Consider the following 56474-nt stretch of genomic DNA (forward strand, 5'->3'; position numbering starts at 1 on the left):
CGATCAAGCCCAACCCCACGAGTATCTCCCCAAGCGGGATCACCACATTAAACATACCCGCATAGGGCAGCGCAAAATACTCCAAAAAAGCAACGTAGTTGGGATACACCATGCTCCCTTCCCGCATTACAGGGTTCGCCACCGCGTTACTCAGGAACCCTTGCGCATCAAAACCGCCCGTCAGTTTGCCGATTCCCAAACTGAGCCAGGTAATCCCAAGATAAAGCCGGAAGGCTAGCCAAACAAGCGCTGCATATTTGCTTTGTCTAAATAAGTCGCCGATCATCGAATTAACTCCTATTAAGAGGGATTAACAATAGTTTGCGATAAGACACCGCTGCTTCTTTTGACGCAGGTCTACTTTTTAGCACTTAATAATACATAGCTACGCACGCCCTTTTAGTCATTTAACGTCATCACGACCAGGACACCAAAGCAATGGATCAACCCGACAAGCACCGCCCGTTCCAGGTTTGGTTATTAGCGGCCCGGCCTCGTACGCTACCTTTGGCATGTGCCTCTATCCTGCTTGGCTCAGGCCTTGCGGCGCACGCACAAGGGTTTAATCCGAGCGTGCTACTCCTTGCCCTGCTAACGGCGATTGCCCTGCAAGTGCTTTCAAACCTGGCCAATGATTACGGCGATGCGGCGACGGGGGCGGATGATCACCAGCGCATAGGCCCGGTTCGCGCTGTCTCTTCAGGTCTACTAAGCCCACGCGCCATGCGCGGTGGAATGGTGGTGATGGCGGTCGTTGCCGCCCTGTGTGGACTGTTGCTACTGCTGACGGCTTTTGGCAATCAGTGGGCGTCCATTCTCATCTTTATTCTTCTGGGTGCTGCCGCGCTGCTGGCCGCGGTCACGTATACCGTAGGGCTGGGTGGCACGCCGTATGGCTACCGGGGGCTGGGAGATATTGCGGTCTTTATCTTCTTCGGCTTGTTAGGGGTACTCGGCACGTACTACCTGCATGCACAACAACTGGACGGGCTTACACTACTGCCCGCGGCCGCTTGCGGGTTACTGGCAACCGCTGTATTGAACGTGAATAACGTGCGCGATATCGAAAGCGACACGCGCAACGGCAAGATCACCCTGGCGGTGCGCTTGGGCCGCGCTAACGCCATTACCTACCACTGGATATTGCTGGCAATGGCGCTGCTGCTCACCGTGATTTATCTGGTCGCACTGCCCGCCCCCTGGCTTAGCTGGAGCTGCCTACTGGTTGCCAAACCGTTAACAGACGCTGCCAGAACGCTACACCACACCACCGACGGTGAAACGCTTACCGGCATGCTGAAAAAAACCGCGCTATCGACGCTGGTTTACAGTGTACTGCTCTCACTCGGCCTGGCGCTCTATTAAGAGAGGCCAAGCCGCTTGCCCCGTGCTTAAAGCACGACCTCATAACCTTCAAATTTGGGCGGCCCCAGATAGATACCTTCCGGTGACTTGGCGCCCGCATGGGCCTTACGAAACGCCTCTGACTGGGTCCAGGCGCGGAAAGCCGCTTCCGACTCCCATACACTGTGGGAAATAAACACGGTGTGCTCTTCCTGGCTTGCGCCCTGCAACATGTTGAACTGTTTGAATCCGGGCACGTCGCTCAAGTGCGAATCACGCTTACGCCACACCTCCAGAAAATCCTCTTCGCGGCCTGGGGCAATCTGAAAACGGTTCATTGCGATATACATGACAACTCTCCTGCTGGGTTGGTCCTGCCAAGTTAGTTACACGGCGATAACTAGATGGTAACGTCACCGTTAAGTAACGAACAGCTTAGGCTTTAGAAGAAAGCTGCTTGCGCTGCTGGTCGTGCCCGCGCTCTATTATCTGCTGACACCAGCAGATGCCAACAAGCCTGAAGTGCTGGATTAACCTTCTTGTTGCCTGGTCGGCAGGCGGCAGCCAGTGGTTTGGCTGTCGCCTGTTGATGCTAGCGGACTCATCCAGTGAACACTTAACGAGTCTACTGCTGCGCCACCCAGCAGCCAGAGTCGCTCAACGGGCAGGAAATCAAAAGCTCCAAACCCATCGGGAAAAAACATCCCGTTTAGAATTTTCATCACCCATTTCCCAACTTACGCTAACGACCAATAACAATCTGATTTTAGTACGTATAAACTCTAGCCCTTAAACAGTATTAGTGCTGGCGGCTATCAATAACACGATTATCAATAGCCCTGTTATCAATGACGCTGTTATCCACAAGGAACTCTGCATGCTCCGCCCTGTTGATAATTTTAACGCTGCGCTTTCATCTTCACTGCTAACACTGCGCAGCTGGGTAGGATTAGCGTGTGTGTTGTTGCTCTCTGGCTGTGCGACCTTTGCCCCCAACCCACCACAAGACCAGAGCAATATCTGCGAGATATTCCGCGAACAGCCCACCTGGTACGACTATGCACGCGACTCTCAGGAGAAGTGGGGAACGCCCATTGCGACGCAAATGGCGTTTATTCAGCAGGAGTCTTCCTTTAAAAGCCACATTCGTCCTGACCGCAAGTATTACCTGGGCTTTATCCCCGGCCCCCGCCCCTCTTCGGCAAAAGGGTATGCCCAAGCGCAGGACCCGGTATGGGGAGAGTACCAGGAGCAGGCAGGTAGCTTGTTTGCGCGACGCACCAGCATGAAGCACGCCACCGACTTCATCGGCTGGTACAACCACCGATCTCAGCAGCAAGCAGGCATTTCATTAACCAATCCTGAGCATCTCTATTACGCCTACCACGAGGGCGCAGGCGGGTATCGACGTGGCACGTACCAGAGCAAGCCTCAGGTAATCAACGCAGCACGGCAGATCGTCGCTCGCACAAACCGTTATCAATCCCAGCTCAATGCTTGTGAAGCTGAATTTCAATGCCGCCGTTTTTATCAGGTCTGGCCCTTTTGCCGTAGCTAAGCAGTTTTAACATGTCCCTACTCATCGGTTCGTTCTTTGTTTTTGTAGTTTTTTTCACCTCGATGTTATCGGGTATCTTCGGCATGGCGGGCGGGCTGGTACTGATGTGGTTTCTGCTGCTCGCGTTCCCGGCGGCCAGCGCCATGGCCGTTCATGGGGCCATTCAGCTTACCGCTAACGGGTCGCGGGCATGGTTATCACGGCGCTTTATTGTCTGGCGAACGGTCGCGTTTATGACGCTAGGCGTAATAAGCGCCGCCGGGCTGCTGGTGTTGCTTGGCTATAGCGCCAATGCCGCCACGGTGTCACTGTTAATTGGCTTGATGCCCATTCTGGTGTGGATGCCCAAACGCTGGTTCCACCTCAACGCCAACCGAACGAGCCACGCGCTGCTTTGCGGCATGGCATCGGGTGGGTTAACCATTGCCGCCGGTGTATCCGGACCGCTGATCGATATCTTCTTTGTACGTTCTCGGATGGACCGCCGTGAAGTGGTGGCCACTAAAGCAATGATTCAGGTGGTCGCGCATAGTATTAAAATTCTCTTCTACTTGAGTGCTGCGCTGGCACTAGGTGCTGGGGATTGGGGCATGGTACTGCTGGCTGCGCCGCTGGCTATCCTGGGCACCCAAGTAGGTACACATGTGTTACATCGCCTTACCGATGCCAACTTCCGTACATGGACACGCTGGATTGTGACCGGTATTGGCATTTTCTATTTTGCCCAAGGAGTGTACTTGTTAAGCCTGTAAACGCGCCGATTCTAAGCGGGTACGATAAGGCGCATACCATTTATTGACACCTTCATTAACTGGCGCTATCGTCTCGATAGATGAAAATGAGAAACACTCTCTTTCTCTTATCGACGACTTATTGACGAAGTGCAGGCAAATAACATGACCAGTGAGCAGCGACAGCTTCGCCAAACCCTTGGGTTCTTACGAACCTCGTTCGAGGCGATTCAGCACTCAATTGCAGGACGGCTAGACGACCCGCTGCCCTGCTGGCTGGATACTGGAATGCTTTCGATGCTGGCCGGAGAACTTAACCGCTGCTGCAAAGAGGCCAAACCGCTATTTGCCCCTCAAGTAGTTGAGCAAATTTTTCTCGCCGCCCAACAGTGCGAGCTACTGCTAAAACAGTGCCCTGGTGTACTCAATAGCGCTATCTGTCACCGGCAGTTAGCCGCGATTATGCTGCCACTCAACAATGCCCTTCAGCTAATCGTCATACCTCCTAAACGGCGCTGGCCTTGGCAGCGAGATTGAGTTCATCGCGCTCAGGTACATCGTTACTTAGGCACGTCACTAGCCCGGTACGCTGTTAATCAACGGCGCCATCAATGAGTCATCCAAACCCCATCTTTATCAAGGTGGGGTTTTGTTTTATGCCTGGCGACCTCATAACAAATCACAAGGAAGAGTGGTTGGCGCTTACTAGTAAACTGGTCTATTGTGTCATCACTTTAAAGCAGTGCACGCAACAGGAGTTAGCTGAATGGCATTTGAAGCACTTTTTACCCCGACCCAACTTGGTAGTCTGTCGATTCCTAACCGCGTCATCATGGCACCGCTCACACGCGCACGCACACCGGATAGTGTGCCTGGCAAACGGCAGCAAGCCTACTATGGGCAGCGGGCCGGTTCAGGCCTGATTATTAGTGAAGCAACCAATATCTCCCCTACTGCCCGTGGTTACGTCTACACCCCAGGCATTTGGACCGATGAGCAGGAAGCGGGCTGGAAGGAAGTCGTCAATACGGTGCATGCCAAAGGCGGTCGAATTGCGCTGCAACTTTGGCACGTTGGGCGTGTTTCCCACGAGATGGTGCAACCCAATGGCGAACAGCCGGTCGCGCCCAGTGCGCTTAAAGGTGAAGGCGCCCAGTGTTTTGTTGAGTTTGAAGACGGTAGCGCAGGCCAGCACCCCACCAGCACACCGCGCGCGCTGGAAACCGACGAGATCCCCGGCATTGTGGATGACTACCGCCAGGCGGCGGTGCGTGCCAAGCGTGCGGGTTTCGACATGGTTGAAGTGCACGCGGCCAACGCCTATTTGTTGAATCAGTTCCTGGCCACCGGCACTAACCAGCGTACCGACCAATACGGTGGCTCGCTGGAAAACCGTGCGCGCTTCCCGCTGGAAGTGGTCGATGCCGTTGTTGACGTATTTGGCGCTGACCGAGTTGGTATCCGCATGACGCCGTTTATCGAGCTGTTTGGATTAACCGACGATGAGCCTGAAGCAATGGCGTTCTATATGGCGGATCAGCTTTCCAAACGTGGCCTTGCCTATTTGCATCTTAACGAGCCCAACTGGGCCGGTGGCGACATTCAGTTCCCTGACGGTTTTCGCGAGCAGATGCGTGAGCGCTTTAGCGGCAGCCTGGTCTACTGCGGTAACTATAACGCCGAACGTGCCGAGGCCCTGCTCGGTTCAGGCAACGCGGAAGCCGCCGCCTTTGGCCGTCCGTATATCGCCAACCCCGACCTGGCAGAGCGTTTTTATAAGAACGCACCATTGAATGAGCCTAATCACGCCACCTTCTACGGTGGCGACGAGAAAGGCTATACCGATTACCCATTTATGGATAACGGTTATGATCGTATTGGTTAATACGCCGACGTAAATGCGTGTTCATAACAGCAAAAAGCACCACTTGTGTGGTGCTTTTTGCATATATATTCATGTTAGAACGCTGTTACTATAAAAGCTCTGATTACCAGGTCACGTCTTTTAAACGCTATAACTGCCGCTGCTTTTTAAACTGGATTGAATGCCGATGGATAATAATAACACCACTGTATTACTACTTTCTGTGGCCTCATTGCTATTGGCTGGCATTGCTACCGCTATTTTTATCTACATTGTGGTGCCTTGGCATAAGCGTCGGCGCGCCCGCGCTATCGCACGCAAAATAGCGGCTAAAGCCGCCGCAACCCCGCCAACGCCTGAACCTGCCGTTGAGCCTGAGGCAGCGGCCAAGCCCGCCCAAACGTTTAAACAGCATTCGCTGTTTATTCTTTTTAATCAGCCGGGAGAGAGCACTGACCAACGTTTGGCCGAGTGGCTGAAAAGCCATAATGCCCAGTACGACTCGCTCAAGCATGTGTTCTTGATTAGCGGCCAACAGCCTGCCAATCCCATCACCGTCACGAATGCTTTTTTGCCGGGTGAATTACCTGACCTGTACCGGAATGAGCAAGGCACTGAAGCGGTTCGGGGTATCAGCTTGATCGTTAAACCACCGCTGCACAAACGCCGCAATCAGCAGATGTACGTGTATGTGGAGCTGGCCAAAGAAGTAGGCAGCCTTTTAAACGCGGATGTATTGGATATCCACCACCAGCCGGTAACGGAAGCGACCTACGCCTCCATTATCGGCTGATGAGTTCACGCTCAATGCCTTAGCCGTTGATGATGGTGCTGTTTACACCACGCCCTGGCTGCGCAGGTAATCGTCATAGCTGCCACTGAAGTCGACAATGCCGTCGGGCTGCATATCGATAATGCGTGTGGCGAGTGACGACACGAACTCACGGTCGTGGCTGACAAACACCAGCGTACCGGGATAGTTTTCCAGCGCGAGGTTTAGCGCCTCAATGGATTCCATATCCAGGTGGTTGGTCGGCTCATCCATCAGCAGTACGTTAGGATTAGTCAGGGTTAACTTGCCAAACAGCATGCGTCCCTGTTCACCGCCGGAAATGACCTTGATGGACTTTCCAATATCGTCGCTTGAGAACAGCATGCGCCCCAGCGCACCGCGTACGACTTGCTCGCCCCCCTGGGTCCACTGCCCCATCCACTCGAAGAGCGTCATATCGACGGCAAAGTCATCGGCATGATCCTGGGCAAAGACGCCTACCTCGGCCGCATCGGTCCACTTCACTTCGCCTTGATCGGGTCGCAGGTCGCCCGCCAGGGTTTTCAGCAGGGTCGTTTTGCCGATACCGTTGGGGCCGATGATCGCAATACGCTCACCCGCTTCGACGGACATGGAGAAGCGCTCAAACAGCGGCGCACCGTCATCGTAGCCTTTGGTAATTGCGTCAACGTTGACCGCATTACGGTGAATCTTCTTGTTCTGGTCAAAGCGGATAAACGGACTTACCCGGCTGGAAGGCTTGATGTCTTCGAGCTTGATTTTATCGATCTGGCGCGCCCGCGAGGTGGCCTGTTTGGCTTTCGAGGCGTTCGCCGAAAAGCGGCTAACAAACTGTTGAAGCTCAGCAATTTGGGCTTTTTTCTTGGCGTTATCCGAGTGCTGACGCTCACGCGCAGCAGTTGCTGCCGTCATGTAGTCGTCATAGTTACCCGGGAACAGAGTGATCTCACCGTAATCCAGGTCCGCCATGTGCGTACATACGCTGTTCAGGAAGTGGCGGTCGTGAGAAATGATGATCATGGTGCTGTTACGCGCCGTCAGAATATCTTCCAGCCACCGGATCGTGTTGATATCCAGGTGGTTGGTAGGCTCGTCGAGCAGCAGTACATCAGGGTCAGAAAACAGTGCCTGGGCAAGCAGCACGCGCAGCTTCCAACCGGGAGCCACTTCACTCATTGGGCCGGTATGCTGCTCGATGGGAATCCCCAAGCCCAGAAGCAATTCACCGGCACGGGATTCGGCAGTGTAGCCATCCAGCTCAGCGAAACGCACTTCCAGGTCGGCCACGGCCATACCATCTTCTTCGCTCATTTCCGGCAGGCTGTAGATACGTTCGCGTTCCGCAGCAACCTTCCAAAGTTCGGTATTGCCCATGATCACGGTGTCGATGACCCGCTCATTCTCATAGGCGAACTGGTCCTGGCGCAGCTTGCCCAGCCGCGTGCTGTTATCCAGCATGACCTGGCCGGAGGTTGGCTCAAGCTCGCCACCCAGAATCTTCATAAAGGTCGACTTGCCGCAACCGTTAGCGCCAATCAGCCCGTAGCGATTGCCGTTGTTGAATTTGACGGAGACGTTCTCGAACAGAGGCTTGGCCCCGAACTGCATGGTGATATTGGCGGTTGCGATCAAGATGGTGACCCTGGTTAGCGGAGTAATTGCGCGTACAAAGGCTCGCGATTCTACGCGCTCTTGGACAACGTTACACCCTTCGCCTAACGCAGTGTGCTACCGGGCGCGGGCAGCTCCAGCAGAAAGCGTTGCCCATCAATCGCTTGGCATAGCCGAGAGTGCAAAATATCGACAATACCGGAATGTTCACCGACCAGCCTTGTGGCCACAACATTAAGCGCAGGGTGACGCTGTTGAGCGTCCTGGCAAATCTCGGCAATATCACCCTCTTCTCCTGCATGCCTGCCCGGCGAGAGAAACAGCATCGCCAGAACGACCGGCCCATCGTGAAAATCGGGATTATTCAGCAGGTTTTGCAACAGCGGCTCGTTAAAGCGATACGCCTCACCTTCACGCCGTTCCATGGACGCTGCGGCCACGCAAGCAACCTCATCCGCTAACAGCACGCTCAACTGCCCGGCCAGCCGATTGCGCACGGCCGTAACTTCAGGAATAGGGCTGCCATGGTCGACAAGCGCAACCCGGGGGCGCGTATCGTTAAGATGCTCGCGTACGTTGTCAGCCAACAGCCTGGCCAGCCGCAGATCGTTATCCCCCCGTTCGTCCACCAACGGCTGGGCAACTCGCGCACTCACGTTAGGAAAGCGCGCTTGTAGGGTCGCCATACGTTCGGGTAGATAGTCGGTCAAGGCCTTGCTTGGCCCAAAAAAGAACGGCAAAACGATGATCTCGGTAGCCCCTTGCTCCGCGCTGCGCTCGGCGGCTGGCCCAAGGGTAAGTGCGGGAGTGCCCCCTAGTTCATCAGCCGGGATTTTATGGGAGTGGAGCAGTGACGCGGCGCACACCGTCTCGCCTGTTTGTTGGCTGAGCAAGGCCGCTATACGGCGTAAATTGCGGGTGGCGGCCGGGCGTAATGAGCCATTATCGACCAGAAAAATAGCGCGCATGAGTGCTCCAGGGGAGAGTACCCGATCATGTTACCATGGCATTTTAAACCACGTGACGGGGCCCATGTTGATCGATACTACTGCCATCAACCAGCAGCGCCACTGCTTCGATGCAGATGCGGAAATCTGGATTTTCGGGTACGGATCGCTGATCTGGAAAGCGGACTTTCCCTTCCTGGAAAAACGCAGTGCTTATATTACCGGTTGGGAGCGCCGCTTCTGGCAGGGTTCCCATGATCATCGTGGCACGCTGGAAGCGCCTGGTCGCGTGGTCACTCTCACGCCTGTCCCAGGGGCTATTTGCCACGGCATGGCCTACCGCATTACTCCCGAGACGTTAGCGCCGTTGGATCACCGTGAGAAAAATGGCTACTTGCGCGAGTTAACGCCCCTGTTTTTTACGGACAATGTTACGGACAGTGACTCAAGCACTAACGAGGGTGATCAAGCGCAAACGCAAGGGCTGGTGTATCTGGCAACCGACGATAACCCCGCCTTTCTGGGCCCAGCGCCGCTTGATGATATGGCCCGCCAGATTGCTCACGCGTCTGGCCCTAGCGGCCCCAACCGTGACTACCTGGTTAACCTGGCCCAGGCACTGCGGCATTTAAACGTCGATGATGCGCATATTTTCGCGTTGGAGCAGCAGTTAAACCGCCTTTAGTTGCACTATCAATCGTACGGACACTACCAATAGCGCGGATAGCGGCGATGGCGTGCCAGGTTATTAACCAAAATTGCGATCGCCAGCATCACCACGCTGCCCATACCAATAGGAAGCAGCGGGTACCACCAGCCCAGATTATGCACACTGGCACCGCCACCTACCGCAATAAGCGCCGCAGCAGCGCCGGGCGGATGCACCGTATGGGTTAATTGCATAATCAGAATGGAAAGCGATACCGAAAGCGCCATGGAAAGAGGCGTTGCCCCCAAAAGCTGGTAACAGCCCACCCCAATACACGCTGACAGGACACTGCCAAACAGCACATGGCTGGGCTGCGCAAACGGACTTTCCGGTGCGGCATAGATCAGTACCGACGTTGCCCCAAACGAACCCACAATCAGCAACTGCTGGGAAAGCCATGCCGAGCTTAACCAGCAAATCACCGCCATACCGGTAAATGCGCCCAACCATGACCATACAGCATCCTGCCAACCTACCCGATTGCGCTGAATACGTTCGCCCCGCATTTTGCCAAGATACGTTTTCATCTCGCTCTCATTGCACTAAAGAAGTGCGAAATGATGGCAAATTGCACCAAATAGGCAAATGATAAATGGTCATAGCGTTATGAATACGTTTCAAAACATTAACGAGAGAAACGATTAACGCCATTAATACAGATACTTAGCAAGCTTACTTAAGCATCTTAATACTGAGACTGATTACATAATGAGCCAAGAAAGAATAAATAGCGCCAACAAAATCCGCACAATGGCGCCAAACAGTGACCCGCGCAGCAGCGCTCGCACACCACCCCACAATAGATAAAGCCCTATGATTAACACCAGAAGGCTAAAAAATGACGCGTTGATCCCCAGCGAACGACTGAGCCCATCGACAAACTCTTCAAGGGCACCGAAGAAGTTGGTAAAAATAGCCAATAGGAACTCAACCACTGTACGAATTACATCGCCGATGGTTTCCCCCACCCTGTCAAAAAAACCGTTTGCCTGCATGCAATATCCTCAAACGTAACCATCGTGTTGGTTGGCATTGTCAGCTAAAACCCAGCAACGGGCAAAATAATGCGCTCGGCACATGCACATACCAACGACGTTGAGTCGCTGGCTGTGCTCTTATCTAGCCAAGCTAGCCCCGACGATATAGAGCTAAATAGCCATTAAGCCACCATTAAGCCTTCAAGAAGCCAAGCGAAACAGGCTACATTAGGACTGAATCTATTGTGTCCGCCCAATAAAGGAGTCTTCGCAATGCCCAGCGTTTTAATTACCGGTGCAACATCCGGCTTTGGTAAGGCCGCCGCCCAGCGTTTTGCAAAAGCAGGCTGGTCATTGATTTTGACTGGCCGCCGGGAAGAGCGCTTGAAAGCGCTTGAGAGCGAGCTTTCACAGCAGGTGCCGGTATTAACCCTGACACTTGATGTACGCGATAGCGACGCGGTCACCAACGCTATCAGCAATTTACCCGAGCGCTTTTTGCCGCTCACCTGCTTGATCAATAATGCAGGCTTGGCACTGGCGCCCGAGCCTGCGCAGCAGGTCGACCTCAACGACTGGCATACCATGATTGATACCAACATCACCGGGCTGGTCAACGTCACTCACGCCGCGATGCCACTGCTACTGGCGCATGGTAAAGGTGCCAGCATCTTGAATCTTGGTTCTGTAGCAGGCCAGTGGCCTTACCCAGGCGGCCATGTATACGGCGCCTCCAAAGCGTTTGTTCAACAGTTTAGCTACAACCTGCGCTGCGATTTATTAGGCACTGGCGTACGGGTTACCGACCTTGCCCCGGGCCTGGCGGAAACCGAATTCACCCTGGTGCGCACGAAAGGCAATCAGGAAGCCTCCGATGCACTGTATCGCGGTACTACGCCGCTTCAGGCCGAAGACATTGCCGAGCAGCTCTACTATCTCGCCACACTGCCCGCGCATATTAATATTAATCGCTTGGAAATCATGCCCGTGCGCCAGGCATGGTCGCCACTTAATGTTGACCGCGACCCTGTATAACGTCGCAATCCACTAACACGCTTCTGCTTTTTATGCTGCTGCACGGGTGATACTACGCTTCTCCTTCACCAGTGTTCACTCGTACAGCAGCCCTTTATTAGGCTTCTCTGCCTGTCCTTTTTGCTGGCTAACCCGCTATTCTCACGCGCTTTTCTCTAAGCCTTCACCTTATGTCTACCCCTGCCATGCTTGACCTAAATATTTTAAACCTCTATTTGTTATATATAACAAGGCGCCTAATAAATTTCTCCACGCCATCAAGCGTGCCCTGCCAAGGGACCGCCCATCCAGAGGTCGATGTGCATGAATGTGAACATGACGTTTCTTCAAGGGCTACTCTCCAATATCAGTACGCGTACACGTCTCTTGGGTAACGCGTCTAACACCGCACAAAGCAGTGGTGCGCACCTGCAAGCTCTCTCATCAGCCTGTGCAACGCTGATGGAGCGTGGCGGTGAAGCCTCCCAGATAATGACCGCCCAGCGTGCGCTCACTCATTATCAGCAGTTGGCGCCTGAGGAGAGACTGGCGTTCTTTTCGCTGCTGGCCAGCGACTATGCCGCTGAGCCTAGCGCCATCCATAGCGCCTATAAAGCGTACTGTGCGTCGGAGGATAACGCCGCGCTGGAACAACTGTTTAACGCTTGTGAACCGCGTCGTCAGGATTTATTGCGCCGTTTGAACCTTTGCCCAGGCGGCACCTTCGAGCTGGTCAAGATGCGTGCCGACCTGCTCAAGCAATTGCGCCATACGCCAGAGCTTGCCGCGCTCAACAGCGACTTCTCGCATCTGTTTAATTCCTGGTTTAACCGGGGGTTTCTGGTGCTGGAAAGCATCGACTGGAATACGCCCGCCGCCGTGTTGGAAAAGCTCATTCAATACGAGGCGGTGCATGCCATCAGCGACTGGCGCGACCTGCGCCGCCGCCTTGATCCAGATGACCGTCGCTGTTACGCCTTTTTCCACCCGGCCACCGGCGACGAGCCGCTTATTTTTGTGGAAGTGGCGCTTTGTAAAGGCATCCCCGACAACGTTCAGCGTATTTTGGAACATGGCGAAGAAGTGCCGCTGGAGGTAGCCGACACTGCGGTGTTCTACAGCATCAGCAACTGTCAGGCAGGACTTAAAGGGGTGTCGTTCGGCAACTTTTTGATCAAGCAAGTCGTACAGGAGCTTAGCCGCGAGCTGCCGCAGTTGAAGAACTTTGTCACGCTTTCGCCGGTACCCGGTTTCGCCGACTGGCTCGCCGAGCAGCGTGCCTCGCAGTCACTGGTACTGTCAGAGACGCTAGGCACCTTTTTACAGGACCATGAAGCAACCGAGCTGCCCGCCGCCGCGCATAAAGAGTTCATGCGCCTGGCCGCCTATTACTTAACCGAGGCCAAGCACCGTAGTGGCCAACCGCTCAATCCGGTCGCGCGTTTTCATTTAGGCAATGGCGCCAGCCTTCATCGGCTGAATTGGCTGGGTGACACCTCATCCAAAGGGCTGCAACAGGCCCACGGCCTGATGGTTAACTACCTCTATCAGTTGGAGCGTATTGAGCAAAACCACGAAGCCTATACTCGCAACCATAGCGTGGTATGTGCCAATGACATTCGCCGTTTAGCCAATCAGGCAGGCCAGTATTTCAACAGTGAAGCGAACGCCTAACAGCGAGCGCTTTGGATAATAAAAAGGACCCTTTCATGAACCACAATCTTTATCTCAAGTTCTATCCGCATTTTGAACGTCAGTCCAATAAGGTGCTGATGGATACGCTCAACGGCAAGCGCTACCGGTACAGCGATGTTCTCGCTACCAGTCGAAAAATGGCCAGCACCCTGCTTGAGCTGGGCGTTTCACCGGGCGACCGAGTGGCCGTACAGGTCGACAAAAGCCCTGAGATCGTGATGCTGTATCTTGCCTGCCTTCAGGTCGGCGCGGTGTATTTGCCACTGAATACCGCCTATACCGACAGCGAAATCGCCTACTTTCTGGAAGATGCCGAGCCACACGTTTATGTTTGCCGCCCAGAGGTGCTGCAACATGCCCGCGCTATCGCCAGCGGCGTTGCCCATGTAGAAAGCCTGGGCACCAACGCCGACGGCAGCCTGATGGAGAAGGTCGACAAGGCCTCCGAAACCGAACAGGTGTGCGAGGTGTCGGCCGACGACCTGGCGGCCATCCTGTACACCTCGGGGACCACCGGGCGCTCCAAGGGCGCCATGCTAAGCCACCAGAACCTGGCCTCCAACAGCCAGGCGTTGAGCGAGGCGTGGCACTATTCCGAGCACGATCATCTGATCCATGCCCTGCCGATTTTCCATACCCATGGGCTTTTTGTAGCGTGCAACATTACGCTAATCAACGGCGCGTCAATGACGTTCCTACCCAAGCTGGACGTGGATGAGCTGCTTGATCTGATGCCCCATGCCAGCGTGCTCATGGGCGTACCCACTTTCTATACCCGCCTGCTCGCTTCGCCGCGTTTAAACCGCGATATCGTTGCCAATATGCGCCTGTTTATTTCGGGCTCGGCGCCGCTGCTGGCGGAAACCCATGAAGCGTTTGAAGCACGTACCGGCCACGCCATTCTTGAGCGTTACGGCATGACCGAAACCAACATGAACACCTCCAACCCCTACAATGGGAAGCGTCGGCCAGGCACCGTGGGCAAGCCCTTGCCGGGCGTAGAAGTACGGATTGCCGACCGCGAAAGTGGCGCCGCACTTGCCCAAGGGGAAACCGGCATGGTCGAGCTACGCGGGCCTAACGTTTTTCAGGGCTATTGGCGCATGCCCGAAAAGACCAAGGCGGAGTTTCGTGATGACGGCTTTTTCATTACCGGCGATTTAGGCCTGATGGATGACCAGGGCTACCTGAATATCGTGGGCCGCGATAAGGACTTGGTGATCTCCGGCGGCTACAACGTCTACCCGAAAGAGATTGAGCAGTTAATTGATGACCTGCCCGGCGTAATGGAGTCGGCCGTTATTGGTGTGCCTCATAGCGACCTTGGCGAAGGGGTCGTCGCCGTGGTGGTCCCCAGTGCTTCAGACGCCATTAGCGAAGCACTGGTACTGGCCGCGCTGAAGGACCAGGTAGCACGCTACAAACAGCCCAAGCGGGTTTTCTTTGCCGATGCGCTCCCTCGCAACGTTATGGGCAAAGTGCAGAAGAATCAGTTGCGTAACACCTACGCTGACACCTTTAAAAAGGAGCACACCGCCGCTAACGCTTGATGCTGGATCCCGCGCCGCAGGGGAAGGGCTAAGCCCTGACTGCGGTTAAAGAAAGCTTCATACAACAACGATAAAACAGGAAGATTGCCATGGTGATTTACGGAGTTGCCCTGCTCGCAGGGTGTATGTTGGGTGGTCTATGGGCTGGTGATGTGCTGGGTATGCTGCTTGGCGTCAATTCCAACGTAGGCGGCGTCGGTATTGCCATGCTGATGCTGATTTTTCTGGGCGGCTACCTGATGGACAAGGGAAAAATGCCCAGCGGTACCGAAAGCGGCATCACCTTCTGGAACGGTATGTATATCCCCATTGTGGTGGCCATGGCGGCGAGTCAAGATGTTGCCGCTGCCTTCGATGGTGGGATGATCGCGCTCCTGGCAAGCCTGGTGGCCGTTGCCGCAAGCTTTGCATTGGTGCCCTTTCTCACTCGTCTCGGTCATCCGAAATCCTCATCCACGACAGCGGTTGCGTCTGCTTCAAGCGCCAGTAAGGCCAGTAAGTCTCGGGTCAAAACCTCTTCATCTTCTCCGGCGTCTGCGCGCACGCGCACGGCCCGCTAACCTGAGGCTATCGTTATGATTGAATCGTTCGTCACTCAGCTCGAAAAACAGCATCTAATCGCCGCCTTTGCGCTGGTAGGCGGTGCGATGTATATCTCTTATCTGGTCAGCGACAAGCTGACCAAGGGCCGCGTTCACGGCTCAGCCATTGCGATTATGGTGGGCCTGGCACTCGCTTACTTTGGCGGCATTCATACCGGTGGTAGCCGTGGGCTTGCCGATATCAGCCTGTTTGCAGGGCTTGGGCTAATGGGTGGCGGCATGCTGCGCGACTTGGCCATTATCGCCACAGCTTACGGGGTGCGCTTCCAAGAAATTCGCGCAGCGGGCCTTAGCGGTATCATCGCACTGTTTTTGGGCGTTATTGTGTCCTTCGTAGCGGGTGTTGCCGTGGCTTACGCATTTGGCTATCGGGACCCGGTCTCGCTCACCACCATTGGTGCCGGTACCGTCACCTACATTGTTGGCCCCATTGCCGGCGCCTCCATTGGCGCCTCTTCCGACATTATTGCGCTTTCGATTGCAGCAGGCCTTTTCAAATCGATTCTGGTGATGGTGCTGACTCCCATCGCAGCCCGCCATATCGGTCTGGACAACCCGCGCTCTGCGATGATCTTTGGTGGCTTGATGGGTACCACTAGTGGCGTAGCAGCGGGTTTAGCTGCCACCGACCCGAAACTGGTGCCTTACGGCGCGATGACGGCCACTTTCTATACCGGGCTAGGCGCACTGCTTGCCCCTTCGGTGCTGTACCTTGCTGTGCGCGCCGTTTTTTAAAGGCGTATCTAGCTGGCGATGGGCAACCGTTTGCGGCTGAAGGCCGTTAGCCCGACCAATAGCGCCGTGGTGGTAAAAATCGCCACGGCGCTCATCGCCATTCCCACTCCCGGTGAGCCCTGCTCGAATTGTCCAAATACGAATGTCGATACGGTGCTCATGCCTGCCGGCGCCACCATCAGTGATGCCACCAGCTCTCTGGAAGCGATGGCAAACACCAGCAGCATGGATACCAGAAGACTCGGCGCCAGCGCCGGCAGCAAGATACGCCGAAATGTCGTGACAAACCCGGCACCACACACTCTGGCAGCTGCTTCCAGGCTCTCCCCCATCTGCCGGAAAGCCGCACTGGCATAACGCACAGGGTAAGGAAGCAGCAGGCACGCATACGCCAGCAGCAGCATCGCCCCGGTGTTGTACACCTGAATGGGCCAATGGCTCTGGTTCCACGCCAGAATCAAACCTACTGCGACAACGACCCCAGGCAGGGTGTTGGGCAGCAACGACAGTAAATCGAGCATCCCTTTGCCACGTACTTGAGCGCGCACCACCATATAGCCAACCAGGGCTCCCAATACACCTGTGAGCAAAGCGGCACCAACGGCCAGGCTCAAGCTCGTTCCCAATGCCTGCATGGCACCGCCACGATTGGCAAACAGCGCCTCGAAGTGGCGTAGCGACAGGTTATCCAGCGTAAGCCCGCCCGACAGCGTTCCCGTCAGCGCTGTCGCCAATACGGCCAGCAGGGGGACGGCAACCGAGATAAACGCCACGGCTGAAAAAAGCACTAAGGTCGGCCATTTCCATTTTCCAAGCTCGGCGCGCTCCCCCGTCGCTGGCTTGCCGGTCTGGCTGATAAACGAACGCCGCGTTACCAGCCAGTGCTGGACGTAGAAGGCGGCCATCGCCAGCATCACAAGCAACAGTGACAGCACGGCAGCGCCGGGGATATCGATTGGCCAGTCGGAAAAGCGCTGATGAATCCCGGTCACCAAAACGTGATAGCCCGCCTGAGCGCCCAGCGTGGCTGGCGTGCCGAACTCCTCAATCGTGAGTGCAAAAACCAGCAGTAGGCTGGCCGCAATACCGGGCGTCGAGAGTGGCAGCGTGACGCGCCAAAGCGCCTGCCACTTGCCTGCCCCACAAACGCGGGCGGCCGACGCGTAGCGCCCACCCACACTCATCATAGTGCGCGAAACGGCAAAATAGACCACGGGAAAGACGTTCAGAACCATCACGAACACAATGCCGTAGAAAGAGAATAGAAAATGGCTCGCTTCGATACCCATTAACTGCTGCGCATAGCCACGCGGCTGAAGCGTCAACATCCAGGAGAGCGCTGCGATATACGGTGGAATCATAAACGGAATCAGAAAAATCAGATCCCAAATAGCGCCGCCCGGCACACGGGTAAGCGCCCGCAGCGCGCCAAGCGGTATGGCCAGCACGGCACAGGCCAAGACCACGGCAAGGCCCAGCCGCAGCGTATTGCCCAGCAGTTTAAGCAGTGCAGGGTCGACAAGCGTTGGCACGAACAGTGTAAAAGCACCAGAGAGATCACCGCGCGACCATAGCGGAAAAATGGCCTGCAAAACGATATACAGTAGCGGCAAGCCCACCAATAAAAGCAGTATCAGCACCGTGAGCAACAGCACGATGCCTGCCCCGTCCAAACGGGGCAGGTTGAGGGCTTTGATCGACTTCATCACCCGCCCGTCAGCCCACGAAAGCGTTCCAGAATGACGTCACGCTGCTCGTTCATTGCTTCGCTATCGATATCAATCAGCGTCAGCTCATTCAGCGTCGGGCGCTGTGCTTCGATATCGTTACGTGCTGGCATCAGGTAGCTTTCAGCAACCCGCTGCTGGCCTTGATCAGAGAGCACAAAATCGATGAACTGCTCGGCCTCATGTTGCATAGCGCTGGACTCAAGAATCATCATCGGGCGCGGCGCGATAACCGTACCACTTTCGGGGAAAATGACTTCAATCGCCTCGCCGCTTTCCTGTTGGGTAAGCGCAATATAGTCGACGGCGCCAAACACAACAGACTTGGCGCCCTGCAATACGGGGTTAAGCGCGCGCGCATTAGGCCCGGGCACCACCATACCGTTGTCCATCAGTGCCTCCAGCAACGACCACGTTGCGTCTTCTCCCGTCGCCGTCAAAAGGCCGGCCACCAGCTCAAAAGCAGCTCCCGACTGAGCGGGATCAGGCATAGTTACCTGGTCGGCGTAAGCCGGGTCAGTCAGATCAGACCAGTCGCTGGGTGGCGGCGTATCACTATTTTGGTTCCAGACCAGCGACAGCGCCGAAACGCCTTGGGCGACGTAGTCATCCGCCTGCAGGAAATCAGGCACAGTGGCCGCATTAGAAGATCGATAAGCGTGCAAGAGACCATCTTCCGAAAGCGACGTAGCGCTATCCCAAGAGGCAGAAATGACGACATCTGCCAACGGATTGGCACGCTCGGCTTCCAACCGGGCCATTACCTGGCCTGTCGTACTTTGAAACACATTCACATCGATATTGGTTTGCTCGGTAAAATCGGCCGCCAGACGTTCAATCAGCGAGTTCGGCCCTGCCGAGTAGATCGTCAACGCCTGAGCATGAGCTTGACTACCCAGACTAAAAATTGCGGCGCCCGTAAGCGACACCAGCGCAGAGCGGGAAAGCAATCGAGAAAGCATGCGACATTCCTTATAGTGGGATAAATGTGTTAGCAAAGCTCCGCAGCATGCAGAGGGGAACAGGAAAGCGCCTCGCCAGTGGGTAGCCAGGCGCGTAGTGATGCGACGTCTACCGTCAGGCCAACGGATTCCGATGGCACCAGCGTGCCATGTACGCGCAGTTTTATATGGGTATGTTGATTAAGCGACAGCGTTAGTGCGGTGTGGTCGCCCTGAAACAGCCGACCTTTTACCTTGGCAATCACGTCAGCCTGAGTTGGCGACGTCAGTGTAAGTGCCCGGCGAGGTAGCAGAAGGCGTGCCGGGCCGGTGTAATCACGGTGAGCCATGACGCGTAACGTTTGGCCAGCAACATGAAAGCCATCTGCATCGAAGTGTCCATCAAGCACCGCACCGGCATCGATAAACGCGGCAATCGAGGGGGTAGCGGGCGCTTGATAAAGCGCTTCCGGGGAGGCTACCTGTTGCAAACGCCCCTCTTGCAACACTGCCACCTCATCAGCCAGGGCAAAGGCTTCGTGCTGATCGTGGGTGACAAAAACGGCCGTCAGGGCGAGCTCTTCTATCAGGGCTCTGATTTCCAGCGCCAGATTGTCGCGAAGCCCTTTATCCAGATTGGAGAGCGGCTCATCCATTAGCAAAAGCCTGGGCTTGGCCACGATGGCGCGTGCCAGAGCAACGCGTTGCTGCTGCCCGCCGGAGAGCGACCCCGGCTGGCGGTCGGCATAGTCGCCAAGGCCGACCAGCGACAGCGCCCAGGCTACCTGCTCTTCGCGCGCTTTAGGGTTAACACCTTGCATTTCCAGAGGAAACGCTACGTTTTGCGCCACGCTCATATGCGGCCAGAGCGCATAATCCTGAAAGACCATGCCGAGCTTTCGATCGTTGGGGCTCAAATGACACTGAGGCTGAGCCACAAGCTGCCCATTCAGGGAAATATGTCCGCTATCGATGCCGGTTAGCCCAGCGATACAGCGCAGTAATGTCGTTTTACCACAGCCAGAGGGGCCTAGCAGAGCCAGCACTTTGCCGCTCGATAGGTGAAGGTCGATACCATCCAGCGCTTTTTTATCGTCAAACGATTTATTCAAACCTTCAATAGCAAGCGCAGGAATGGGCATGGGGTTAGCACCGTCATCAAAAGGAAGTACCCTAACCAAAAATGATGACAGTCGTTTGACAGCGGCAATGACCGTTAAAGCGGCACCAATGCCTCTTTTGCTTCACGGCAAAGGTGCTGCGTTAACTCGGTTAGCAGGCGGCCCCCGCTGCGCCAATAGTGCCAGTAAAGAGGCACATCAATAGCGCGCCCCGGCATCAACTCCACCAGCGTGCCTTTAATCAATTCATCTCGCACTTGAAGCTCTGGCACCATCCCCCAGCCAAGCCCGCTTTCCATTAGTCGTACAAAGCCCTCTGAAGAGGGGCATAGGTGATAATCAAACCCTCCCGTTGCGCCAAGTTCCGCCAAAAAACGATGCTGTAGCTGATCATCGGTTCCAAACACGATTGCCGGTGCGCGGGCCAACGCCTGGGCATTGATGCCTTCTGCCAAGTAGCGGTGGACAAAGGCCGGGCTTGCCACGGCAAGATAAGGCATGGCACCTAACGCTACGCTGTTGGCACCCGCAACCGGACGCTCGGCAGCACAGACACATCCTGCTACTTCACCAGCACGCATGCGCTTTAGTCCTACCTCTTGGTCCTCCACCACCAGCTCCAGCAACACGTTCTGGTTGGCACAAAAATCCCCCACCGCTGATGCCCACCACGTCGCCAGGCTATCGGCATTAATTGCCAAGCGCAGGCGTTCCGGTACGGCCTCGCTTAATACCGGCACCTGCCCCTTTAAGTCGCGTTCAAGTAAGCGCACCTGCTGCACATGGTTAAGCAGTTGGCGTCCTACCTCGGTGGGCGCAGGCGGTGTGGCACGCACCAGAACGGGCTGACCAATACGCGCTTCAAGCAGTTTGATCCGCTGGGAGATAGCTGACTGCGATAACCCCAGCACCTGCGCGCCTCGCTCAAAACCACCCTGCTCTATGACGGCGGCCAACGCCGCCAATAATTTGTAATCCAGCAATCACTTTTCCTAATGAGACATCAGCATTATTCGTTTTTCTTATACAGGTAATCTCCGCACACTGGCCAGCGATATTCACTGCAATATTCATAACGCACTTCATAACAGGAAAGAGAGCATGTGGCAGAGTTACAGCAATGGCCTGCTGGTTGGGATGGGGTTAATCATGGCGATTGGCGCTCAAAATGCGTTTGTGCTTTCGCAAAGCCTGCGCCGCGAACATCATATTCCGGTCGCTCTGCTGTGCATTGTTTGCGATGCCGTGCTGGTGACTGCTGGCGTGTTTGGTTTGGCGAACCTGCTGGCTCAGAACCCCCTTCTATTGGCCATTGCTCGCTGGGGCGGGACTGCGTTTCTGCTTTGGTACGCAAGCCAGGCACTACGCCGTGCCTGGCGCCCTAACGCGCTTGAGGCAGGCGGTACGCCCCCACGCTCTCTTGCTGCGGTCATACTGGCGACACTCGCGGTAACGCTGCTCAACCCGCATGTTTATATTGATACCGTATTGCTGATCGGCTCACTCGGTGCTCAGCAACCTATTCCCGGCGCCTATGCCATGGGGGCTGCCAGTGGCTCAGCACTCTGGTTTACTGCCTTGGCACTAGGCGCTGCCTGGCTGGCGCCTTGGCTATCACGCCCCTTTACCTGGCGGCTAATCGATATTGGGGTTGCGATGATGATGTTGACGATTGCTGTCCAACTGATGACAGAAGGGTTGTAGCCCATCCATAGTATGAGAGCTTTAAACTTTTAACGTAGATTAATACTACTTTCTAAAATAAAAAATTTAACCACGCGCCAACTAATTTTCAATTTAAAGCTTAACTTTTATAAACACTTGAGTGCCTAAATCCCTGCTAGCTTTAAATGGCTTCCGTCTTTCATTACGGATAATGCTTTATTAACCGAGAAGGAGCCGACTGATGGTTATTAAAAATGCCAAGGAACTTTTCATTCATCTGCTTTCCGATACGAACAGTGCTGAAAAGCAGATAACTAAGGCGCTGCCCAAGATGGCCCGCGCAGCTGACGACCCTCAATTAGCCGACGCTTTCAAACACCACCTTGAAGAAACCCAAGGCCAGTTGGAGCGGCTTGAGAAAGTCGCGGATAGCCTGCCGGATATCCGTATCAAGCGAATCAAGTGCCACGCGATGGAAGGCTTGATTGAAGAAGGCCAGGAACTCATTGAAGCCACCGAGAAAGGCCCTGTACGAGATGCAGGCTTAATTGGCGCAGCGCAAAAAGTAGAGCACTACGAGATTGCGACATACGGCACTCTTTGCGCCCTTGCCGAGCAGTTAGGCTATACAGACGCTAAAAAAATCCTGGCCGAAACACTTAAAGAAGAGAAATCGACAGACGACAAGCTAAGCAAACTGGCAGAAGCCAACGTTAACAAAAAAGCGGGTTAACGGCTGCTTGGCAAACGGGTCTCAATAGCTGGCTCACACCCATTATTACGACTATCAGATATTATTCGTAGCAGGGGGAGCCAGCTATTAACGGAACTGCCCTGATGCTATTGATCGCCTATTGTGGGCGCATTATGTCGTAACGGCTCGCTCACATCCTCTCCTCACGATTCCCATTTTGATCTCTGCCTGCCCTGGTTTGGCCTTAGCCAACCCATAGTTGATGCTTGAGTTAACGCAAACAGGCTGATATCTTATCGATAATAACTATCATTAGCATAGGGAATTTCATCTCATGTGCAGCATGGAAAAAAGCACCTCGCGGGAGAAAACACCGCCACCACGTGAAGTGGAAAGTCGAGAGTTACTGGGGTCAGAAGGCCAGTTGGTGATTCATCACGAAAACCGGCGCTATCTGCTACGTTTTACCAAAAGCGGAAAGCTTATTTTAACGGCTTAACAACTGACCGTTACGCCCCCTTAGCATTTGCTATTAGTACGTCCCAAGCTTAATGCCAGCCAGGTAGCCGACGCACCCAGCCAGCACCTATTACCTTCTTATTGTTGGAATGGTCTGGCCCATGAAACGCGCTTACTCGCTTTGCCCGCTTTATCTTACGTTTTGCCCTCTATTGGTAGCACCTGCCTTGGCGCAACCAGAGATTGAGCCTCACTCCTTTGATCCTGTCACTGTCACCGGTACACGAGCGCCCACGGATCTTTCCCGTGCCCCACTCATCATCGATATTATTGAGCGCGATGATGCTGTGTTGGCCACCGCAAGTCGAGTGGAAGACATACTAAGCCGTCAGCCTGGCCTACACGTTGCAGGACAAGGGCGCCGCAACGGCCAAACGCTGAGCCTGCGTGGCTTTGGCCGTGAGGGCGTACTGGTCCGCCTGGATGGTGTTCGGCAAGATATTTCCACGGGTCATATCGGTAACTTTTTCCTTGATCCCGCCTTGATTCAAAATGTCCAGATTGCTCGCGGAGCGCTCTCTAGCCTTTACGGTAGTAACGCGATGGGCGGTGTGGTTAGTTTTAACAGCGTAGATGCCGATGACCTGCTTGCGCCCGACGAGGAAAGCGGTGTACGGCTTTCTGTCGGTGGCGCAAGCGCCAGTGACGAGTTACGTGGCAGCCTTACCGCTTTTGGTCGTCGTGATACATCAAGTGGCCGCGTCGATGGTCTTCTATCCATAGGCCGTAGCAAGTCCGGTGATATTCGTCGCGCCGGTGGCGAGATGGCCGATGAAGATGCCTCGCTCAACAGCCTGTTACTAAAAGGTGGCTGGCAGCCGGATGACGACCAGCGGGTGTTTGTTAGCTGGCAACATTACGACGAGCACACCACCCAACCCGCTAATCCGCAACAGCGCTCTACAGATGCCAGCAACCCGCTGCGCGACCGCGACGTTCAGAGCAACAATGTGCAACTCGGCCACCGTTGGCAGCCAGGTGCGGCTACCGAGATCACCTCACGACTCACCTTTAGCCAGCAAGATATTGATGAGCCAAGGGCCAGCCGCACTCTGGAGCGTACGGGGCTGCAAAGCGACGGCTATCACCGAATGGAGCATGGCTGGCTTTCTCAAACGCTGGTATTTGGTGCTGAACTGGAGCAGGCCCGCCAACGTCCTGAAGGCGATGCGAATGGTTTCCCACGTGCCGATATTGATACGCAAGCAGCCTACTTGGATACAACGCTCACCGCCGGCCGTTACCTGACGGAGGGCGGCGCGGGAGCATTCGACATTGGGCTAGGCGCCCGCTATGACCGTTACGATGCCACCGGCCAAGGCGAGGCCAACAGCGTACATGACCAGATTTCCCCACGTTTTCGCGTTGCCTGGCGGCCCGACGACGCATTGATGCTATTTACCGGATACGCCGAGGCTTTCCGCGCCCCGAGCCTTTCTGAGTTATATGCTAATGAACGCCACTTTGCGGGTTTCTGTGCCGGGCCGTTCTTCTGTACGCCCGACAACTATTGGATACCCAACCCGGATCTTGTCCCTGAAACCAGCCACACCTGGGAGAGCGGCGTGGTTTGGCATCAGGGAGATTGGCAAGTGCGTGCCAGCTACTTTGATACCCGTGCCAATGACTTTATCGATACTCAGGTCGATATTATGGCAGGCACCACTCAAGCCGTGAACGTTCAACGCGCCCAGCTGTGGGGCTATGATGCCCGCGTTTTCTGGCAGCCCAGCGCTTTTTCTTTCCTTACCAGTTTTGCAGGCCTTTCCGAAGTCTCCGGCAAAGACCGCGACACCGGCGCGCCGCTAGGCAATCAAACACCGCTGGAAGCGACCTTAGGCAGTGATATTGCACTGTACAACGGTAATGTTCGCCTGGGCTGGCAAGGTCGGTTTGCCCGTGATTTCGACAAACAGGGCGATGACGAGCGCTTGCCAGGCTACGGGCTACACGATGTACACCTGGCCTGGCGCCTCACTCCCGCCATTGATACCTCGCTACGCCTGGCCAACCTGGGCGATAAAGTGTGGTACCGCCCCGATGGCAGCTTAGGCGATGGGCGCAGCCTGTTCGCCACCCTCAACTGGCAGTGGTAATGCCACACCATGCACCCGATGGAGGTGAGCTCATGACGCAATCCCAACAGATCGCTATTCTGGAAGCCTTTGATGCTGCGCGGGCGGCCCAGCCGCGCCTGCCCGCCATCGACATTGCCGAGCGTCTGGCTATTAGCGAAGGCGAGTTACAGGCGGCTCGCCTGGGGCGTGATGTATGGACACTGCCCCTGCCACCCAGTGAGATCGCAAGCTATCTGCCCACGCTTGGCCGCGTAAAATCGCTGACCCGCTCGCGCCTGGCCGTCCTTGAACAAACCGGGGACTATCCTGAACTGCGCGGCGGAGCCCAAACGGGACTACTGCTCGACCCCTGCGGTTTGGATCTTCGCTTGCTGTATTCCCACTGGCACTGGGTGTGCTTGATTCGCGATGCCATGCCTTCACAAGATGGCTCGGAGGAGTGGCGCTGGAGCCTGCAAATATTTAACCAGCATGGCTGCGCCGTGCACAAATGCTTTGCGCTAGAAACACCGCTTCCCAGCGCCTGGGACGCGTTAGCAGCACTCGGCACCCAGGACACTCCGGCGTTCACCCAGAGTGCACCACGCCTTAAACGCCCGCTTCCCAACGCCCCCGACCTTGCGAGCGAATGGGGAGCGATGCAGGACGTGCATCAATTCTTCGCTCTGCTGCAGCGCCATCGCCTGGAGCGTATTGAGGCCAACCAGCTGATGGAGGGCCACTACACCCGGGCGCTACCGGCTAACATACTGGAAAACCTGCTCCATCAGGCAAGCCAACACGCCTTGCCGCTCATGCTGTTTGTCGCCAGCCCCGGCTGCGTACAAATCCGCACGGGCACGCTGCCCACGCCCCAGCGCGCACGGGGTTGGCTGAATCTGTTTGGCGATAGCTTTACCCTGCACTTGGACGACACCGCCATTGATCAGGTGTGGCAAGTGTCTAAACCCAATCGTGATGGAGGCGTCACCAGCATTGAAGCGTTTGACGCACAAGGCGCATTAGTCCTGCAAATATACGCCGAGCGCCGAGAGGGCAATCCCGAATCCAACGCCTGGCGGCAGCTATTGAATGGGCTTCGTCAGCGTGAGGCCGTGGCATGAAGCAGCCTGTTCGACTGCTGCCTGGGGTTTTGTTTGCGCTGTTGTTTAGCCTGGAAACGAGCGCCAGCGAACGCTGGGTCGCGCTGGGCGGCGATATGGCTGAAACGCTTTCGGCCTTGAAGGCCGACATCAATCTGGTCGCCCGCGACGATACCGTTCTTTATCCTGAGGCCCTGACAGCGCTGCCCTCTGTGGGTTATTTACGCCAGCTCTCGGCCGAAAGCGTACTGTCGGTTCAGCCTGACCGTATCCTTGCCAATCAGCATGCCGGCCCTAAAGAAGTGCTTGAACAACTGGACGCTGTCGGCGTCACCCTGGATATAGTGAGCGCACCCGCTACGCTGGCAGGTATTGCGACAAAGGTTCGCGCGGTGGGTGGCTATACTGACCGGCGTGAACAAGCCAACGCTTTAGCGCAAACCTTGACTGACAAGCTTCAATACTTGGCCGATTTGCCCCCCTTACCTTCAACTCGGACGATGTTTATTCTCCAGCATAGCGGCTTAACGCCGCGCGCCGCCGGTCGCCAAACCGCGGCGCATACGGCACTTGAAGCCGTCGGGCTGGAAAACGCCTTTGCAGCAATGGAGGGGTACCACAGTGTTGGCGCCGAGGCGCCGAGGCGCTGGTGCGCGAAGCGCCTGAGCTGATCATTATGTCAGCGCGCGGTTTAGAGGCTATGGGCGGCCCAACGGCCTTATGGCAATTACCCGGCATGGCACTTACTCCAGCAGGCCAAGCGCAGCGGTTAGTCGTTATCGATGACCAGGCACTGTTGGGCTTTGGGCCGCGTGCGCCCGACCAGCTGTTAGCCTTACGCCAGGATGTTGAAGCGCTGCTCAACGCCTCGCCCACAGCACTGGCTGCGCCGTAATGGTTAGCTTAACGGCTTATCGTCAGCGTACGATGCGACCGATGGGGCGCGCTCCACGAGTCCTTATCGGTTTAACGCTTGCGCTGTTACTTGCCTTGGCGTGGGGTGCGGCGTCGGGAGCGTTAGGACTTTCCCCATGGGCACTGCTAAGCGGCAATGCCGATACGCTCAGCATGCAGGTTTGGTGGCAGCTGCGCTTACCGCGCTTGCTGCTGGGGGTTGCCGTAGGCGCCATGCTCGCGGGCAGCGGCGCTGCCATGCAGGGGCTATTTCGTAATCCTTTAGCCGACCCAACGCTGCTCGGCCTTGCCAGCGGTGCCGGGCTATTTGTGGCGCTATGGATCGTTATTTTTCAGGATAGCGCCGTCAACAGCCTTTACGGCCAGTTTGCTGCTGGCTTTTTGGGCGCGCTGAGCGTATGTGTCATCGTGTTTGGCTTGGCCAAACGCCAGGGTGGGAGTGCCGCCGTTATGACCCTGCTGCTAGCGGGCCTGGCGATTAACACTCTGGCCGGCGCTGCGGGTGGTGTCCTTGCGTTTATCGCCAGCGATGAACAGCTGCGCCAACTGAGCCTGTGGGGTATGGGCACGCTAACCCATGCCTTATGGCGAACCACCGCTATCGCCCTGGTACTGATTAGCCTGGCACTGTGGATGCTAATGCGCAGCGCCAGCGAGCTTGACCTGCTTCAACTAGGCGAAACCACGGCCCATGCGGCGGGGCTGGACGCCAACCGCCTAAAACGCCGTATTGTCGTGGCCACCTCACTTGGCGTCGGGCTGTGCGTAGCCCTCACCGGTGTCATTGGCTTTCTTGGCCTGCTGGTTCCCCACTGCCTACGGCTTTGGCTAGGGCCCGGACACAGGTTACTCCTGCCTGCCTCAATGCTGGGCGGTGCTTTGTTATTAGTGGTCGCCGATACCCTGGCTCGTACGCTAGCCGCTCCTGCCGAGATCCCGGTCGGGCTGCTAACGAGCCTTTTGGGCGGGCCCTACTTTCTGTATCTGCTTATGCGCCGGAGCCCGTCATGCTGACCCTGCATCAAGCGGGGCTAACCTCAATTCCCGCACTAGCGCCCATGAATGGTGAGATCCATCCAGGCGAACTGCTCGCGATTGTAGGGCCTAATGGCGCAGGCAAAAGCACGCTGCTCAGCATGCTGTCAGGCTATCGCCGCTGCGAACAGGGCACCGTACAGTTGGATGGCCACTTGCTACATGAATGGGAGATCACCGCGCTCGCCAACCGTCGTGCGCTTGTCGCTCAGCAGGAGCCTGTCGGCTTCGATTGGCGAGTGGAAGAACTGGTGTGTCTGGGGAGCAACCCCGATAAAGCACTCATCGCCGAACTACTCGATGATCTGGACCTCGTCCCGCTCGCCAAGCGCAGCGTACTCTCGCTCTCGGGCGGCGAGCGCCAGCGAGTGATGATCGCCCGCGGCGCCTGCCAACTGCTCTCGCGGCGCTCGGACGCTGCCAGGGATGGCGGCCTGCTTCTGCTGGATGAACCCACCAGCGCCTTGGATATCGGCCAGCAGCAGCGACTAATGCGTCAACTACGCACCTGGGCCACACGGCATCATATGGCCATCGTATGCGTCCTACATGACCTGAACCTGGCCGGCACTTACGCCGACTACGTTTGGTTACTGCAAAAGGGGCAGCGTATAGCGCATGGTAAACCCCGACACGTTTTAAAGACTACGACCATCGCCAAGGTGTATGGAGCGGAACTTTACTGCATCCAAAGCGACATGGCGTTGGCTCCTCTTATTACCCTTGCGCCGTGATTTTTTTATTAATGAGATGAGCAAGCCTCGCATGACCAAAACTTCTTCTGCTCTGCTTCGCATGTTTCTTAACGAGCGGCATCGTCTTATAAAACGTATCAAGCAGGTTGTTGGTAGCACTAGTGTTGCAGAGGATCTGGCACAAGACACCTTTGTTAAGCTGTGGCAACGCCCCTCTAAAGAAACAGATACTGCTGGCTTGCTACACCGCACGGCGCACAACCTAGCGCTGGACTATTTACGATCCCAAGGGGTGCGTAAGCGTCATCAAACTCAAGAATTTAATGCCACTATTGATGAGCCCCCTCAGGAGCCAAGTCCAGAACAAATTGCTCATAAGACTCAACAGTGGCAGAAACTAATCGATCAATTAAATACCCTTCCCCCCAGAACTAAACGCGTATTCCTACTCAATCGAATTAGCGGTGAGACCTATCAGGCTATTGCCGAGCGCTTGGGCATTTCTGTTAGCACGGTTGAAAAAGACATGATGCACGCGATGCGCCAGTGTCGTAAATGGAAAAAACAATCAATCAATGAGGAAAACATTCAGTCCACTCGTTGTATTAATAACAACAGGCCACGTTCCCAGGAAGGGTTAGACCGTGACTAAACCAAACGAACCTTTGAGCCAGCCAGCGCCATCGCCTGCAATAGATGACGCCACCATGGATGATGCCATCGCTTGGTATCTTAAACTCAAGGATGCAAGCGTCACCCAACATGATCAACAGGCGTTCAACGCGTGGCTACAACAAAGCCCGCTTCACCACTTTGCGTATCAAGAAGCGAAACAGCTTTGGCAGGATATTGAAGCCCCCATTCGCCTGTTTCACCTTCAACAGTCTGCCACGCCATCCAAACGGCGGAATGAACGACCGTGGGGATGGGCAGTCGCTGCCCTATGCATGCTCGGCTTGCTGTTGAGCCTTGAACTATGGCGTGAACCAGCCAACTGGGATCGACTGACAGCCGATGCCGTCACGACACCAGGGCAAATGAAACAACTTCTACTGGCAGACGGCTCGTCTCTTTTACTGGATGGGAATAGCGCGCTGGACATTGAGTTTGACGAAACCTACAGAGGACTAACGCTAAGACGCGGGCGATTATGGGTTGATGTTACGCAAGATGCCCAGCGCCCCTTCACCATTACCGCTGGCGAAGCATCGATAAAGGTTATCGGTACTCACTTTGCTGTGATGCATAGCACTGACAGTGTCACCGTGACGGTGGCAGAGGGGCAAGTAGCCATTACAGACAGTCAAGGACACCAAGCCCTGTTGGGTGGCGGTAAGCAAGTGGCACTTATCAATGGCGAACTTGGCCCTGTCTCACCGGTAGCTCTGCCTGTAGCACTTGGCTGGAAGGAAGGAAGAGTTGTATTCGATGACGCAGGAATGAGTGAGATCGTTGCTCAATTGGAACGCATGCTACCAGGCCGCCTACTACTCGATACTCACGCTTTTTCTGACGTACGTCTTTCCGGAAGCTTCCCTGTCGACCAGCCGGAGGCTCTGCTTTCAGCCTTGACTCATGTATCTGACATTGAGGTTCATCGCTTACCCGGCGATTTACTGTGGCTACGCACGGGGTGAAGTACTCATAGGTAATACACGCACACACGGGGATTGCGCCTCCATTTACGTCCCTGATTTCATTCATCTCACTAAAGAGAACGACTCATGGAAACACTTCTTTCCCCTTCAAGAGAGACGAATACTCTCCCCTTGAGCAAGCGTCTAAAGTTGGATACCCATACTGCTCATGAACATGTTGATAAAGCCATTATGGAACTCGCCCCTTTTGCCAGCCTGGAAGGCTACAAGAGATTTCTAACGGTTCAATATCAGTTCCAACGTCACACTGAAGTGCTTTATCTTCAGCCTGAGCTGAACGACTGGCTGGAAGGGCTGGCCGAGCGCAGTCGTTACCAAGCAGTGATCAGAGATTGCCAGGATCTTGCCCTCAACCTCGATGACTTGACTGACGATGCTCTCTCAGTACCCGCTATCGAATCTCAAGCGGCTGCGGTTGGCTGGCTTTATGTCAATGAAGGCTCGAACCTGGGTGCGGCTTTTCTGCTCAAATACGCCAGCCAACTTAACCTCTCCATCAATTTTGGTGCCCGTCACCTCGCCCCCAGCGATGCAGGACGTGGGTTGCACTGGCGCCGCTTCACTGCACAGCTAGACGCCATCCCGCTCTCTGAAGAACAGGCAAACGAAGCCTTAAACGGCGCCAGAGCGGCCTTTACTTTCGTTAAATCGCTGGCCTCTAACGTACTAACTAATAACCAAAAATAACGCCAAAAGAAGCGTTACTAAAACGATATAACGGGGAATTTTAGTGAACCAGACTCTACAGGGACACTCGTCCAGATTGCTTGTATACGCCTTTCCTGCCGCCTCTCTGTTGCTCAACTGGTGGGCAGCCAGCTTATTCATGATTTCACTGATAAGCGGGTGTTTAAGCTCACTCTATGGGCTAATGACAGAAACACCTAGCGTATGGATTTCGCTAATGATCGCCTTGGCAAGCGGCGTTTTTCTGCATAGCGTGCTGATCGCAGTTGCATTGACGATTGCCGTGACCGCCGAACAAACCTGCTGATGCAGTTCGCTCAACTACAAACGGCGGCTGCAGAAACTGAGCGCAACACCTTAGCGAAATGCTCAGGTGTTGCACTCAGTTTTTGCAGCCAAGCGGTAATGTACGCCGAGATAAGGCACATAATTGCGGAAATTAAACACCTTGGACTCATGAATAGTCACCAACCCGTGCACTTCTTTTCGTGTTATACCCTCTTCATTGGGAGTTATAAAACCACCATCGTTAAAAACGATACAATTACTTCCGCCATGAATGACAAAAATATCGTCGCCCATGCCACCCATTCGCATACCGTCTATGGTGAAGCCTCCACCAAGATAAACGCCTGAACCATGCCCGCTCCCTCATACCGGGAGGGAGGCATACGGTGATATCATCCCACTCGATTTCCTGAGCCATACCATCCCCCCCTTGAATGTACCTAATCTGCCTTTGATTTGATCACTATAAAATATAAACAATCTCAAATATAAGCAAATATCAATTGCAATTGATTATGATTAACCCCGAAGTTGAACGAGGGGTATATAACGCATGCTCGTATGCCCAGAGGGAAACCTGCATGCATGGCATGCCACGCATCGCGTCCCATACCACGGCCCCACAAAATAATTTGGCAAAAAATTTATTTCAGATGAGGGAAATTCTCATCCCAATCGTTAATTAAGATACAAACGATTATTATTAGCGTAACAAGGGAGCTTTATTTCAATGCATTTTAAGGTTTTTTCCCGATCCCCAATCACTGCCGCTGTGATACTGGGCCTGCTTGCCGCGCAAACTCAGGTATTGGCACAGGCCCAGCCCTCTGTACCGAACTCATCCAAGGCGCTGCAGCAAAATCCTTTGCAGCAGCGCTACACGTTCGACCTGCCCGAACAGCACCTGCTCTACTCGCTGGGTGAATTTACCGCTACCACGCAGATTGCTGTCGTCCGTCAGGATGGCCAGCCCATCAACGGTACCGCACCGGCCTTACGCGGCGAAATGACTGCCGATGAAGCACTTCGCACACTGCTAGCCGACTCATCACTGACCTTTTCATACCGCAATGGCAGAACGGCAGAACTACTGGAACCAACCACCTCAATCACCGTGGGCAACCAAACAGCCTTTAGCACTCTGACCGTATCGGCAGACCGTATCGGTGACGACTGGGTCTATCATGAGCCACGCTCGGTAAGCGTGATCACGCGCGAACAGATTGATCGCACGCCGCCGCGCCACGCCGCCGATATGCTGCAGGAGACCCCTGGTGTCTACAGTGCCGTCAACGCCCAGGACCCGGGGCTCTCGGTCAATATTCGGGGCATGCAGGACTTTGGGCGCGTCAACATGATGGTCGACGGCATGCGCCAGAACTTCAACGACAACGGTCACCAACAGCGTAACGGCACCATGTATGTCGATTCCGAGCTGCTCTCGGACGTGGTGGTCGAGAAGGGGGCCAGCACGGGCGTGCATGGTGCGGGGGCCATCGCCGGCAGTGCCAACTTCCGCACCATCGACGTGGATGATGTTCTTCTACCGGGTAAAGATATCGGCGTGCGCTTACGCGGCATGACTGGCGTCGGTGGCCGCAGCAATGGGGTCAACTTCATCGGCAGCGCAGCCGTGGCGGGACGCTTTGGCGACCGTTTGGAGCTCTTGGCGGCACGCAGCAACCGCAACTTTGGCGAATTCGCCCCCGGCCGCCGTCGACCAAACTACGATTTTCTTACGGTAGGTGTTCAGGATGAGTTTCATAAAGACATCGTTCAGGATGTCGACCGAGTCCGCTTCACCGACAACGAGCAGGACTCAAACCTGTTCAAGGCACGCTTTCATATCGATGACGACCAGTCACTGACGTTTTCCTACCTGGGTACCGAACTCTCTTACAACAACGTCTCGGATCGGCAGATAATGAGGGCTGGTGAGGTGGTCGACGGCGATGATGCCTGGCGCCGCTTTGGCGATGCCAGCACATCCTCCGACTCGGTCAGCCTGCGCTATAACCTTAACCCCTCCTCCCCTCTGCTTAACTTGGAGGCTAACGCCTATTTCGTATCTACAGAAGGACAGCGTTATACCGAAGCTGGTCGGCCCGTGGTGCTAAACGGCACCGATATGACCGAGCTTTACTGGATGATCGGTGTCTGTGAACAGAATCCCATCCCAGATAATGCATATAGCGCCTGCCGGGCGGGGCTTGACAACAATAACCGCACTCAAATCGATACCTACGGCTTTACGCTGGAAAATACTGCACATTTTGCACTCGGCGGGATTGATGGTTTCTCTTCCAATCACGGGGTCGAATACTTTATCGACAAAGGCGAATCGACGACGACGCAAGAACGCGGCGGGCGGCAGTTTGGTGCCAACGACAACACCATGCAGCCCAACGGTGAACGCAGTATTGCCAGCGCCTTTGGCAACTTACAGTGGGAAGATGAGACGTTTACTCTGGCAGCGGGGCTGCGCTATGACTACTACAAGCTCAAGGGCTCAACTCAACTGCCGGGGGCGGAGTGGACATATAATGATCGCTATGCAATGGCGCTGAGATACGCGCAGTCCAGATTAAATAGCGCAGAAAGTAAGTGTCGCAGTCCGTATCTTTCAGAGGCGCAACGCCAAAGAGCGTGTGATCGAATTCCTCAAGAGCAGGCATACGTCAATGATCCAACCACTTTTCCTAACTATCAGACCAGCAACAACTTCAATCCAATGTGGCAATCAGAAACCGTGCTGCATGACTATGACGTCGATAACAGCATGGACAAGCTTCTGCCAACGCTATCCGCAGCCTACCGTCCTAATGAGAACATCGAGCTATTTGCCAACTGGGGCCGAGGCTGGCGACCACCGGCACTCACCGAAACTCTGATGCAGGGCAGCCACCCTGGTGACCCTTTTGCAGTGCTATTCCCTAACCCCCATGCACAACCGGAAACCTCGCGCAGTTGGGATCTAGGCGCCAACTTTACTGCCCAGGATCTGTTTAAGGGTGGAGATCGTTTCTTCAGCAAGCTCTCCTACTACGATACCCGGGTGGACAACTACCTGATTACCTCCATGGTTAACGTAATGCCGGGGCAGCCGGGTACGGGGCTGGGCCACACCATGTTCGTGCCCAACTTGCTGCCCATGGACTTCCGTGGTTTGGAGCTGGAGATCGATTATGACGCCGAGCGCTGGTACACGCAGGCCAACTATACCCATGTTCTGGGCAGCGACAATGCCTTCTGTCAGAGGATCTACCCGCTGGGAAGCGGATGGATTCAACAAGATATGCCCAATGAAGATGGCAGCTACCCTGACGCTCACTATGAAGCAATCGAAGCGGGCTACGAGTCCCGCGAGGATCAACTCGATAACCAAACCTATTGCGGCATTGATGTGATCGGTATGAACAGCGCCCGTCAGTTGCCGATGGATCGCGGCAGCCTCACCTTCGGTACCCGCTGGTTCGGCCAGCGCCTGGATGTAGGCACCCGCCTTAACTACAGCGCCGCGGGCGGCCCGGAGGATTTCGACTTTGACCTGTGGCCCAGCTACGTCACCTGGGACCTCTACGCCAGCTATCAGGTCAACCCTAACCTGCTGCTGCGCGCCACCATGCTCAACGTCCGCGACCGCAACTACGTGACCGGCTACTCGGATATTTTCTCCAAGAGCTATGGGGCAGGCCGCACCCTAATGGCCGGGGCAGAACTGCGTTTTTAATTTCATGACAGCGCTATTGTGCTGTTAACGAATATGCCCGCCAAGCGGGCATACAGGGCAGGTAACTCACCTTGCCTGCCAACTCACGGCCTCAAGGCCAACATTGTTATATAAAGGAGATTGAAAATGTCTATTAGCTATACCTACGATGAAAACAACTTCCCAGAGCTTTTCATCCCTGGCTCATCATTGGAAAGCCTACTACTTGAATTTGAGGAATCAGGCGCACCCGGCGAGCATAGTGACGATAACCCGGGCGGTATCAATGAAGGTGGATTCTTCACCAACGGAGTAGGCTCGGGCCTAGCGGGTGATACCTATGCCATGGCCAATAACGAAGGTGCGTTTGCCTTCTCAGCCACCGGGGATCTCTCCTATAACTTCGCTGATCATGCTCTGACCGGCACCCTAGAGAGCCTCACGCTGGGCTCACATCTCCTCAATGGCGAAGTCGTCAATGACTTCATTACCTTCACCTTCGACGATCCCATCGTCGCCAGCCATAACGGTCGTGGCAACGAAGTGCACGACATCATCTGGGGCTTGATGAACGGCTCGGTGGAAGGTGCCGATGACAGCGCTGGCACTGGCACCAACGGCGGCTTATTGGCGGTGCTGGACGATGCAGGCCTTCTCGGCGATGCCATCCCAGCTTCCGTCACTGGCGTATCTACCAGCGAATTCGATTTCGCCCTGGCTGCGTGAGCAACGCCATCGCTATAAACACCTAATAAAAAAGGCAAGGGGAATCCCCTTGCCGCAACGTTCAAACACCGCGTCAGGGGCGTTATGCCTTGGCGCGGTGCCTCGGCATTCTCGCCCGATGAGACGAGGAGTCAAGCAGAGACGTGACCAACGCACTAATGAGAGAACGAATTCGAGACGAATTGCTATGGCGATTCGTTGATTTGTTACGTCTATTTTCAGGGACATAGCTAATGACCCCCTCCCAACGCCAGCCCGGAAACGAACTCTACCGAGCACTTAGCCGCTATCGCGGCACACTGCGCTCGGTAGGGCTGTTCAGTGCGGTTATCAATCTACTGATGCTAGTGCCGCCGCTGTATATGCTACAGGTCTATGATCGCGTACTGGCTTCCGGCAATACCACCACGCTAATGATGCTAACGGGCATGGCGCTGGGGCTGTTGGCGTTAATGGGTGCCTTGGAGTACATACGCAGCCTAGCAGTCATTCATATTGGCGAACGGTTCGATGAACAACTGGGGGAGCGGGTTTACGCGGCAGCCTTCGAGCGCGGGCTAAGCGGCCAGGCTGCTCAGGCAGGGCAAGCCACGCGGGATCTTGATTCGCTGCGCCAATTTATCACCGGCAACGCGGTATTTGCATTCTTCGATGCCCCCTGGTTCCCACTGTATTTGCTGGTGATGTTTATGTTCCACCCGTGGATTGGTTGCCTAGCGCTAGTGGGTGCCATCGTGTTGATCGGTCTGGCATGGCTCAACGAGCGGCTTTCCCAGCCGCCGCTACGTGAAGCAGGCAAGCTTTCCGTACAGGCGAATGCCATGGCAGAAGCGCAACTGCACCATGCTGATGCCATCGAGTCGATGGGTATGCTGTTGGCCTTTACCCGCCGCTGGTCGCACCTGCACGATGGCTTTGTCGCGCTGCAGGGGCTGGCCAGCGAGCGTACCGCGCTGGTTACTTCTATCTCCAAGAGCCTGCGCATTGCGTTACAGTCACTGGTATTGGGGTTGGGCGCTTGGCTAGCGATTGGCGGGCAGATCAGTCCTGGTACGATGATCGCCGGGTCTATTTTAATGGGCCGTGCGCTCAGCCCTATTGATCAGGTGATCAACGCTTGGCGGCAATGGACCTCGACACGGCTGGCTTACCAGCGCTTGGGTAACCTGCTAACAGTACACCCGGCCCGCCAGCCAGGCATGGACCTCCCTGCCCCGCTGGGCAAGCTTAATGTGGAGCCGGTAAGCGCCATGCCGCCAGGCGGAAAGATACCCACGTTGGTTCAAGTGGGCTTCCAATTGGAAGCGGGCAGCGTGCTCGGTGTTATCGGGCCTTCGGGGTCAGGCAAATCTACCCTGGCCAAACTACTAGTGGGTGTTTGGAAGCCGAAGATCGGCACCGTGCGGCTGGATGGTGCCGATATCAAGAGCTGGAACAGAGCGCTACTGGGGCCACATATCGGCTACCTGCCTCAGGATGTCGAGCTGTTTGCAGGTAGCGTGGCGGAGAATATCGCTCGCTTCAGCGAACCAGACCCCATGAAGGTCGTCGAGGCCGCCAAAACCGCGGGCGTACACGAACTGATTCTGGCCCTACCCAATGGCTACGACACCTACTTAGGAGATAGTGGGATCGGCCTTTCGGGAGGGCAGCGCCAGCGTATTGCCCTAGCGAGGGCGCTCTACGGCCCCCCGGCACTCGTCGTGTTGGACGAACCCAATGCAAACCTTGATGACGTCGGTGAAAAAGCACTATTGGAAGCGTTACAGCGACTGCGTGAATGCCACGTTACGGTGGTGCTGATTACCCACCGCCCTCAGGTACTCAAGGCCACTTCTCACTTGCTAGTACTACGTGAAGGCCACCTGCAGAAGTTCGGCCCCACTGAAGAGATCTTGCAAGCCTTGAACACTGCCCGCCAAGCGGTAGCTCCTGCCAATGGCGCGATGGCCACTCCGTATGCGCAAAGCGCTTATAGCTACGGCAATGTTTCCATCAATCGTCAGGAGCAGCGCGCATGACCCTTCGCGATATCTCGCAGTCGCCACCTGATGCAAAACCACACACCTCCTCAGCCATACCGGACTGGCAAGCACTCGCCATGCGCCGTAAGCGACGACCGCTTCGCATAGGGAGTTGGCTGCTACTGGGAGGCTTAGCACTGTTTGTGGCCTGGGCAGCCTGGGCACCGCTGGATAATGGTATCGCCGTGCCTGCCACGGTGGTGGTGTCGGGGAACCGCCAAGCGGTCGAGCATCCTACCGGGGGCACGGTCGAAAGGCTCTGGGTGCGCGATGGTGATCGAGTGGATCAAGGGCGGCCGTTGGTTAGCCTGGATACCACGCAGCTGCAAAACGAGGCCGAGGTGCTGCGCTTGCAGCACGCCTCGGCGCTGGCGGAAGCGGCGCGCTTGGAAGCCGAGCGCGATGGGCAAGCGAGCATCACCTTCCCACCCGAACTCATGCCCTCGGGCGATGCCGATATTGATACTCTCGTCAGCCAGCAGCGCCTGCTCTTTGCCAGCCGCCGCAGTGCCCTCGACGCCGAACTCGCGGGGCTTGCGGCCAGCCTTGCCGGGCAACGCGCTCAAGTGACCGGTCTCGAAGCTTCGCTCAGTCAGCAGCGAACACGCCTTGACGTGCTCAGCGAGCAGCGGCGCAACCTGAGCGAGCTAGCATCGGGAGGCTACATACCACGCAACCGAATGCTGGAGTTCGAAGGCAGTTACGTCCAGTTGCAAGGCGACATTGCCAGCGCCAACGGCACCCTGCAGCAAACCCAACGCCAGATCGACGAGCTTGAGCTGCGCCTGACCCAGCGCCAGGAGGAGTATCAGCGCGAAGTGGGCGAAGCGCTGGCTCAAGCCCGCCTGCGCGGCCAAGAAGCCGCCGGGCGCATGGCCAACAACGCCTACGAACAAGCGCACGCGGTGATTCGTGCCCCGCGCTCGGGCCGCGTGGTGGGCTTGGCCTTGCACACCGAGGGCGGCGTGGCACAGCCCGGCAGTCTGCTGATGGAGATCGTCCCGCAAGACGAGCCATTGCGCGTGGAGGGGCAGCTTCCCGTCGACCAGGTCGACCGCGTAGCACCGGGCCTGCCGGTAGAGCTTGCCTTCACCGCGTTCGAGCGCAGCAGCACGCCGCGCGTTCCGGGCACGGTTACGCAGGTCTCCGCCGACCGCTTGGTCGACGAGGTCAGCGGCCTGCCTTACTACCGCCTGGAGGTCGAGGTCGCCAACGACGACCTGGCAGTGCTGGGCACAGCGCCGCTAAAGGCGGGCATGCCAGTGGAAGCATTCATCCGTACGGGCGAGCGCTCACTGCTCAACTATCTGCTCAAGCCCCTGTTCGACCGGGCACGCATGGCATGGGGGGATGCATGAGGTTGTTACGTTCAACGGCGGTGAAACTTAGCATCGGCTGCTGGCTCTGCCTACCACTGGCTGCCCAGGCACTGGATTTCCAGACCGCTTACGACTACGCCCGCCAATACGATCCTACTTGGCTTGCTGCACAAAACGCCCGCGATGCCGGGCAGCAGGAGCGTGCCCTGGGGCGCTCGCGGCTGCTGCCTACGCTCGGCTACCGCTACTCCTACGCGCATAACCACTCTGAGGTAGAGCAGTCGACCCCGCTGGGCACGACCACCAACGACATGCGCTACTCAAGCCACACCTCGGCAGTGACTCTGACCCAGCCGCTACTGGATGCGGCGGCTTTCGCCCAGTATCAGGCAGGCAGGGCGCGTGCCGAAGCTGCCGAGGCAACGCTCGACCGCGCCTATCAAGCACTGGCCGTTCGTGTGCTCCAAGCCTATACCGATACCCTCTACGCCGAGGACGACATCGCCTTGGCCGAAGCGCACCTGCGGGCATTGGAAGAGGAGTCGGAGAAAAGCACCCAGTTCGTCGCCTATGGTGAGGGCACGCGTACCGATCAGTTGGAAATTGCCGCACAGATGCGACTGGTCGAAGCGCGCCTAATCGAAGCCGAGGACCGCTTGCAGGACGCACTCAACGCACTCGACCTGCTCATCGGCCAACGGCCTGCTTCCCCCCTGGCACCGCTTCGCCCAGACGCCTGGGCAGTGCTGGCGGAGCAGGCACAAGCCAGTGCCTCCACGTTAGACGAGTGGCAAACCTTGGCACTGGCCTACAACCCGGAGCTTGCGGCACAGCGCAGCGCCCTGGATGCCTCGCGCCATCAGGTGCATGCCCAGTACGCAGGCCACTTGCCCACGGTGCAGCTTTATGCCCGCAGCCAGATCTCCGACTCCAGCAGCGAGAACACCATCGGCCAGCGCTACGATACCAACAGCATCGGCGTCGAAGTCAACCTGCCGCTCTATTCGGGTGGGCGGGTCGTGGCCGCCAGCCGCCAGGCACAGAGCACCTTCGAACAGCATCGCCACGAGTTGGATGCGACCACAGCAGAAATTCTCAACGACGTAGAACGCCAGTACCGGCTGGTGCGTAGCAGCCAGCGGCGCGAAGAGGCGTACCGGCAATCCGTCGAGGCCGCCACCCAGCGCGTGGAAGCGACACAGCGTAGCCTGGAAGGCGGCGAGCGTACCCATCTGGACGTGTTGGATGCCGAACACCAACGCTTCGAGGCGTTGCGCGATCTGGCGCGGGCTCGCTACGATTACCTAGTGGCCTGGCTGAGCCTGCGCTGGCAAGCGGGGCAACTTGACGACAGCGATATCGCCCAGGTAGCGAACTATTTCTAAACGATTTCCGGCGATACTGCCGAAGCCTAGAGAGCCACGACACATGAAAGAAACGCCCCCTTCATCGACATCGCCCCAGCGTGAGCCTGCACGCAGCCCGCTGGCCCGCGCCCTATGGGTAGCACTGGCCGCGCTGAGCTTCGGCATTGGAGTCGTAGGTATTTTCGTGCCACTACTGCCGACTACCGAGTTCATGCTCGGGGCGATCTACTGTGCTTCCAAGGGCTCGCCACGCTTCGAAGCCTGGATTCGTTCGCGGCGCTACGTGGGGCCATTGATCAAGAACTGGGAGTGCGAGCGCGCCATTTCACGTCGCGCCAAGTACGTGGCGGTGAGCAGCATCATCGCCAGCGCCATGCTGCTGCTCTGGCATTTGGGGGAAGGCTGGTTGCGCTGGGCCATCATCGCACTGCTGGCCGGGGTGGCGGTATGGCTGGCAACGCGCCCAGAGCCCACCAAGCAGGATTGATGTGGCAATAAAGATTGCCCAGGACGAGACTAGAGGGTCAGGTTTTCCGGCTGACCGATATCTTCCTCACCGTTCGTGTACTTTATCCACGTTTTACCCAGATGGTTGCGCAGTTCATCGCCGACGCGTGCGGCGTCGCGGGCCTCCAAGGCCGCCATGATGGCCTCGTGCTCCTCCATGGCTTTCGCCCATTTATCGTTCTTTTGATTGGACAGATAGCGCACCCGATAAAGCTGCCGACTGAGGTTGGCGTGTATATCAATTAGGGTCGTGTTCCCCGAAAGCGCCACGATCCGGTTGTGGATATCCTGGTTAAGCCGAAAGTAGTTCTGCCGATCCCTTCTTAAGAACGAAGCTTTCATTTCGTAATGCAGCGCCTGTAACTCAGCAATATCTTCGTCGCTAGCCCTGACACACGCCAGTTGCGCGGCTGACTGCTCAAGGACGCTTAATACATAGGCCTTTTCTTTCATATCCGCAGCGCTGACATCCGCAACCACAGCCCCGCGGTTGGGGGAAATCACCACTAAACCTTCTGTCGCAAGAATCTTGAGCGCCTCGCGTAGCGGCGTACGCGACACTTGTAACTCAACTGCCAGCGTGCGCTCGGGTAACCGCTGTCCCGGTTGGAAATGATCCATGACGATATGTTCGCGCAAATAATGCGCGACTTTTTCAACAAGCCCGGCGTTATGGGTTGGAGCGATATCTTCCATGGAGTTGTTCACTTTGATTAGCGTCTATTAATAATGGCATACCAAAAAACTCTTTTCAAATAATCACATATAAAAAACACTCCCTCAATAACACTTAAGCCATTGATTTAAAGAAAAAACAAATCTACCAACGACTAAAGTATCATCCTTCTAGCGTTGACCTCTCTAATGGTATACCACTAAATTTCACATCTATATATTACGCCTACGTTGAAAAAAGAAGCATCTATAAGTTCATGGCCACTGTAAAAATACTTTTGCCAAACATGGAATGCCATTATTTATGAATTACTTACAACACTTTCATACGACCAAAATAGTTGAAGTCTGTATCGCGGGCGCTGGTGATTTTGGTCGTGGCGTATTGCGTCAAGCCCGCCAGATGCCAGGATTGTCAGCGCGTATTGCGATCGACATCAATCCTGAAAAGGCGGCTGAAGCCTTTCGCCACGCGGGTTTTCCCAGCACAAAAATAATGGTATGCCATTCTACGAGCGATGCCGAAGACGCTTGGCAGAAAGGCTTTTTCATTGCCACAGCTTCTTTCGATACGGTCGCGGCACTTCCGTTCGATATTCTGGTTGAGTCTACCGGCATTCCTGATGTCGGCGCCCATTATGCAGAAGCGGCCTTACTGGCGGGTAAGCATGTCGGTATTGCCACCAAGGAAACCGAGTCGGTTGTCGGACCCTACCTGACTCGCCTGGCCGAAGACCAAGGACGCCTTTTCACGCCGCTGGATGGCGACCAGCCAAGCCTGCTGATTGGCCTTGTCACATGGGCCAAAACGCTGGGGTTTGAGATCATTTCTGCTGGCAAGAGTAGCGAATACGACTTTATCTGGGATGAAGCGCAAGGCACCGTGACCTGTAATGGCACCCAGTACGATGCCACTGAAATTGCCGCCCTCTGGAAGCTTGACGATAGCGATGCACGCACCACAGTCAAATCCCGCGGCGAGGCCTTGTCAGCTATTCCGCAGATTTCCGTGCCTGACCTGTGTGAGATGGTCAATGTTGCCAACGCTACAGGCCTACAGCCAGATCTGCCTGAATTTCATGCCATGGTGCTCAGAACCATAGAAGTGCCCACGCTTCTGGATACCCAAGCAGAAGGCGGTGTTCTAAAAGGTAATGAGCGCCTTGAAGTCTTTAACTGCCTGCGCCGCCCAGATGAGCTGAGCTTTGCTGGCGGTGTGTTTGTAGTGGTGCGCTGTGAAGACCCGCATGTCTGGACACTGCTGCGCGATAAAGGTCACGTACTAAGCCGCAGCGGCAATAGCGCCATGGTATATCTGCCACGCCATTTGCTAGGCCTGGAAGCGCCCATCTCGCTGCTGGATGTGGTACTCAACGGCTTAACGTCCGGTGGCGGCCATGCCACCACCCCTAAATTCGACCTGACTGCGCGCGCCACCCAAGCGATCAAGGCGGGCCAGCGGCTCGAGATGAAGGGCCATCATCGGCACATCGAAGGGCTGCGTCCGGAGATTCACCCCGCTGCGGCGCTTTCAGATGACGCCAAAGTCCCTTTTTATCTGTTACCAGGCGCCGAAGTTATTCGCGATATCGCACCTAACCAACCCATTACTTTAGCCGATGTCACGTTACCACCTTCTCGACTACATAAGCTGCGACTTAAACAGGACAAGCTGTTTTATGCAGGCGACAGCCAGTAACTAACGGTAGAGCGCCTTTAAGGTGCTCCACTTCGCATATTGATGGACCCTAAAAGCAACAATAATCACCTTGGAGAAAATTATGCTTATCAAACATAATGTTAAATACGCCACTTTAGGTCTTGCCATGCTCGGCGCGGCTACCAGCGCCAGCGCCAGCGATGCCGACAACTTCCCCAGCAAGCCAATCCAGTTCCTGGTAGCCGCAGGTGCTGGCGGTGGTACTGATAACTTTGCTCGGGTCGTTCGCCCGATGTTTGAAGAAGCCATTGGCGGCGCGAGTATTACAGTGGTTAACCTGCCAGCCGCGTCCGGCGCTTTAGCCCATCAGCGTGCCGCCACGAGCGAGGCTGATGGCCACACTCTAGACTTTGCGTCCACTACGCTTGTGACCTCACTTGCGGCGGGCCAAAACCCCGTGGGTCTGGACCAGTTAACGCCGGTTGCGCGTATGCAGTCTGACGTAATGGCGCTTTTTGTTAATCCTGAGCGTTTTCCTGATTTTGATTCTTTCATGAAATACGCTGAGGAAAACCCCGGTAAAGTCACCGTTGGGGGCACCCATACGGCAAGCCCAGATCATGTAGCTTTCCTGTCGCTGCGTGATGCGTCCGGGCTAGACATAAATTTTATCCCTTACGACAGCACCGGCAACGCCACTGCCAACGTGCTGGGCGGTAATATTGATGCGACCACCACCTCGCTAAGCCCGCTATTAAGCTACATCGAAGCCGGCCAGATGATGCCAATTTTGGTCTTCAGCGATGAACGCCTTGAAGACTACCCAGATGTGCCGACCACGGTTGAAAACGACTGGGACCTGACAGACGGTAACGATCGCGCCATATTTGTGCATGCTGATACGCCTGCGCCGATCATGAAGCGTCTGGAAAATGCCTTTAAAGACGTATATGACTCTGAGGAGTACCAAAGCTACGCAGAGCGCGTAAACCTTGATTACCGTGAAGGCTGGATGAGTAGCGACGAGTATCGTCAGCGGCTTGAGAGCAACTACGAGCTTTACTCGCGTTTGCTGCAAAACGACTAAACCAGTAGCTACTGGTTGGTGGAAGGGCATGTCCCCTCCTATATCCATCTGAAAGATCGGCCTCGCGGGGCCGTGCTTCCACTATCCCCATCAAGGTTTACCATGCACGCTAGGATCACTCTTTTTGCGCTTGGGGTCGTGTCACTCGCGATGGTGAGTCTTTATCCCACGCTGCAATTCCCAAGCTCTGCGCAGGTGTCCACGTTTATCGGCCCTCGCGTTTGGCCGCTGACCCTGCTGATCGTTCTTTTTGCGCTGGGAATTGCCCTGCTCGCCATTACGTGGCGTGACAGCAAACAGGCACTGGTCAGCGACCCCCAAGCGGCTTCGCCCCCCCCAACTGAAACGGCACCAATCTCATCATGCTTCTCCCTTGGCCGCACCCGCCATTGGTGGTTTATAGCAGCGGCTATCACCTACACGCTATTGATACAAAGCATCGGCTTTTTAATCGCCAGCCTGATATTTACGTTTATCGGTACGCTGTTGCTGGGCGCCCGTTCGTGGACGAACATTGCCATTACGTTAGTTCTTGCCGCTGTACTGATGCAGGGCGTTTTCGTGTCGCTGCTTGGCATTCCCATGCCGTAAGGCTGATCCATAACAGACCCAACCTTCCAGGGAGTCGACCATGCTAGAACATTTTTTGGCCGGGTTAGCCGTGGTGATGCAGCCACTCAATCTACTGCTCTTAACCTCTGCCGTGTTTATCGGCTTTATCGGTGGTGCACTGCCCGGCGTTAGCGGCGTTATTCTAGTGGTTATCCTGCTGCCAGTTACTTATGGCATGGAGCCGACCACAGCCTTTATGGTGCTGACCGCCATCTATGGCGCAACGGTCTTTTCAGGTTTGATTACGGCCATTCTATACCGTGCCCCAGGCACGCCTGAAGCGGTAATGACGGCGTTTGATGGCTATCCCATGACTCAGCGTGGAGAGGCAGGCAAAGCCTTGGGCATCGGCGTTTTAAGCTCGGCTATCGGCGGGCTTGTGGGTACCGTAGCACTTATTATATTCACGCCCATGCTTGCCAAGATGGCCTTGAAGTTTTCATCTCCTGAGTACTTTGCCTTGGCGGTACTCGGTTTAACAGTGGTGGCTTCACTAGGCGGTCGTCTCATATTTGGCTTGATTGGTGCGGCGCTAGGCCTATTCATTGCGACCATTGGTATTGACCCGCTCACCGGCACCAGCCGCTTTACCTTTGGCAATCTTAATCTGACCGAAGGCGTGGGCTTGATTCCGGTCATTGTGGGTCTGTTTGCCGTTTCAGAAGTCATGAAACGTACACTGGACCATGAAAGCCATCAGCCCTTGAAAAAGGTGAAGGTCAAGATTTTCGATCTTCCTATCCTGCGCCAGATCGGCATGACCCTGTCGCGTTCATCTATTATCGGGGTCGTCATCGGTATCCTACCGGGTATCGGGGCCAGCACCGCGGCGATGGTGAGTTATAGCGAAACGGTCCGCTGGTCCAAGCATCCCGAGAAATTTGGCAAGGGTGCGCCGGAAGGTATTGCCGCCCCTGAGTCTGCCAATAACGCAGCGGCCATGGGTGCACTGGTACCGCTTTTTGCATTGGGTATTCCGGGTAGCGGCACTACGGCCGTTATTTTGGGCGCGTTTATCATGCACGGCCTGCAGCCTGGACCAATGTTTATGCTGACTAGCAGTGACTTGATCTATGCGGTGTTTGCCGGGCTATTTATCGTCAATTTCATGATTCTGCTTTTCTCAAAGCCGTTCATCGTGCTGTTTACCAAGCTGCTGAATGTACCTTATTCCGCACTCGGCCCCATTATTATCATGTGCTGCATCGTGGGTACCTATTCGGTGCGCAACTCCATGTTTGATGTATGGTTGATGATGGGCTTTGGCGTACTGGGCTATCTGCTTGAGAAGATCAACTTCCCTCTGGTATCCATCATTTTGGGACTGGTATTGGGCCCTATCGCAGAAAGCGAGCTGCGCCGTGCGCTATCCATGTCACAAGGCGACTTCAGCATCTTTATTGAGCGTCCTATTAGCGCCACGCTACTGAGTATTGCTTTCCTTTTGCTGGCCGTCACGCTGATTACGCCGCTGATCAAACGCGCACGTCGCAAGGCCACTACCTGAAGCCCGTATCCTGGAGAATGCTATGACCATCGTACTGGGCGCTATCGCCGACGATTTCACCGGCGCCACTGACCTTGCCAATAACCTGGTACGCGGCGGCATGCGCTGCGTTCAAGTGATTGGCGTGCCGACCACCTCGCCCGATTTAAGCAACGTGGATGCCGTGATAGTGGCGCTTAAATCGCGCTCCTGCCCGGTTGAAGAGGCCACTAGCGATTCACTGGCAGCACTTGACTGGTTACGTGAACAGAGTGCCCGGCAGATATTTTTTAAATACTGCTCGACCTTTGATTCAACCGATAAGGGCAACATCGGCCCAGTTGCCGATGCACTACTTGATCGACTCGGCGTCTCGCAAACCGTGATGGTCCCGGCATTTCCGATTAATGGCCGGACGGTATATCAAGGGCATCTGTTCGTTGGCGATCGCCTGCTTAACGATAGCGGCATGCAGCACCACCCGCTGACGCCCATGACCGATGCGGATCTTGTACGCGTGCTTTCGCGCCAGACTTCCCACTCCGTTGGCTTGGCCAGCCGCACCACGCTAGCCAAAGGGGCCGAAGCCACTCGCCAACACTTTGACGCTCTGGCGGCTAAAAACGTACGCCACGTGATTTGTGATACCGTCGATGACAGCGATCTGGACGTCTTGGCGGAGGCAACGGTAACGATGCCCTTGGTAACCGGCGGTTCGGGGCTAGGCCAAGCCCTGCCTGCCCAGTACCGCAAACAGGGTTGGCTTGCCGAGATAGCCGAGCCCGGGCGTCTTCAACCCGCCTCGGGTAACATGCTGGCACTGTCTGGCAGCTGCTCACGGGCAACGCTTGCCCAGGTTGCTGATTTCCTCGAACGCCATCCTGGCGCTGGTTTTGCGCTTGACCCGCAGGCTCTGGCGAAAGACGACACACAATGGGAACAAGCCCTGGCCTTCGCGTTCGAGCGTCTTGAACAAGATGCACCTGCCTTGATCTATGCCTCCGCTGATCCTGAAAAGGTCAAGGCTGCTCAGGTGGAACTGGGCGTCGATAAGGCCGGCCTCATCGTCGAAAAAGCGTTAAGCCAGCTTGCCGTTACTCTGGTCAATGAAGGCGTTGGCCGACTGGTAGTTGCCGGTGGCGAAACTTCAGGTGCGGTGGTGTCTGCCCTGGGCATTTCCGCGCTACGTATCGGCGAGCAGATCGATCCCGGCGTGCCCTGGACACAGGCGGCACTTGCCAACCGCGAGGCCCCACTTTCTCTGGCACTCAAGTCGGGCAACTTTGGCAGTGTGGATTTCTTCACACGCGCGTTTGAGGTATTGGCATGAGTACTCACGACCAGAACTGCCTGCGTGAACAGATCAGCACGCTGGGGAAATCGCTGTTCGATCGTGGCCTGACCATGGGCTCCAGTGGCAATATCAGCGTGCGCCTGGATGACGGCGGCTGGCTGATGACGCCTACCAACGCTTGCCTTGGGCGTCTGGACCCTGCACGCATCTCGCACCTGGATACCCAAGGCCAGCTAATCAGCGGTGATAAGCCCACCAAAGAGCAGTTTCTGCATATGGCGATGTACGATGAGCGCCCTCAGTCAGGCGCCATCGTCCACCTGCACTCTACGCATTCGGTGGCGGTTTCCTGCCTGCCGGGTATCAACCCTTGCGACTGCATTCCGCCGCTCACCGCCTATTACGCCATGCGCGTAGGCAAGCTTCCCCTGGTGCCTTACCACATCCCGGGCGACCAACAGCTGGGCGAAGCGGTACGCGGCCTAGCAGGCAAGCACAGCGCCGTGCTACTCGCCAACCACGGCCCGGTTGTCGCCGGTAAAAACCTTGAAGCGGCGGTGTATGCCACCGAAGAGCTCGAAGAAACGGCCAAGCTGTTTCTGCTGTTGCGCGGCGAAAACCCGCGTGTGCTGACGCCTGAACAGGTTGCTGAATTGGAAGCCCGGTTTCCAAGGGACTAAAGCATTCCGCCACCGCACTTGAAACATAAGGGCAAAGCTCATTGAGTTTTGCCCTTATCGATGACTCCTCATATAACTACTATCCACCATTCATCACCGTGGTCAGGATTCAGTGCTCCTCTAGCAAACGAATCAACTCCGGCACCGCCATGGTCTGATCCTCCACGCCTGCGTACAGCGCCGCTACCGCGCCGGCGACGCCTCTTGTCGTATTAAGCGCATCGGTCATGGTGTGGTAGTAGCCGAGATCTTTATGCGCGTTCGCCACGCTAAAGCGAAACCCCGAAGCATCGCCTGATTCAATAAAGGGACGTAACCGTTCCAGCACCACGCCGCCCCCGCCGCCCTTGGTCAAAACCTCCAGAAAAGCGTGGTCATCGATACCCGCCCGCCGGGAAGCCGCAGTCGCCTCGGCCAATACGGCTGAAAAGCCCAACGACACGTAGTTATGCAGTAGCTTAAGGGTATGCCCTGAGCCTACGCCTCCCGCGTGGGTAATGACCTCAGCGAAACTTTCGAGTAGCGGGCGCAACGCTTCAAACAGCGTCTCGGATGCACCGACGATAAGGTTCAACCGCCCCTCCTCAGCTTCCTTGGGCGTGCGTGTCATCGCCGCATCGACCAGGTGGCCACCCGCTTCGTCTACCCTGGCGGCAACCTTAGCCGTGGAGCTTGGCAACGAGGTAGAGCAGTCCACCACGATGGAGCCCTGGGCGAGCCCCTCCAGCACGCCATCCGGCTCAAACAGCACGGCCTCTACTTGGGGCGAACCCGTTACGCACAGCAATACCACGTCGGCTTTTTCGGCCACTTCCCGCGCGCTTGAGCACGGCACGGCGCCTGCCGCCAGTAGATCGTCTACGGGCTGATTGCCAGGGTGGTCCAGAAAGGCCAGGGAATACCCCGCATTGAGAATGTTCTTGGCAATGCCGTGGCCCATTAACCCCACACCCACCATACCGATGCGATGCTCTGTACGAACGGATTGATTCATGAATAAGCTCCTAGCCTAATGTAGTTATGATTGTGTTCTAGCCATGGCGAATGGCGACCGTTTTTATCCGGGTATAGCTGCGCAGCCCCTCGAAGCCTTTTTCCCGCCCGTGCCCGGAGCGCCCGACACCGCCGAAAGGCAGTTCAATGCCGCCGCCCGCACCGTAGTTATTGATAAATACCTGGCCGCTACGAATGCCTCTCGCCAAGCGTAATTGGCGGCCACCGTCGCGCGTCCAGACACCGGCACATAGTCCGAAGTCGGTTGCATTGGCCAAGCGCAGCGCTTGTGCTTCATCATCGAATATCTGCACGGCCAGCACGGGGCCAAACAGCTCTTCGCGCAGCACGTCATGATTATCGGGAATATCGGTAAGCAAATGCGGGACGACAAAATGACCAGCTGGTGAGGCGTTTTTAGCGAGCTGCCCTCTTGCCGCAACTCGAATACCGTCCGCTTCGGCCATGGCTAGCCGCTTATCGAGCTGCAATTTTTGACGGGCATTAATCAGCGGGCCGCAGTCGGCATCTTCCTCGCCCGATGCACACTGTAGCGCCGAGAAGCGCTCTATCAGACGATCCGTAAACGCTTTCGATATATCGCGCTGTATCAACAGGCGGCTTCCCGCCGAGCAGGTTTGCCCGGCATTCTGGATAATCCCACGCACCACTGCGTCGAAAGCCGCATCTAGATCGGCATCTGCAAAGACAATCTGCGGCGACTTGCCACCCAGCTCTAGCGTGACGGGCACGTGATGCTTTGCCGCCGCCTGGGTTACATGGGTGCCGGTCTCAGGAGAACCAGTGAATGAGAGATGATCAATCCCCGGATGCGCGGCCAGGGCAGCACCAGCTTCACGCCCAAGTCCCGGCACCACATTGAGCACTCCGGCTGGCAGACCGCAGGCTATCGCCAGCTTTGCCAAGCTCAAGACGCTCAAACAGGCATCTTCGGCAGGCTTAAGAACGATAGTATTGCCAACAGCCAAGGCGGCTGCCACGCAGCGGCCAAATATCTGTGACGGGTAATTCCAGGGAATAATCTGCGCGCAAACACCATACGGCTCACGCAACGTCATGACGGTGTAGCCCTCTTCATAAGGTAGGGTCTCGCCATGTAATTTATCGGCGCCACCGCCGTAAAAGCGAAAGTAATGCGCGCAGGCTTTAATATCCGCGCGCGCTTGGGTTAAGGGCTTTCCAGTGTCCAGGCATTCTAAAGCCGATAAATGCTCATGGTTGGCCTCGATGGCATCAGCAAAGTCAAATAGCCAGGCGCTGCGTTGGCGGGCACTCCACTGCGCCCACTCTCCCAGCTCACCTGAAAAGGCGCGCCGCGCTGTGGCGACGGCATCATCGACATGCTCCGGCGTGCAGCGGGCGATATGCGTGACGACTTCGCCACGAGCGGGCGCCTCTACGGGTAGCGTCGCGCCGGTATCAACCCAGATATTGCCTATTAGCGCCGCCTGGGGTGGAAATTCGGGCAAATCAATCATCAACATACTCCTTAGCCATACAGCAGGTTAACCAGCCCCATCGAAATCCAGGGCATATAGGTAATTGCCATCAGACACGTCAGCACCACCAGCACAAATCGCACCAGCCAGGGCAGCATCTGATCAATGGAAATCTTCGCCACTGCACACGCGGCAAACAGGTTTACGCCCAGCGGCGGAGTAATCATTCCCAGGGCCAAATTAACCACCATGATCAGTCCGAAATGTACCGGATGAACGCCAAACTGCATGGCGATCGGCGTAAGGATCGGTGCCAGTACCAGGATCGCCGCGCCGGTCTCGATAAACATCCCCACCACAAGCAGCAGGGCGTTGACGGCCAGCAAAAAAGCCCAGGGGCTTTCGAACATCGCCGTGACTCCAGCGGCGACTTGGGCGGGAAGGCCGGAACGGCTAATCAGGAAACTAAACAGAGCGGCCGCTGAGATAATCAGCATCACCGCAGCGGTAGACACAACGCTTTGACGCAGTACGGGGATTAGGTCGACCAGCTTAAGCTCGCGGTAGCAAGCACCGACCACCAAGGCATAAAACACCGCCACCGCCGAGGCTTCAGTGGGCGTAAAAATCCCGCCATAGATGCCGCCGATGACCACCACCGGCATCAGCATCGCCGCCCAGGCGCGCTGGAAGGCCGTCGTAAAGCGAGTGCGGTCATTGCGATCTTGAAGACCAAAACCGCGCAGCTTGCAGAAAATATAAACAAAGACCAGCAGCGCACCACCAACCAATAACCCCGGACCAATGCCTGCAATGAACAGCTGGCCAATCGAGGTATTGGTACTTACCCCAAATAGAATCAAGGGAATAGAGGGCGGAATCAGCACCCCCAGCTCTGCCGATGAAGCCTGGATGGAGGCAGCCAAGGGTTTGGGATAGCCGTGCTTGACCATTGCTGGAATAAGAATCGCACCGATAGCAAAGGTCGTCGCCACACTGGAGCCTGATACTGCCGCAAACATCATGCAGGTCAGTACGCAGGTCATCGCCAACCCGCCCTGAACGCCACCCACGATTGACTTGGCCAGATCAACCAGTCGGCTAGAGATACCACCGGCCGCCATCAGGTTGCCCGCCAAGATGAAAAAAGGAATCGCCATCAGCGGGAAGTTATCCAGCCCTACAAACAGCTGTTGAGGCACCATCATCAAGGGAAAGCGCGAAAAAAACTCAATGCCGATGATCGATGCCAGCAGAATGGAGATTGCGATCGGCACGCCGGTGGCGAACAAAATCAACAGAGAAAGACCAATGGCTAAGTTCATAAGCGCGGCTCACTCGGGGTAGCAGGCGGCATGCCGGACGTTGCTGCAGCCTCTTGCTCGACTGTCTCATCATGCATTGGCCCTAAAGTTTCAAGACCGCAACTTTGGGCCAGCAGCCGCGCAATAACGGCCAGCATCGCAAAGGCACTGCCCACTGGAATAGCCGCATATGCCCAGGACATCGAGACCTCGAGTGCGGACAGCGTCTGATTGCTAACCCGCTGGGTCATTTGGACGCCGTAGAATACCAATACAGAGAGCACCAGAAGACAGCACAGACCGATAAACCATTCAAGCGCCAGCAGGGTGGGCTTGGGCACGAGCTTGTAGATAACCTCTACGGCCATCATAAAGCCGCCGCGGAACGTGGCGGCAGAGGCCATAAACACACACCAGATCATCGTCGCCCGTGACAACGTCTCCGACCACGTCGAGGGCGCATTGAAGAGAAATCGTGTAAGCACTTGATAGAATCCCAACGACACTGAAACGATCAACATCAAAATAGCGATCGCCAGCGCTAACCGAGTCAACACATGTTCGACACGCAGAAACCAGGACACCATAAATCACCTCACCCCGTCAGGTTATGGGCAAGTGGCGCCCAGAGGGCGCCACGGGATGGGTTCAGCAGCTACTGTTACGAATGCGCTCTAGCATCTCCTCGCCATATTGCTCAATAAAGTCAGCATGAACGGCCTCTACTGCCTCCTGGAACGGTGCTGGATCAATATTATCCGTGACCGTCATACCCTGCTCTTGCAGGAAAGCCACGCCCTCCTCTTCCAAACGTGAAACCTCAGCGCGGGTAGCTTCGGTAGCAGCTTGAGCGGCCTCATTAAACCATTCACGCTCCTCCTCGCTCAGCCCATCAATTAGCACCGGTGAGCCGAGCACAATGGCAGGCGAATAGACGTGGCCGGTTAGCGATAGCTGGTCCTGCACCTCATAGAGGTTCGCGGCCACAATCACCGTAATGGGGTTTTCCTGACCGTCCACCGTACCCTGCTGCAGGGCGGTAAACAGCTCCGGCATGGCCATGGGCGTCGGGCTGGCCCCTAGCCCTTCAAAGGCCTGCTGGTGAATACGGTTCTCCATGGTGCGAATTTTTAAGCCGCTAACGTCTTCTGGCTTTTCAATGGCTTTTTGGCTGTTGGTGATATGGCGGAAACCGTTTTCCGACCAGGAGAGGCCGACCAGGTCGTGGTCGCCCATCTTATCGAGCAGTTCCTGACCGATCTCTCCGTCAAGTACGCAGCGGGCTTGTTCGTAACTGGTGAACAAAAACGGTAGATCAAGAACATAGGTCTCGGGGACAAAGTTGCCCAAGGGTCCGGAAGAGGTGATCACTATATCGACGGTGCCGATCTGCAGCCCTTCAATCATGGCCCGCTCTCCGCCAAGCGAACCACTGGGATGATCCGTCACGGTAAAAGCACCATCAGAAAGGCTTTCAAGCGTCTCTTTAAAGGCGCGGGAACCAGCGCCATAGTGGGAGTCGCTGGAAATAGCGTAGCCAACGCTTACCTCTGTAGCGGCCTGAGCCTGAAATGCCAAGCCGGCCAGGGCCAGCGTGGTAGCGGTGCCAATAGCGGTCGCAAGCGTACGCCGAGCGAAACGAGTGGTCATGGTGATACTCCTAATTATATTTATTGGTAAGAACGATGGGGAGTAGTAACCCCTTATTGCTCGCCCGCCAGGCAGGCGAAGATCCATTAGCGATGCTCTGCCACATAGGCATCGATAATCTGTTTAAAATCTCGGTCGCCAACAAAACCCAGCCGGTTCGCTTTAGTGGTCTCAAAGCGCGCGGGCCAGCTTGCCACCAAGGGTTCGATACGCGGGTCTGGCTCATGACGCACACGTGCCACCGCTTCAGCACCCGCCACTTCGCGCAGCGCCTCGAGCATTTCGGAAACATCGGTCGTGATGCCCGGCAGTATAAATGCGCGAAACTTACCCAACGCTTCTTCCTGCACTTCGGCGCCATGTATCAACGCTTCGATCACCTTATCCGGCGACATAACGAAAAGCGCCCGATCCAACGGTACGGGACAAATGGCCTCCTCCCCGTTTAAGGGCTCGCGCAAAATGCTGGACGCAAAGCTCGACGCCGCGGCATTCGGCCGCCCAGGACGAATCACAATGGTCGGCAAACGCAGTACCCTGCCGTCAATCAGGCCGCGTCGGCTGTAGTCGTTGATGAGAAGCTCACACATTGCTTTTTGCGTGCCATAGGATGTTTGCGGCTGCGAAGCCGTCATGTCATCCAGCACATCAGGCAGATCCCCGCCGTAAGCCGCCACGGAGCTTGCCATGACTAAGCGTGTCTTATTCAACTGCCGGGCACGGCAACCTTCCAGCAAGGCGCGAGTAGCATCAAAATTGACCGCCATGCCTAGGTCCAGATCAGCCTCAGCCGCGGAGCTTACGACCGCAGCCAAGTGGAAGATGACATCGGGCTTTCGATCAAGCGCACTGCCCAGCGCATCTGGAGCAGTAATATCCACAGCATCGTTGCGGATCGTTATATCAGGCGCGTCGGGTACGGCAGCCTGGGTTTGATCGACCAGCGTTAAGTGGGTGATCGGCTGACCGCACAGCTCTTTGCGGCTAATCAGTCGATGTAAAAGACGCTGTCCCAAAAACCCAGCGGCGCCCGTGATTAAGATATGCATGATTAAGGTGTCCTCGCTTTATTGTAGGTTGTTAGCGTTTGAGACCATGTTTTGGCTACTCGATCATGAGTGAAGCCCATAATGTCGCCCCCAGCCCAGACCTTGGCGCGTATCGCCGGCCGGCCTGTATTCGCAGCCAACCCAACCGCTATAGCCCAGCGCTTCAAGCCTGGCAAATAGTGCCGGATAGTTGATCTCGCCAACATCGGGTTCGTGCCGTTCCGGCACTCCCGCCACTTGAACATGACCGATAGCGCTGAACTGTCGCTCAAGATGGCGAATAAGGTCCCCCTCCATGATCTGACAGTGGTAGAGATCAAACTGTAGCTTCAGATTGCTCGCCCCCAGCGCTTTCAATACCGCCATGGCTTGCGCTTGTCCCGACAAGAAGTAATGGGGCATATCACGGGTATTGATGGGCTCGATCAATATGCCCTTGCCCAGTTTGGCGGCCTCAGTAGCAGCGTAGTGCAGGTTACGTAGGTAAGTAGCCTGATGATCGGCCAGGGTCGTCGCATCGGCATCCTCAGGTAGTAATCCCGCCATGGCGTGAACGTGTGGGCAGTTGAGCGTCTCGGCATAACGTAGCGCCTCGATAACCGAATCACGAAACTCGGCTTCGCGCCCAGGCAGGCTGGCAAGCCCTCTTTCACCTTTTTCCCAATCACCCGGCGGCAAGTTAAACAACACTTGTTCCAACTGTGTTTCGTCAAGCGCCTGACGTAGCTCTGCAATGCTATAGGCGTAGGGAAACAGGTATTCGACCCCTTTAAACCCCGCATCAGCCGCCGCTGAAAAGCGGTCCATAAAATCGTGCTCGTTAAATAGCATACTGAGGTTGGCGGCTAATCGAATCATGATGTATCGGTGCCTCTTTATTTTTATCGCAATGCGGGCTAATCCCGAGGAAACCGCGCCTCAAGCTCCGCGACCTGTTCAGGCGTTAGCCCCCGTGGATTTTCGCCGCGCAGTAGCAGAAACAGTTTGGCCGTCTCTTCAAGCTCTTCGGTGGCGTACACCGCCGCTTCCAGATTCTTGCCTGCCACTACCGGGCCGTGGTTGGCAAGCAGTACAGCGCTGTGTTTACCCGCTAGGCCCCGTACCGCTTCGCCCAGTTTTGGGTCACCGGGGATGTGATAGGGCACAAGCGGCAGTTTGCCCACCCGCATAACATAGTAGGCGGTGAGCGACGGAATGCAGTCGCAGGGGTTTACGTCCGGCAAACACGAGACCGCCACCGAGTGAGTAGAGTGAAGGTGTACAATAGCGCCCGACTGAGGACGCTCTGCATACATCGCCATATGCAGGAACTGTTCTTTAGTAGGTTTATCACCGCCAAGCAGCTGGCCGTTATCATCCAGATGGGCGATTCGCGCCGGGTCCAGTCGCCCTAGGCAGGCGTTGGTGGGCGTCATCAGCCAGCCACCATCATCCAGGCGCACGCTAATGTTGCCGCTGGACCCCATGGTCAGGCCGCGATCAAACAGCGACTTGCCAAGCGTGCTGATCTGCTCGCGCAGGCTGTTTTGATGATGGTGGCGTAAGTGGACGCTCATGCCAACACCTCAAAGGCTCGGGTAAAGAAATCGACACCGCCAAAGTTGCCCGACTTCAGCGCCAGCGAGAGCGGCGCTTCA

The 56474-nt window shown here is 55.9% G+C and carries 58 protein-coding genes and 1 pseudogene (1 of these 59 running past the window's edge); 37 read left to right on the forward strand and 22 right to left on the reverse strand.

Annotated features, from left to right (window positions below):
* Positions 1-286: pseudogene (locus tag ACT3T6_RS14965) on the reverse strand (Crp/Fnr family transcriptional regulator); the annotation flags it as partial.
* Positions 287-438: 152 nt separating this feature from the next.
* Between ACT3T6_RS14965 and ACT3T6_RS14970 the strand changes: the two are divergent.
* Positions 439-1365, forward strand: coding sequence for a 1,4-dihydroxy-2-naphthoate polyprenyltransferase (locus ACT3T6_RS14970; protein ID WP_193054684.1), 927 nt, complete (start codon positions 439-441; stop codon positions 1363-1365).
* A 26-nt stretch (positions 1366-1391) separates the two neighbouring features.
* Here ACT3T6_RS14970 and ACT3T6_RS14975 read toward each other — a convergent pair whose 3' ends face one another.
* Positions 1392-1694, reverse strand: coding sequence for an antibiotic biosynthesis monooxygenase family protein (locus ACT3T6_RS14975; RefSeq protein ID WP_172117880.1), 303 nt, complete (start codon positions 1692-1694; stop codon positions 1392-1394).
* 180 nt (positions 1695-1874) lie between these two features.
* Positions 1875-2066, reverse strand: a complete 192-nt coding sequence (locus ACT3T6_RS14980) for a hypothetical protein (RefSeq protein ID WP_193054685.1) — start codon at positions 2064-2066, stop codon at positions 1875-1877.
* A gap of 155 nt (positions 2067-2221) precedes the next feature.
* On the opposite strand from ACT3T6_RS14980, the gene ACT3T6_RS14985 reads away from it, so the two are divergent.
* The 5 genes from ACT3T6_RS14985 to ACT3T6_RS15005 all read left to right on the forward strand — a co-directional run bounded on the left by ACT3T6_RS14985 (position 2222) and on the right by ACT3T6_RS15005 (position 6290).
* Positions 2222-2902 carry a transglycosylase SLT domain-containing protein gene (locus ACT3T6_RS14985; protein ID WP_193054686.1) on the forward strand — a complete coding sequence of 227 codons (681 nt, stop codon included), beginning with the start codon at positions 2222-2224 and terminating at the stop codon, positions 2900-2902.
* Between the two features lie 11 nt (positions 2903-2913).
* Positions 2914-3654: a sulfite exporter TauE/SafE family protein gene (locus ACT3T6_RS14990; RefSeq protein WP_193054687.1), complete on the forward strand. Its 741-nt coding sequence runs from the start codon at positions 2914-2916 to the stop codon at positions 3652-3654.
* A gap of 144 nt (positions 3655-3798) precedes the next feature.
* Entirely contained in the window at positions 3799-4170 is a 372-nt protein-coding gene (locus tag ACT3T6_RS14995; RefSeq protein WP_172117878.1) for a hypothetical protein, read from the forward strand.
* A 229-nt stretch (positions 4171-4399) separates the two neighbouring features.
* Positions 4400-5518, forward strand: a complete 1119-nt coding sequence (locus ACT3T6_RS15000; RefSeq protein ID WP_193054688.1) for an alkene reductase — start codon at positions 4400-4402, stop codon at positions 5516-5518.
* Between the two features lie 166 nt (positions 5519-5684).
* A complete protein-coding gene (locus tag ACT3T6_RS15005; RefSeq protein WP_193054689.1) occupies positions 5685-6290 on the forward strand; it encodes a cell division protein ZipA C-terminal FtsZ-binding domain-containing protein in 606 nt (201 codons plus the stop codon).
* A gap of 42 nt (positions 6291-6332) precedes the next feature.
* On the opposite strand, the gene ACT3T6_RS15010 is transcribed toward ACT3T6_RS15005, so the two are convergent.
* Both ACT3T6_RS15010 and ACT3T6_RS15015 read right to left on the reverse strand, forming a co-directional pair.
* The gene (locus ACT3T6_RS15010; RefSeq protein WP_193054690.1) at positions 6333-7922 is read right to left on the reverse strand and encodes an ABC-F family ATPase; all 1590 of its coding nucleotides are present in this window, start codon (positions 7920-7922) and stop codon (positions 6333-6335) included.
* Between the two features lie 83 nt (positions 7923-8005).
* Positions 8006-8869 (reverse strand): sirohydrochlorin chelatase, encoded by an 864-nt coding sequence (locus tag ACT3T6_RS15015; RefSeq protein WP_193054691.1) that lies wholly within the window; start codon positions 8867-8869, stop codon positions 8006-8008.
* A 64-nt stretch (positions 8870-8933) separates the two neighbouring features.
* Here ACT3T6_RS15015 and ACT3T6_RS15020 point away from each other — a divergent pair, with 64 nt between their 5' ends.
* Positions 8934-9533, forward strand: a complete 600-nt coding sequence (locus ACT3T6_RS15020) for a gamma-glutamylcyclotransferase (protein ID WP_172117873.1) — start codon at positions 8934-8936, stop codon at positions 9531-9533.
* Between the two features lie 23 nt (positions 9534-9556).
* On the opposite strand, the gene ACT3T6_RS15025 is transcribed toward ACT3T6_RS15020, so the two are convergent.
* Positions 9557-10084 (reverse strand): HPP family protein, encoded by a 528-nt coding sequence (locus ACT3T6_RS15025; protein WP_172117872.1) that lies wholly within the window; start codon positions 10082-10084, stop codon positions 9557-9559.
* A gap of 174 nt (positions 10085-10258) precedes the next feature.
* Positions 10259-10552, reverse strand: a complete 294-nt coding sequence (locus ACT3T6_RS15030) for a hypothetical protein (RefSeq protein ID WP_087110915.1) — start codon at positions 10550-10552, stop codon at positions 10259-10261.
* A gap of 255 nt (positions 10553-10807) precedes the next feature.
* Between ACT3T6_RS15030 and ACT3T6_RS15035 the strand changes: the two genes are divergently transcribed.
* From ACT3T6_RS15035 to madM, 5 genes are all read left to right on the forward strand, one after another.
* Entirely contained in the window at positions 10808-11569 is a 762-nt protein-coding gene (locus ACT3T6_RS15035; protein WP_172117870.1) for an SDR family NAD(P)-dependent oxidoreductase, read from the forward strand.
* Positions 11570-11884: 315 nt separating this feature from the next.
* On the forward strand, positions 11885-13222 hold the full coding sequence (locus ACT3T6_RS15040) for a malonyl-CoA decarboxylase (protein WP_226913617.1): 1338 nt from the start codon (positions 11885-11887) through the stop codon (positions 13220-13222).
* A gap of 35 nt (positions 13223-13257) precedes the next feature.
* The gene (locus tag ACT3T6_RS15045) at positions 13258-14793 is read left to right on the forward strand and encodes a malonate--CoA ligase (protein ID WP_193054692.1); all 1536 of its coding nucleotides are present in this window, start codon (positions 13258-13260) and stop codon (positions 14791-14793) included.
* Positions 14794-14882: 89 nt separating this feature from the next.
* Complete coding sequence (gene madL / locus ACT3T6_RS15050; RefSeq protein WP_193054693.1) at positions 14883-15353, forward strand: malonate transporter subunit MadL; 471 nt, start codon at positions 14883-14885, stop codon at positions 15351-15353.
* 15 nt (positions 15354-15368) lie between these two features.
* Positions 15369-16130, forward strand: coding sequence for a malonate transporter subunit MadM (gene madM, locus ACT3T6_RS15055; protein WP_193054694.1), 762 nt, complete (start codon positions 15369-15371; stop codon positions 16128-16130).
* Positions 16131-16138: 8 nt separating this feature from the next.
* On the opposite strand, the gene ACT3T6_RS15060 is transcribed toward madM, so the two are convergent.
* From ACT3T6_RS15060 to ACT3T6_RS15075, 4 genes are all read right to left on the reverse strand, one after another.
* Positions 16139-17836, reverse strand: coding sequence for an ABC transporter permease (locus ACT3T6_RS15060; protein WP_087110902.1), 1698 nt, complete (start codon positions 17834-17836; stop codon positions 16139-16141).
* Entirely contained in the window at positions 17836-18819 is a 984-nt protein-coding gene (locus ACT3T6_RS15065; RefSeq protein WP_176372234.1) for an ABC transporter substrate-binding protein, read from the reverse strand. The genes ACT3T6_RS15060 and ACT3T6_RS15065 overlap by 1 nt, the downstream gene beginning before the upstream one ends.
* A 29-nt stretch (positions 18820-18848) precedes the next feature.
* On the reverse strand, positions 18849-19940 hold the full coding sequence (locus ACT3T6_RS15070; protein ID WP_193054695.1) for an ABC transporter ATP-binding protein: 1092 nt from the start codon (positions 19938-19940) through the stop codon (positions 18849-18851).
* Positions 19941-20014: 74 nt separating this feature from the next.
* A complete protein-coding gene (locus ACT3T6_RS15075; protein WP_172117862.1) occupies positions 20015-20902 on the reverse strand; it encodes a LysR family transcriptional regulator ArgP in 888 nt (295 codons plus the stop codon).
* A 118-nt stretch (positions 20903-21020) separates the two neighbouring features.
* On the opposite strand from ACT3T6_RS15075, the gene ACT3T6_RS15080 reads away from it, so the two are divergent.
* From ACT3T6_RS15080 to ACT3T6_RS15140, 13 genes are all read left to right on the forward strand, one after another.
* Positions 21021-21623 (forward strand): LysE/ArgO family amino acid transporter, encoded by a 603-nt coding sequence (locus ACT3T6_RS15080; RefSeq protein WP_193054696.1) that lies wholly within the window; start codon positions 21021-21023, stop codon positions 21621-21623.
* 202 nt (positions 21624-21825) lie between these two features.
* Positions 21826-22317: a YciE/YciF ferroxidase family protein gene (locus ACT3T6_RS15085; RefSeq protein WP_193054697.1), complete on the forward strand. Its 492-nt coding sequence runs from the start codon at positions 21826-21828 to the stop codon at positions 22315-22317.
* Positions 22318-22612: 295 nt separating this feature from the next.
* Positions 22613-22777, forward strand: coding sequence for a hemin uptake protein HemP (gene hemP, locus ACT3T6_RS15090; RefSeq protein ID WP_193054698.1), 165 nt, complete (start codon positions 22613-22615; stop codon positions 22775-22777).
* A gap of 121 nt (positions 22778-22898) precedes the next feature.
* Positions 22899-24893, forward strand: coding sequence for a TonB-dependent receptor domain-containing protein (locus ACT3T6_RS15095; protein ID WP_193054699.1), 1995 nt, complete (start codon positions 22899-22901; stop codon positions 24891-24893).
* Between the two features lie 32 nt (positions 24894-24925).
* Positions 24926-25978, forward strand: coding sequence for a ChuX/HutX family heme-like substrate-binding protein (locus tag ACT3T6_RS15100; RefSeq protein ID WP_193054700.1), 1053 nt, complete (start codon positions 24926-24928; stop codon positions 25976-25978).
* Entirely contained in the window at positions 25975-26628 is a 654-nt protein-coding gene (locus tag ACT3T6_RS15105; protein ID WP_226913618.1) for a heme/hemin ABC transporter substrate-binding protein, read from the forward strand. The genes ACT3T6_RS15100 and ACT3T6_RS15105 overlap by 4 nt, the downstream gene beginning before the upstream one ends.
* Positions 26607-26852 carry a hypothetical protein gene (locus ACT3T6_RS15110; RefSeq protein WP_226913620.1) on the forward strand — a complete coding sequence of 82 codons (246 nt, stop codon included), beginning with the start codon at positions 26607-26609 and terminating at the stop codon, positions 26850-26852. The genes ACT3T6_RS15105 and ACT3T6_RS15110 overlap by 22 nt, the downstream gene beginning before the upstream one ends.
* The gene (locus tag ACT3T6_RS15115; protein WP_226913622.1) at positions 26852-27886 is read left to right on the forward strand and encodes a FecCD family ABC transporter permease; all 1035 of its coding nucleotides are present in this window, start codon (positions 26852-26854) and stop codon (positions 27884-27886) included. Before ACT3T6_RS15110 ends, ACT3T6_RS15115 begins: the two co-directional genes overlap by 1 nt.
* On the forward strand, positions 27880-28641 hold the full coding sequence (locus tag ACT3T6_RS15120; RefSeq protein ID WP_193056660.1) for an ATP-binding cassette domain-containing protein: 762 nt from the start codon (positions 27880-27882) through the stop codon (positions 28639-28641). Before ACT3T6_RS15115 ends, ACT3T6_RS15120 begins: the two co-directional genes overlap by 7 nt.
* Before the next feature lie 31 nt (positions 28642-28672).
* A complete protein-coding gene (locus tag ACT3T6_RS15125) occupies positions 28673-29254 on the forward strand; it encodes an RNA polymerase sigma factor (RefSeq protein WP_192535740.1) in 582 nt (193 codons plus the stop codon).
* Entirely contained in the window at positions 29247-30239 is a 993-nt protein-coding gene (locus tag ACT3T6_RS15130; protein WP_193054573.1) for a FecR family protein, read from the forward strand. Before ACT3T6_RS15125 ends, ACT3T6_RS15130 begins: the two co-directional genes overlap by 8 nt.
* Before the next feature lie 87 nt (positions 30240-30326).
* Positions 30327-30947, forward strand: coding sequence for a biliverdin-producing heme oxygenase (locus ACT3T6_RS15135; protein ID WP_192535742.1), 621 nt, complete (start codon positions 30327-30329; stop codon positions 30945-30947).
* 184 nt (positions 30948-31131) lie between these two features.
* A complete protein-coding gene (locus tag ACT3T6_RS15140) occupies positions 31132-31254 on the forward strand; it encodes a hypothetical protein (protein WP_264298670.1) in 123 nt (40 codons plus the stop codon).
* Between the two features lie 62 nt (positions 31255-31316).
* Here the strand turns inward: ACT3T6_RS15140 and ACT3T6_RS15145 are convergent, their stop codons facing one another.
* Positions 31317-31529, reverse strand: coding sequence for a hypothetical protein (locus ACT3T6_RS15145; protein WP_192535744.1), 213 nt, complete (start codon positions 31527-31529; stop codon positions 31317-31319).
* 436 nt (positions 31530-31965) lie between these two features.
* Between ACT3T6_RS15145 and ACT3T6_RS15150 the strand changes: the two genes are divergently transcribed.
* From ACT3T6_RS15150 to ACT3T6_RS15175, 6 genes are all read left to right on the forward strand, one after another.
* Positions 31966-34965, forward strand: coding sequence for a TonB-dependent receptor (locus ACT3T6_RS15150; RefSeq protein ID WP_193054572.1), 3000 nt, complete (start codon positions 31966-31968; stop codon positions 34963-34965).
* Between the two features lie 126 nt (positions 34966-35091).
* The gene (locus ACT3T6_RS15155) at positions 35092-35670 is read left to right on the forward strand and encodes a heme acquisition protein HasA (protein WP_096655132.1); all 579 of its coding nucleotides are present in this window, start codon (positions 35092-35094) and stop codon (positions 35668-35670) included.
* A 233-nt stretch (positions 35671-35903) separates the two neighbouring features.
* The gene (locus ACT3T6_RS15160) at positions 35904-37691 is read left to right on the forward strand and encodes a type I secretion system permease/ATPase (RefSeq protein ID WP_193054571.1); all 1788 of its coding nucleotides are present in this window, start codon (positions 35904-35906) and stop codon (positions 37689-37691) included.
* On the forward strand, positions 37688-39052 hold the full coding sequence (locus ACT3T6_RS15165; protein WP_444625957.1) for an HlyD family type I secretion periplasmic adaptor subunit: 1365 nt from the start codon (positions 37688-37690) through the stop codon (positions 39050-39052). Before ACT3T6_RS15160 ends, ACT3T6_RS15165 begins: the two co-directional genes overlap by 4 nt.
* Entirely contained in the window at positions 39049-40398 is a 1350-nt protein-coding gene (locus ACT3T6_RS15170) for a TolC family outer membrane protein (RefSeq protein WP_193053385.1), read from the forward strand. Before ACT3T6_RS15165 ends, ACT3T6_RS15170 begins: the two co-directional genes overlap by 4 nt.
* Before the next feature lie 43 nt (positions 40399-40441).
* Complete coding sequence (locus tag ACT3T6_RS15175) at positions 40442-40867, forward strand: YbaN family protein (RefSeq protein ID WP_193053384.1); 426 nt, start codon at positions 40442-40444, stop codon at positions 40865-40867.
* 29 nt (positions 40868-40896) lie between these two features.
* On the opposite strand, the gene ACT3T6_RS15180 is transcribed toward ACT3T6_RS15175, so the two are convergent.
* Positions 40897-41583 (reverse strand): GntR family transcriptional regulator, encoded by a 687-nt coding sequence (locus tag ACT3T6_RS15180; RefSeq protein ID WP_193053383.1) that lies wholly within the window; start codon positions 41581-41583, stop codon positions 40897-40899.
* Between the two features lie 283 nt (positions 41584-41866).
* Between ACT3T6_RS15180 and ACT3T6_RS15185 the strand changes: the two genes are divergently transcribed.
* The 6 genes from ACT3T6_RS15185 (at position 41867) to otnC (ACT3T6_RS15210) (ending at position 48381) form a co-directional block, all read left to right on the forward strand.
* Positions 41867-43261, forward strand: a complete 1395-nt coding sequence (locus ACT3T6_RS15185) for an NAD(P)H-dependent oxidoreductase (RefSeq protein ID WP_193053382.1) — start codon at positions 41867-41869, stop codon at positions 43259-43261.
* 82 nt (positions 43262-43343) lie between these two features.
* Positions 43344-44309 (forward strand): tripartite tricarboxylate transporter substrate binding protein, encoded by a 966-nt coding sequence (locus ACT3T6_RS15190; RefSeq protein WP_193053381.1) that lies wholly within the window; start codon positions 43344-43346, stop codon positions 44307-44309.
* Positions 44310-44411: 102 nt separating this feature from the next.
* Positions 44412-44900: a tripartite tricarboxylate transporter TctB family protein gene (locus tag ACT3T6_RS15195; RefSeq protein ID WP_193053380.1), complete on the forward strand. Its 489-nt coding sequence runs from the start codon at positions 44412-44414 to the stop codon at positions 44898-44900.
* Positions 44901-44940: 40 nt separating this feature from the next.
* A complete protein-coding gene (locus ACT3T6_RS15200; RefSeq protein WP_193053379.1) occupies positions 44941-46428 on the forward strand; it encodes a tripartite tricarboxylate transporter permease in 1488 nt (495 codons plus the stop codon).
* A gap of 22 nt (positions 46429-46450) precedes the next feature.
* Positions 46451-47737, forward strand: a complete 1287-nt coding sequence (gene otnK, locus ACT3T6_RS15205) for a 3-oxo-tetronate kinase (protein ID WP_193053378.1) — start codon at positions 46451-46453, stop codon at positions 47735-47737.
* A complete protein-coding gene (otnC, locus tag ACT3T6_RS15210) occupies positions 47734-48381 on the forward strand; it encodes a 3-oxo-tetronate 4-phosphate decarboxylase (protein ID WP_193053377.1) in 648 nt (215 codons plus the stop codon). Before otnK (ACT3T6_RS15205) ends, otnC (ACT3T6_RS15210) begins: the two co-directional genes overlap by 4 nt.
* Positions 48382-48490: 109 nt before the next feature.
* On the opposite strand, the gene ACT3T6_RS15215 is transcribed toward otnC (ACT3T6_RS15210), so the two are convergent.
* From ACT3T6_RS15215 to otnK (ACT3T6_RS15255), 9 genes are all read right to left on the reverse strand, one after another.
* Positions 48491-49375: an NAD(P)-dependent oxidoreductase gene (locus ACT3T6_RS15215; protein ID WP_193053376.1), complete on the reverse strand. Its 885-nt coding sequence runs from the start codon at positions 49373-49375 to the stop codon at positions 48491-48493.
* Between the two features lie 37 nt (positions 49376-49412).
* A complete protein-coding gene (locus ACT3T6_RS15220; RefSeq protein WP_193053375.1) occupies positions 49413-50873 on the reverse strand; it encodes an aldehyde dehydrogenase family protein in 1461 nt (486 codons plus the stop codon).
* 11 nt (positions 50874-50884) lie between these two features.
* The gene (locus ACT3T6_RS15225; protein WP_192528268.1) at positions 50885-52159 is read right to left on the reverse strand and encodes a TRAP transporter large permease; all 1275 of its coding nucleotides are present in this window, start codon (positions 52157-52159) and stop codon (positions 50885-50887) included.
* Complete coding sequence (locus ACT3T6_RS15230) at positions 52156-52725, reverse strand: TRAP transporter small permease (RefSeq protein ID WP_193053374.1); 570 nt, start codon at positions 52723-52725, stop codon at positions 52156-52158. The genes ACT3T6_RS15225 and ACT3T6_RS15230 overlap by 4 nt, the downstream gene beginning before the upstream one ends.
* A gap of 61 nt (positions 52726-52786) precedes the next feature.
* Positions 52787-53788, reverse strand: a complete 1002-nt coding sequence (locus tag ACT3T6_RS15235) for a TRAP transporter substrate-binding protein (protein ID WP_193053373.1) — start codon at positions 53786-53788, stop codon at positions 52787-52789.
* An 86-nt stretch (positions 53789-53874) separates the two neighbouring features.
* Complete coding sequence (gene denD / locus ACT3T6_RS15240) at positions 53875-54837, reverse strand: D-erythronate dehydrogenase (RefSeq protein ID WP_193053372.1); 963 nt, start codon at positions 54835-54837, stop codon at positions 53875-53877.
* A gap of 63 nt (positions 54838-54900) precedes the next feature.
* On the reverse strand, positions 54901-55695 hold the full coding sequence (otnI, locus tag ACT3T6_RS15245; protein ID WP_193053371.1) for a 2-oxo-tetronate isomerase: 795 nt from the start codon (positions 55693-55695) through the stop codon (positions 54901-54903).
* A 38-nt stretch (positions 55696-55733) separates the two neighbouring features.
* The gene (otnC, locus tag ACT3T6_RS15250; protein ID WP_193053370.1) at positions 55734-56393 is read right to left on the reverse strand and encodes a 3-oxo-tetronate 4-phosphate decarboxylase; all 660 of its coding nucleotides are present in this window, start codon (positions 56391-56393) and stop codon (positions 55734-55736) included.
* Positions 56390-56474 carry the final stretch of a 3-oxo-tetronate kinase gene (gene otnK, locus ACT3T6_RS15255; protein WP_193053369.1) on the reverse strand. Its footprint extends 1259 nt past the window's final position, so the window shows 85 of its 1344 coding nt (coding positions 1260-1344); its start codon lies beyond the right edge, outside the window; the stop codon is at positions 56390-56392. The genes otnC (ACT3T6_RS15250) and otnK (ACT3T6_RS15255) overlap by 4 nt, the downstream gene beginning before the upstream one ends.

The organism is Halomonas sp. 72, assembly GCF_052379785.1.
Classification (GTDB): domain Bacteria; phylum Pseudomonadota; class Gammaproteobacteria; order Pseudomonadales; family Halomonadaceae; genus Vreelandella; species Vreelandella citrativorans.

Coding starts and splice junctions, on each gene's coding strand:
- ACT3T6_RS14970 (WP_193054684.1), top strand. CDS start 439: ATGGATCAACCCGACAAGCACCGCCCGTTCCAGGTTTGGTTATTAGCG.
- ACT3T6_RS14975 (WP_172117880.1), bottom strand. CDS start 1,694: ATGTATATCGCAATGAACCGTTTTCAGATTGCCCCAGGCCGCGAAGAG.
- ACT3T6_RS14980 (WP_193054685.1), bottom strand. CDS start 2,066: ATGAAAATTCTAAACGGGATGTTTTTTCCCGATGGGTTTGGAGCTTTT.
- ACT3T6_RS14985 (WP_193054686.1), top strand. CDS start 2,222: ATGCTCCGCCCTGTTGATAATTTTAACGCTGCGCTTTCATCTTCACTG.
- ACT3T6_RS14990 (WP_193054687.1), top strand. CDS start 2,914: ATGTCCCTACTCATCGGTTCGTTCTTTGTTTTTGTAGTTTTTTTCACC.
- ACT3T6_RS14995 (WP_172117878.1), top strand. CDS start 3,799: ATGACCAGTGAGCAGCGACAGCTTCGCCAAACCCTTGGGTTCTTACGA.
- ACT3T6_RS15000 (WP_193054688.1), top strand. CDS start 4,400: ATGGCATTTGAAGCACTTTTTACCCCGACCCAACTTGGTAGTCTGTCG.
- ACT3T6_RS15005 (WP_193054689.1), top strand. CDS start 5,685: ATGGATAATAATAACACCACTGTATTACTACTTTCTGTGGCCTCATTG.
- ACT3T6_RS15015 (WP_193054691.1), bottom strand. CDS start 8,869: ATGCGCGCTATTTTTCTGGTCGATAATGGCTCATTACGCCCGGCCGCC.
- ACT3T6_RS15020 (WP_172117873.1), top strand. CDS start 8,934: ATGTTGATCGATACTACTGCCATCAACCAGCAGCGCCACTGCTTCGAT.
- ACT3T6_RS15025 (WP_172117872.1), bottom strand. CDS start 10,084: ATGAAAACGTATCTTGGCAAAATGCGGGGCGAACGTATTCAGCGCAAT.
- ACT3T6_RS15030 (WP_087110915.1), bottom strand. CDS start 10,552: ATGCAGGCAAACGGTTTTTTTGACAGGGTGGGGGAAACCATCGGCGAT.
- ACT3T6_RS15035 (WP_172117870.1), top strand. CDS start 10,808: ATGCCCAGCGTTTTAATTACCGGTGCAACATCCGGCTTTGGTAAGGCC.
- ACT3T6_RS15040 (WP_226913617.1), top strand. CDS start 11,885: ATGACGTTTCTTCAAGGGCTACTCTCCAATATCAGTACGCGTACACGT.
- ACT3T6_RS15045 (WP_193054692.1), top strand. CDS start 13,258: ATGAACCACAATCTTTATCTCAAGTTCTATCCGCATTTTGAACGTCAG.
- madL (WP_193054693.1), top strand. CDS start 14,883: ATGGTGATTTACGGAGTTGCCCTGCTCGCAGGGTGTATGTTGGGTGGT.
- madM (WP_193054694.1), top strand. CDS start 15,369: ATGATTGAATCGTTCGTCACTCAGCTCGAAAAACAGCATCTAATCGCC.
- ACT3T6_RS15060 (WP_087110902.1), bottom strand. CDS start 17,836: ATGAAGTCGATCAAAGCCCTCAACCTGCCCCGTTTGGACGGGGCAGGC.
- ACT3T6_RS15065 (WP_176372234.1), bottom strand. CDS start 18,819: ATGCTTTCTCGATTGCTTTCCCGCTCTGCGCTGGTGTCGCTTACGGGC.
- ACT3T6_RS15070 (WP_193054695.1), bottom strand. CDS start 19,940: ATGCCCATTCCTGCGCTTGCTATTGAAGGTTTGAATAAATCGTTTGAC.
- ACT3T6_RS15080 (WP_193054696.1), top strand. CDS start 21,021: ATGTGGCAGAGTTACAGCAATGGCCTGCTGGTTGGGATGGGGTTAATC.
- ACT3T6_RS15085 (WP_193054697.1), top strand. CDS start 21,826: ATGGTTATTAAAAATGCCAAGGAACTTTTCATTCATCTGCTTTCCGAT.
- hemP (WP_193054698.1), top strand. CDS start 22,613: ATGTGCAGCATGGAAAAAAGCACCTCGCGGGAGAAAACACCGCCACCA.
- ACT3T6_RS15095 (WP_193054699.1), top strand. CDS start 22,899: ATGAAACGCGCTTACTCGCTTTGCCCGCTTTATCTTACGTTTTGCCCT.
- ACT3T6_RS15100 (WP_193054700.1), top strand. CDS start 24,926: ATGACGCAATCCCAACAGATCGCTATTCTGGAAGCCTTTGATGCTGCG.
- ACT3T6_RS15105 (WP_226913618.1), top strand. CDS start 25,975: ATGAAGCAGCCTGTTCGACTGCTGCCTGGGGTTTTGTTTGCGCTGTTG.
- ACT3T6_RS15115 (WP_226913622.1), top strand. CDS start 26,852: ATGGTTAGCTTAACGGCTTATCGTCAGCGTACGATGCGACCGATGGGG.
- ACT3T6_RS15120 (WP_193056660.1), top strand. CDS start 27,880: ATGCTGACCCTGCATCAAGCGGGGCTAACCTCAATTCCCGCACTAGCG.
- ACT3T6_RS15125 (WP_192535740.1), top strand. CDS start 28,673: ATGACCAAAACTTCTTCTGCTCTGCTTCGCATGTTTCTTAACGAGCGG.
- ACT3T6_RS15135 (WP_192535742.1), top strand. CDS start 30,327: ATGGAAACACTTCTTTCCCCTTCAAGAGAGACGAATACTCTCCCCTTG.
- ACT3T6_RS15140 (WP_264298670.1), top strand. CDS start 31,132: ATGACAGAAACACCTAGCGTATGGATTTCGCTAATGATCGCCTTGGCA.
- ACT3T6_RS15145 (WP_192535744.1), bottom strand. CDS start 31,529: ATGGGCGACGATATTTTTGTCATTCATGGCGGAAGTAATTGTATCGTT.
- ACT3T6_RS15150 (WP_193054572.1), top strand. CDS start 31,966: ATGCATTTTAAGGTTTTTTCCCGATCCCCAATCACTGCCGCTGTGATA.
- ACT3T6_RS15155 (WP_096655132.1), top strand. CDS start 35,092: ATGTCTATTAGCTATACCTACGATGAAAACAACTTCCCAGAGCTTTTC.
- ACT3T6_RS15160 (WP_193054571.1), top strand. CDS start 35,904: ATGACCCCCTCCCAACGCCAGCCCGGAAACGAACTCTACCGAGCACTT.
- ACT3T6_RS15165 (WP_444625957.1), top strand. CDS start 37,688: ATGACCCTTCGCGATATCTCGCAGTCGCCACCTGATGCAAAACCACAC.
- ACT3T6_RS15170 (WP_193053385.1), top strand. CDS start 39,049: ATGAGGTTGTTACGTTCAACGGCGGTGAAACTTAGCATCGGCTGCTGG.
- ACT3T6_RS15175 (WP_193053384.1), top strand. CDS start 40,442: ATGAAAGAAACGCCCCCTTCATCGACATCGCCCCAGCGTGAGCCTGCA.
- ACT3T6_RS15180 (WP_193053383.1), bottom strand. CDS start 41,583: ATGGAAGATATCGCTCCAACCCATAACGCCGGGCTTGTTGAAAAAGTC.
- ACT3T6_RS15185 (WP_193053382.1), top strand. CDS start 41,867: ATGAATTACTTACAACACTTTCATACGACCAAAATAGTTGAAGTCTGT.
- ACT3T6_RS15190 (WP_193053381.1), top strand. CDS start 43,344: ATGCTTATCAAACATAATGTTAAATACGCCACTTTAGGTCTTGCCATG.
- ACT3T6_RS15195 (WP_193053380.1), top strand. CDS start 44,412: ATGCACGCTAGGATCACTCTTTTTGCGCTTGGGGTCGTGTCACTCGCG.
- ACT3T6_RS15200 (WP_193053379.1), top strand. CDS start 44,941: ATGCTAGAACATTTTTTGGCCGGGTTAGCCGTGGTGATGCAGCCACTC.
- otnK (WP_193053378.1), top strand. CDS start 46,451: ATGACCATCGTACTGGGCGCTATCGCCGACGATTTCACCGGCGCCACT.
- otnC (WP_193053377.1), top strand. CDS start 47,734: ATGAGTACTCACGACCAGAACTGCCTGCGTGAACAGATCAGCACGCTG.
- ACT3T6_RS15215 (WP_193053376.1), bottom strand. CDS start 49,375: ATGAATCAATCCGTTCGTACAGAGCATCGCATCGGTATGGTGGGTGTG.
- ACT3T6_RS15220 (WP_193053375.1), bottom strand. CDS start 50,873: ATGATTGATTTGCCCGAATTTCCACCCCAGGCGGCGCTAATAGGCAAT.
- ACT3T6_RS15225 (WP_192528268.1), bottom strand. CDS start 52,159: ATGAACTTAGCCATTGGTCTTTCTCTGTTGATTTTGTTCGCCACCGGC.
- ACT3T6_RS15230 (WP_193053374.1), bottom strand. CDS start 52,725: ATGGTGTCCTGGTTTCTGCGTGTCGAACATGTGTTGACTCGGTTAGCG.
- ACT3T6_RS15235 (WP_193053373.1), bottom strand. CDS start 53,788: ATGACCACTCGTTTCGCTCGGCGTACGCTTGCGACCGCTATTGGCACC.
- denD (WP_193053372.1), bottom strand. CDS start 54,837: ATGCATATCTTAATCACGGGCGCCGCTGGGTTTTTGGGACAGCGTCTT.
- otnI (WP_193053371.1), bottom strand. CDS start 55,695: ATGATTCGATTAGCCGCCAACCTCAGTATGCTATTTAACGAGCACGAT.
- otnC (WP_193053370.1), bottom strand. CDS start 56,393: ATGAGCGTCCACTTACGCCACCATCATCAAAACAGCCTGCGCGAGCAG.